This window comes from Noviherbaspirillum album, assembly GCF_035916955.1.
Classification (GTDB): Bacteria; Pseudomonadota; Gammaproteobacteria; order Burkholderiales; family Burkholderiaceae_D; genus Noviherbaspirillum; species Noviherbaspirillum album.
The window spans coordinates 1-56,469 of the sequence record NZ_JAWIIV010000035.1; the positions used below are offsets into that span (position 1 = coordinate 1).

Genomic DNA, 56,469 nt, shown 5'->3' on the forward strand with positions numbered 1-56,469 from the left:
ATCCACCGGAACAGCAAAAACTCGCCGCCTGACGCCGCTATCCTTCAAGCCGCCATACACCAGTCTTGACACTAGCTCGCACAACTGGTTCGGCGCCGGCTAATGCGGTAAGGGTCTTGTTGGGGTCACGCGGAGCCAGGAGGCTGGCCAGATAAATTCAGAAGCAACGTCGTTGCGCCGGCGAATAAAATAGGGAATCAAATTGCACCGCAAAGTCCTCAAGCGGACCGGTTGCCGGTGGGTCCATGGCGACGGGCATCCGTGGCAGCAGAGCTGCCTCTAGCCAACATAACCCCTCATGTATTTATTTTCAACACATTGCCGCTACAACGTGTTGCATGGATTACAGATGAAATCATGCAACACGCTGTAGTGCGTCGCTGGCTTTCGTAGCAACAGACCATCACAAGGTCTAAACATCCAACCGACATGATTCAAATCCCAGGATCTCTGTTTGCACGCTTAACTGAGCCACTTAGTTATGATTCCTAAATGACAAAGTCCAGCTTAGGGTATCCACAGAATTCAATTTCTTTTCGATGCCAGCTTTGACAGTCCTATCATTCATGCTAAATGCCTAACGAACGGTGAGACACCATTTGCAAAAAACACCAAGATCAACATTTTTTGGAAGAATAGTAGATTTTACCTGCTGCCATTATTTACCGTGCGATAAAAATCATAATGTTGGTTCTGTTCCCTATGCTGCGCCAATGGGGGTTGCCGCAGCGCTTTGCCTAAATCTCTTGAGCAACGCGTAATAGACGAGCCCTGCCGCGAACCAGCCCAGCCCCAGATATAATGCCGAATTGCTCATTTGGGTCGCGACTACTACAATGATGGTGATGCCAATCACGGGCACCACTAGATGTGCAATCCAACGACCCGAGCGTCGCTTCACCGCAAGCAGTGCAATCACCGACAGGTGTACTGCCAGATAGGCCGCCAATGCTCCGAAGTTAACTATGCCGGTCAATTCTTCAGGCATTTCAATGAAAGTCAGAGCAATCACAATCGAGATGACACTTGCCAAACAAAGTGTGCGCTGCGGGACATGGTATCTAGAATGCAATTTGCTTAGCCCAGCGGGAAGCTGGCCGCCATCAGCCATGGCGTGCAACACTCGTGCAACAGCCGCCAACATAGGCGGTGTAATGGAAAGTCCGGTAACCAGAGCAGCGATCCAGGCCATTGCATGACCGGCCATAGGAGAAACCTTTGCTCCAGCCATGTCGTACACGCCGGAGGCAAGGTCCGAGAAGGCGAATCCTTTAGCGAGTCCGGACATTACCCAGGTTTGTACGACTGCGATCACTCCGATAATTAATAGGCATGATACGACTGCACGACCAACCAAATGCCGTTGCTCAGGCCGCACCTCTTCGGTAAGAGTAGTGATCGCGTCAAAGCCAAGGAAAGCCAGAACACAGATCGAGGTTGCGGCAAACATTCCTTGGGGAGTGATTGCGCTACTCCAGACTGCGTCCATTGGGAATGCGGTGGAGATTGGACCAGGCGCGACCGCTAACGCCCAGCCAACAAAAGCGACGACAGCGAGAACCTGAACGCAAAGGAATATCAAATTTGCACGAGCACTCATAACCACGCCATACCAGTTGATAGCCAGACTAATTCCTGCAAATATAAGGATCCATACCCACTTCGGGACCTCTGGCATTAAGGTGTTGAGCGCAATGCCGGCAAAAACATACATCAATGCGGGAATCATTAAATAATCCAGCAACACCATCCAGCCGGCGATGAATCCCGGCCCCACCCCCATGGCCTCACGCGCGTACCCGTAAACCGAACCCGCACCGCGTACCTCTCCCGATATTTCTTTGTAAGAATTGGCGGTAAAGTACATGCAGATAATACCGATCAGGTAAGCCAAAACGGCCGCACCTCCGGACAGATCGTAAACATAAGCGAACGTGGCCCAGGGGCCGATTGGGGCTAGATATACCAATCCATATATTATCAAATCCCGAAATGTAAGCACTTTTGCAAAGTGCCCTTGAGAAGGTGGGCCGTCAGCGACGGATGGTGAGTAATTTGTAGTTAGCGGGTTCATTTGTCTTCTCCAATTTGATTGAGTAGGAAAGCCGCTGTCGTTGCCATTGCAGGCATATCGTGCGGCTAAACCGTATTTGTTTTTAATATGGTTATGCGGCGCGTTCTTATATATAAAGGCGCTTGAGCTATGATTTATTAATATGCTCTGGAGCCTGATAGGCTCCATGTCTTCATCAAAAGGCGCCCACTTCGTTTTGGAAGTGGGCTAAACCGAACGACCGAGACAGTGATTACGGTGACGTCAATTCTATGAGTATATGCGGCACTTGAATATCAAAATTCGGCAAGCAGTCAATGCGAGATTACTGAAGCGTGTTTCGTCTGAGCCCTACGTTCAACACAGTACCGGTAGGGCATTTTCACGCTGCCTGACCGTAGCTCCTCGACTGATGGGATGGACTCCCTCCGTCTTTTTGCGCCAAAGTAGGCGTACTGGTTCGCATGGGCATGGGGATCAGTCAACAAAAGGAGTCCGTCATGAATACTACTATCGTAGCCGTCGACTTGGCCAAATCTGTTTTCCAACTGGCTGTGGCCAATGCCGCCTGGCGTGTTATCGAGCAACATCGCCTTACCCGCACGCAATTCGAGCGCTGGTTTATCAATCGCAGCGTATCCCTTGTCATCATGGAAGCCTGCGGCTCGGCTCATCACTGGGCTCGTCGATTTAACGCCATGGGCATTGAAGTTAAATTGCTTCCGGCTTCATACATACGCGCCTACGTCAAGCGCAACAAGACCGACTCCGCTGATGCCTGTGCACTGCTCGAAGCGGCTCGCTGTGGCGACATTACCCCAGTGCGAATCAAATCCGTCGAACAGCAAGCGCTCCAAGGGCTGCACCGTGTCCGCTCGCTGTGGATGGCCACACGCACCGCAAGAATCAATGCCTTGCGCGGCTGCTGTCGTGAGTTCGGTATTTCCGTTGCGACTGGCAGTCGCAACGGCCTGGAGCAGATCAGTCGGGTTCTTGCCGATCCTGCTTCTACCATCCCAACGCTCATTCGCGGCACAATGAAGTTGCTGGTGGAAGAGATTCGGTTGCTCGAAGCTCGGGTGGCTCAGCTAGAACGCGAGCTCACGGCGCTGGCGAAACAGTCTCCTGCTTGCACCACGCTGCTGTCGATTCCTGGCATTGGTTTGTTGACCGCTACCGCGATGGTGGCGGCCACCAGTGGAAACGTCTCCCACTTCAAAGATGCCCGGCACTTCGCTAGTTGGTTTGGCTTGACGCCGAAGGAACATTCGTCCGGCAATACCAGAAACTTGGGGCGCATCTCCAAGAAAGGAGATCGATACTTGCGCATGCTGCTGACGCACGGTGCCCGTTCGGTACTCCGAGCGGCAAGCGTCGCTGTCAAGGCTAATCGCCAGATTGACGGTCTGCGAACTTGGGCACTTGATGTGCAGTCCCGCGCCAACCACAACAAGGCGGCGTGCGCGCTGGCCAACAAACTTGCACGGATCTGTTATGCGACTTTGCGAGATGGAGAAATATATGGAGGAAGCGTTACGCGCATGAGCCAGAAGCTTAACGATCCGACGTAACCGGTGCCTGTCTGAGCAATACGCTACGAACCACAGTTGAACATACCCGCCTTTGCGAAGAGATTGATCGCCCATCATGGCACCCAGGGATACCCCCACATCGTTTGACGCCGAAAACGCACTTGGCAGCTGTACGCCTGCCGCTCGCATTGATTGGCGCAGTGATGTCGCAGATTCCATGTCGGCACGGACCACAACAGAGTCCACCTTAGATGCCGGATATACGACTGCAGGCTCCTCCCTCATGCCATTCCTATCGATCAGTCCCTTGTACTTTGGAGGGAGTCCATATAAGTATGTTTGGCAGCTTCTCCGAGATAGGCTCTCATCTTGGAAAATACCTGTTCAATGGGACAAGAGTCTGGGCGATGCGGCGGCATGAGCGCAATTGCTCCCCAGCAGCCGTCATCATCTCTTCAATACCGGCGACTGTATGCTAGCTGAAATTGTCTATCACCACGATGTTACTTGAGTGTAGGACCTGCACGAGGACCTCTTGGACTTAGGTGCGGAAGGTCTGAGCATAGATAAGACCATCAATGTTCCATTGCGCCACCAAGCCGTAGCAACGCAAGACGCACGCCACCGTCGTTGTTTTCCATGGACATTATGTGCGTGCCCGAGACAGCGCGTTTCTACCGGCGAACGGCTACCGGATGCAATCATATTGGAATTAACATAGGTTTCATTCAGGAGCACTAAATGTTGACTTCCAGTTCAGGATGTTGTGCGCGCCACGCCTACCGGGCCTGCGCTACGTCCGTCAGCGTTTGCTCGCGTACATGCCGTGCCTTTTTGGAGGTTGCATCCAGCAGAGCCAGCGGCTATCAAAGTCCGCTAACTCTTTTCCAGTGTCTAAATTCCAAATTCACGGCCAATTAGTGGAAAACAGTGAAAGCAGTTGCTGTGGTGATCTTGCTCACGCTAAGATTTAATTTTGCTCGCAACCCAAACTAAATACTTGCTTGACCTTGCGATGCGGCAATCTAGGTCCTGGAATGATGTGATGCGAAGTTATGAAGGTTACTTAAAAAAGTCACTATCGTTTAAACAAGATATGCTTCAGTAACCTCGCATTGAATGCTTGCCGATTTTTGATACTCAAGTGCCGCATATACTCATAGAATTGACGTCACCGTAATCACTGTCTCGGTCGTTCGGTTTAGCCCACTTCCAAAACGAAGTGGGCGCCTTTTGATGAAGACATGGAGCCTATCAGGCTCCAGAGCATATTAATAAATCATAGCTCAAGCGCCTTTATATATAAGAACGCGCCGCATCACCATATTAAAAACAAATACGGTTTAGCCGCACGATATGCCTGCAATGGCAACGACAGCGGCTTTCCTATTCAATCAAATTGGAGAAGACAAATGAACATGGCTGACATTGGGAACCTTGGCTACACCAACCCTTTCAAGCAAAGGTATGGAAATTTCATAGGGGGCGAGTTCGTAGAACCAGTACAAGGCCAGTACTTCGCAAATATCAGTCCGGTGTTTGGCAAGCCATTTTGCGAAGTGGCGCGCTCCACTGCCGAAGACATTGAACTCGCCCTTGACGCAGCTCATGCTGCAAAGGCGACTTGGACAAAAACTTCGCTAGCACAACGTTCAAACATCCTGAACAAGATCGCTGATCGCATGGAAGCCAACCTTCAAGTCTTGGCGACAGCTGAAACCATTGACAACGGCAAGCCGATTCGCGAAACCCTTGCTGCTGATATTCCTTTAGCCATTGATCATTTTCGCTACTTCGCCGGTGTGATACGCGCCCAGGAAGGCTCCATTGCACAAATCGATGACCAAACCTACGCATACCACTTTCACGAGCCCCTCGGTGTGGTAGGCCAGATTATCCCTTGGAATTTTCCGATTCTTATGGCTGTCTGGAAACTGGCACCTGCTCTCGCTGCCGGCAACTGTGTCGTTATGAAGCCTGCAGAACAGACTCCTGCTTCCATCATGGTATTGATGGAGCTGATACAGGACTTGCTTCCGCCCGGTGTTGTCAACGTTGTTAATGGCTTCGGACTTGAAGCAGGTAAGCCTCTAGCCTCGAATAAGCGTATTGCAAAGATTGCCTTTACTGGCGAGACCGGCACTGGACGCCTGATTATGCAATACGCCTCGCAGAACCTGATTCCCGTCACGTTGGAGCTCGGCGGAAAATCGCCAAACATCTTCTTTGCTGACGTGATCGACCATGATGACGCTTACTTTGATAAGGCATTGGAAGGCTTTGCAATGTTCGCCCTGAACCAGGGAGAGGTCTGTACTTGCCCATCCCGAGTATTGATTCAGGAATCAATCTACGATCAATTTATTGAACGTGCAATCGATCGTGTATCCAAGATCAAGCAGGGAAATCCGCTTGACGCCAACACCATGGTAGGGGCACAAGCATCGGAAGAACAGTTAAAGAAAATCCTCTCTTACATTGACATCGGCAGACAAGAAGGCGCGGAAATCTTGGCCGGAGGTGAGCGGTGCGTTCAAGACGGCGCCCTAGCAGAGGGATACTATGTAAAGCCAACCGTGTTCCGCGGGCACAACAAGATGCGAATCTTCCAGGAAGAGATTTTTGGCCCGGTGGTATCTGTGACAACTTTCAAAGACGAAGAGGATGCACTAAGGATTGCCAACGACACGTTATACGGCTTAGGCGCCGGCGTCTGGACACGTGACGGTTCGCGTGCATTCCGTATGGGACGCCAGATCGAAGCGGGCCGCGTGTGGACCAATTGCTATCATTTGTACCCCGCACATGCTGCGTTCGGTGGTTACAAGCAATCAGGCATTGGACGTGAAAACCACAAAATGATGCTTGAACACTATCAGCAGACCAAAAATCTGCTTGTTAGCTATAACCCAAATCCAATGGGATTCTTTTAATTAGATAGGAAGGCGGACGTTAGGACGTCTGCGTTCTTATACACACTCAATGCACTAACCGGTCTCTCGGGCGATCGTCTTAGACGAAGCCCGAGATATCCCCTAAGTATGTAATGTGGCTTTATCTCACGAAAGTATTATAGGTATGAGGATTGCATTACGATAAACACACGTTCAGTTTTGAGCAGTCGTGCACTCAAGATGCATCAATCACACATTCCCTTTAACGTACTCATAGCGAAATAGCATTCTTTAGCCTATGTATTGCCAGCGGTTTAATAGATTGGGCCAAACCGCTCACGAATGTTGACGTTGCATTGAGTAATTAAAGTGGACCCTTTTGCTGAAGTAGACACAAGCAAAATTTAAGATGATATCGGAACCATATTCCGAGCGCATGCTAATTGTTACTACGAATGTAGTAAACGAACGAATCCATTTAAAATAGACGGAGACACCTCTTGAAATACTCAATTAAAAGATACAGCCTCGCCATAATCACTCTTATGAGCGGTTGTATTTGGCACGCACATGGCGCTGCCGCCGCTGACCTTGATAGCAACGAAAAGTCTGTCTGGACCACTACCGGAAACGTTAGTCTAGTTTCAGATTACGTTTTTCGTGGTGTCTCGCAAACCCAGCGTAAGCCTACCATACAAGCCGGTGTCGATATAAGCCATGCAAATGGACTTTATTTAGGGGTTTGGGGATCCGGCGTCTCCAGTGCGGCATACAGTAATACCAGTGGTGGAGAGATTGATATCTACGGTGGTTATCGCTTTCCACTTACTGAAAACGCAAATATTGACCTGGGCGTCATTACATGTTGGTTTCCGGGTGCAAGTTACAGTGCTTTCGGCCGCTCAGTTAAGTATAATACTCAGGAGGCCAAAGTTGGAGTAACGATGGGCAATATTAGCGTTGCAGCTTATGTTGCACTTAACAATGACTGGTTCGGTTTAGCTGTCGATCCCTTTACTGGAATGGAACGCGATACACGAGGCTCAAGGTACATAGAGGCAAACTGGAATCCGGAAATTGGTGATGGCTATACAATAAATCTTCACGTTGGCCGCCAACACGTTAGGCATCTAGATATGTACGATTTTACCGACTTCAAAGTAGGCCTGACTAAGGCCATCGGTCAGTGGAATGTCTCCATAGCTGGTACGTATAATAATGGCCGTGCAGATAGTAATGGAGTTCCATTATGGACTTATTTCAATGCCGATGGGTCTTCCAAGAATGTAGTTGGTAAAGCTTTTATCCTCTCAGCTACAAGATCTTTCTAGCACATTCGCGTTTCGCGCTAAAAGCTATCACAATATAATAGGCGGACGTCTAGGATTCATCAAAGGTTCAACGCAAAGGCTAGGATTTTCTTTTAATAGATTTAACTTTGACACCTATCTCGTCCTCCTTTCTAAAGGTCAGACTTAGTAACAACCGTCTTTAGAACTATATGATCTTTAGCTCTGCTTCGCAGTAACGGATTAGCCAAGTCAGACATTTTGCAACGAGGAAAAATGCTTTCACTATTGCAACGCTCCTTAGTTAACTTACAAGGGTAGCCTTTCGCTGTGCCGTTTACAATGTTCCCGTTCGATCCGATTTGGCACACAGTTAAATCTTCACCTGTCCACCATAAATATCAGAAGGTCGCACTACGACTAAGAAAGACGATGGGGCGTTGGTTTAAAGTCCTAGTTCAAAGGTCTGCTGATTCTCACCAACAATACTGATGTGCCCCATTAGGAGTGCCAAGGGCGTGTTAGTAAAGCTCCGTTGATAATTCGTCCGTTTTCGTACCTAAAGTCCTTCATCGGTAGCTGGCCTCAAACTCGGCGGGGGTCTGGTAGTTCAATGCACTGTGCTGACGGTGCTCATTGTGATCGCATTGCGAAGCGGTTATACGAATGCGTGCCCCGGCCAGGCAGTTGAATTAGTGATCATTGAGGCATTCATTACTGGATCGGACGTTGAAGCTTTCAATGTAGGCGTTCTGCGTTGGTTTGCCTGGCTCGACTAATTTGAGCTGCACACCAATCTGATATGCCCTTTGGTCCAGCCTCTTGCCAGTAAGCTCTGCACCCTGATTGGTGCGAATGGCACCCGGCAGACCACGAAACTGCGCCGCGCGCGCTCCAGGACTCCCGCGACATACTGCCCTGATATTCCATGGTCAGCGACAAGGTCGATTGCCTCCTCGGTGAAGTCGTCTACAATGGTCAACACTTTGATACGCCTACGGTTAGCCAAGGCATCATTGACGAAATCCATCGACCATACCTTATTTGGTCAGATCGGCAGGTCCAACTGTTCTCTCTCCACAGCCACACTATGGCGTTTCCGTCGGCGTTTGACGGCCATTCCAGCACTCTGATACAGCCTGAAGATGCCTTTGTGATTCGCGTCGACACCTTCACGCGCAAGAGAGCATGGAGCCGTTGATAGCCGAAACGGCGCCGCTCGCCTACAAGCTCTACAAGGCGGCCTTGCAACTGCTCATTCTCTGGGTGTACTTTGGATTGATAATGCTGCACCGTTCGTGACATTCCCACAAGCAGCCGGGCGCGGCGCTCAGAGATCTCTGTCATCTCCCGCATGATCGCGACTGCCTCACGCTTGGCCTTTGGCGTCAGTACTTTCGCCCGAGAGCTGCCTTCAGAGCTTGTGCATCCAGGATTGACTTGGCCAACAGCTTCTTGAACAGTGCGTTCTCGGCTTCCAGGCCCCGGAGCCGCTTAGTGTCCGGGACCGTCGTTCCACCAAACTTCGCCCGCCAGTTGTAAAAGGAGGCACCACTAAATCCATGCTGCCGGCATAGCTCCATGACCGGCACCCCAGCCTCCGCTTGGTTCAAAAAACCGATGATCTGCTCGTCACTAAACCGATTCTTGACGTTCGTTCTTCCGCTTGATAACGAACTTTACGAGATCCACATGGCACTGTTTATTGGGGGCACATCACCTGCGACGTGTTATCTTTTAATTAAGATGACCATGCTGATACATTAGACTACTATGACAACTGCCCTGGTTTACTACCAAATGCACGTTTGTAAGGAATTTTCCCGATGATACCTTTCCTCGGTAAGCACCTAATCAAGGTGAAGTTGTAAGAATTCTTCCCCGTCAGATGTTAAAAGTAGGATCTTTCGGCTGTTGTCTGTCTTCGTGGGTGATTCTTGCAGGATCTTAACTACAGCAAGTCCGGAGGCGATAAGTGACTTGCAATTCTCACAAGTTGCGTCATACGTCGTACCGGAGCCGATTTTGCGCGCACAATCTAATAAAGAACGACTGACAATATGCATGAAGTGACCTTTGGCAATATTAACGACTATGAGTATTGAAAAAAGCCTCGTTTTGTCTTTCGCCCAAGATGCCCTGCATCGACCATTTCACGCAGCAGTTGAGCAGGCCTATATTTGGACTCACTAAACTCCTTATATAAAACTTCCATGACCGACAAGATCGTATCAAGTCCAATCATATCAGCAAGTTTAAGCGGCCCAATCGGGTGATTGCTTCCCAGCTTCATGGCGTTGTCAATATCCTCGGCTTCCGCAACTCCCTCTTGTAAGAGAAAAATAGCTTCACTAATCATCGGTATTAACAAGCGATTAACAATGAAGCCTGGTGAATTCTTCACTGGGATCGGAACCTTATTCATTCGTTTAGCCAAATCCATGGTTTCCGCATATACCTGTGCTCCTGTATGTACCCCACGAATTACTTCGACTAACGCCATTGACGGTACAGGATTAAAAAAGTGCATGCCTATGAAGCGTTCCGGGTAAGAAAGGGCTCTTGCAAGTTTCGTGATCGAAACAGATGATGTGTTAGTTGCGATAATTGTTGTAGGCGTCGCTATATCTTCAAGCGACTTTATGATGGTTTGCTTGGTCTCAAGCCGTTCTGTCGCCGCTTCAATCATAAAGTCTGCTTGTGCCAAATCAGCCAACAATGGTGAGGCCTTGATTCGGCTTAGCGCGGAATCTTTCTCTATAGCAGTAAGCGAGGTCCTAGCTAACTGCCTTCCAAGGTTAGTATCTATCGCTTTAATGGCCTGGCGGATTGCCTGGTCATCAATATCGTTTAGGATGACATTGAGTCCAGCTACTGCACATGTTTGGGCTATTCCTGCTCCCATTATGCCAGCTCCAATAATTCCAATTGTATTGATTCTCATTGCTATAGTCTTCAAATGTGCATGTGGATGACTCGGCGTTAGTTGCGTGACTGACGCTTCCCCGATTCTTGTAATCTGCTGTTTTTCTTGCTTTTAGTAGCGGTTTCAGTGTACGCATCCAGAGCGTACGATGCTTGTCGATCCTCCTATAAGAATGTATCGACGTATTAATATTTGACGTAGACGTTCGGCACTTGATAACAGATTAATGAATGCAATAATTCTATGATTACTGCCTATCTACTTGGCCCAGTTATTGCAGACTTTTCACGTTTTCCTTAGCCTTTTTCACATAGGCTTTTACGCTTGCAGGATACCAGCGACATCCGTACCGACCTTTTTCGCCTCTGTTGTTTAACAGCCTAGCGATAGATGTCAGAGACTCTCCCCGCTGCAAACGCACGCAAATTTCGTTTGAAATCGCCCTCAACCGCTCATCTGAACCAGTCCTAGTCGATACCGGAGTGTGCGCTGGATCGTTCCGCCTATGGAGTAGCAACATTGATTCACTCATGCGATAAAGATCCTCAAAAAGATAATCTAATCTCTTTGCGTTTCCTGAGTCCGTGTCGTTTCTAATTTTATGGGTCACCATGTTTCACCTGAAAGCTCACCCAGCTCTGTCGGGACGAACGTACGTCGTCCCTTCGTTGTGTCTTATTGCAATGCGTCCACCGATTTGATCTGTTGTCTTAAGGTAAACTTCTGAATCTTTCCTGTCGACGTTTTTGGCACCTCTCCAAACATCACTGCACGAGGGACCTTAAAGCCAGCAAGATGCTTTTTACAATGAGAAATAATCTCGTCAGACGTAATCGAGGCGCCCGTCTTCAGTTCAATGAAAGCACATGGCGTTTCCCCCCACTTTGGGTCCGGCATGGCTACAACTGCTGCATACATAACGGCAGGATGGCGGTACAAAACGTCTTCCACTTCAATACTAGATATGTTTTCCCCGCCGGAAATAATGATGTCTTTACTGCGGTCCTTTATTTTGATATACCCGTCGGGGTATACCACGGCAAGATCGCCTGTGTGAAACCACCCACCAGCAAACGCTTCCTGAGTAGCCGATTCGTTTTTAAGGTAGCCTTTCATCATAATATTGCCGGCAAACATGATTTCTCCGATCGTTTCGCCGTCTGCAGGAACGGGGGTCATGGTCTCTGGATCCATGACAGTCACAGCTTGCTGAAGGTGATAGCGAACTCCCTGCCGCGCGTTTAGCCGCGCCCTTTCACTAATATCGACGCTAGCCCATTCGTCGTGCTTAACGCACACGGCAGCTGGGCCGTAGACTTCAGTAAGGCCATACACGTGTGTAATGTCGAAACCCATTTTCTCCATACCTTCGATCATAGCTGCTGGTGGCGCCGCTCCAGCGACCATCGCTTTCACACGATGATTGATGCCGACTTTCAGTTCGTCGGGTGCGCTCAAGAGGAGGCTATGAACTATTGGCGCGCCGCAATAGTGGCTAACCTTATGTGTGCGGATAAGCGACAAAATGTGTTGCGCCTCTACTCGGCGCAGGCAAACGTTCACACCTGCGCGTGCTGCCACAGTCCAAGGGAAACACCATCCGTTACAGTGGAACATTGGTAACGTCCAAAGGTACACAGGATGCTTTTCCATATCCCACTCCAGGATGTTAGAAACAGCATTTAAATAAGCTCCGCGGTGATGGTACACCACGCCCTTAGGGTTTCCAGTGGTACCAGACGTATAGTTCAAGCAGATAGCTTGCCATTCATCCGATGGCATCTTCCAGGCATAGTCCTTGTCTCCACTCGACAGAAATTCCTCGTAATTGCTTCCACCCAAATTTTGACCGGACCCTACGTACATTGGGTCATCCACCTCAATAACTAAGGGCTTGCATTTTGCGCGCGACAATGCTGACTTCATTAAGATCGAGAATTCGCGATCAACGATAACGACTTTCGCTTCACCATGCTCCAACATAAATGCAAGCGACTCAGCATCGAGCCGCGTATTTAGAGTGTTTAGAACCGCACCGACCATTGGAACACCAAAGTGCGCTTCAACCATTGCCGGTATGTTAGGAAGCATAACCGCTACCGTATCGCCTATTCCAATGCCGTTCATATGCAATGCAGACGCAAGTTGTCGGCATCGGCGATAAGTCTCAGACCAACTCTGCTGCTGGTCTCCATGAACGATTGCAACTCTTGACGGATAAACGGTCGCCGCGCGTTCAATAAAGCTTAACGGGGAAAGCGAATGATAGTTAGCGGCGTGACGGTCCAGGCCTTTTTCGAAAATGTTTGGCATGTTGCCTCCTTAATTATTGTACTTAGTACCTTTAAATAAACTATACCTAGCGTTGCACAGTCGGATAGAGTCGCAGTATTACTTATTCAGACCTTTTCTAATCTGAATAGCAAAGGTGCGTTCAGCGCTGTTTTCCCTCCGAGCGATTCTTACAGTTGCTATCTTAAATCCTTACGCTTTATTGCTCGTGAGCACGCGGCATTGTGTGGCTCAGGGGAAGTATTTCTAAATATACTGGCGCAGGCCAATTACCTGTTTCAGAACAAAACATGAAAAATTGAAACATGGATTTCTCTTTCTGGTAACGAAACTAGCTAAGTTAAATGTGAAATAGCATGTCCTACTGACGACTGCATCTTATACTTGCGCTCTACTTCTTTAGAGCGCAAACGTTAGGTTACATCCGCATTAAAACGCAGTCTCACAGCTTCACAGAGCGAGCGGAGATTCTGTCAAAACTGATGTTTGCAAAGGCTAGCATCATGCCAATGTTTATGAGGACTTCTCTCGTCTATACAACTTCTTCAATTAGGTGCTAGCTGCATTTTTGCAGGTGTCACCGAATGGTTGTTGTTCAGACTTATTGGCAGAACGATTCGCTACTTCGGTCCTTGGAGCGATGGCCTCAAGAATCCGAATGTTGTGCCGCGCGTTCACTCTATGGCTATCAGCATACAGTCCACTCGTTCTTGCAAGCTCTGTCTCTCTTCGCAAATCTCGTCTGAGCGCATTAAGTAGCGCTTGATACTCATGAGGAAAAAGATGTAAATCCAGCGTCACCATATTTGCCTCCGTTACGATAATCGACGTGAATTAAGTCGTCCGACCGTAAGCAAGTACTTTTCAGCTGCTCCGGCCGGATGTACACAAATGGGTCTTTTTTATAATCAACTATATTCCCACTAGGGAAAATGGCTGTTCTGAAAAGACCCACAACTTCCGCACAGTAAAGTTCTTGACTGACGCCTCTAGCTAGCCTTTTTCTTCTTCAGATACGCACGCCAAGTCATAGCCCACTGCGATGGGTCATCCAGCGAACTACTTTTCAGACGGTGTATCGCCTGGTTATGCGGCGAGGTTTTTACGATCTCTGGATTGGTATAAGCTTCATGGGATATTTGTGCCAATACCGCTATCCACGTATCGAGAGCCTCTTTTCCGTACATTTCGCCGGCTTCTGGCGTAAAGGGTTCGGGAACGAGCCATGGGTGGTGACTTGTCCACAGAGCGTCGACGCCGAAGTCAGTCATTCGGTTCTGAATATCATGGACGTCAACTCCAGTTTCCTCTTTGAGCTTTTCAAAGCTGTATCGTGTCATCTCCAAGCGTGGGGTCGTTTGGTCCGGGTGCGAGCGAGTTACCCCTCTGATTGCGAGCAAGCCCTTTTCCATATAGTTGTTCGCAAGAACTGACAGATCTGATGCTTCAGCCATTCCGGCAGCACCCATGGCACGCGCCCATGCGTAGGCTTTCAAGATTACTTGAACATTTCCCCAGAATTCGCGAATCTTTCCGACACTTTGCGGCCTATCATAATCAAGGCTGTAACGTTCTCCGTCGAACGCAACAACGGGTTTGGGCACAAACGGCGCCAGCTTGGCGGAGCAACCATACGCGCCGACTGCAGGTCCTCCGACTCCGCTTTTTGGAGCGCCGAACGTTTTGTGAAGCATGAACATGCAAGCATCAAATCCTAGTTCGCTTGCTCGAAGTTTGGTCATGACACCGTTGAAGTTTGCGTGATCATAGAAGCAAAGGCCGCCAGCTTCATGCACTATGCGAACCCACTCCTTGATTTCAGGGTTGTAGACGCCCATATCATCCGGATTGTTCACCATCAACGCTGCTGTACGATTTGACACCGCAGCTTTTAGCGACTCAAGCGATGGATAGCCGTTCTCGTCAATCATCAAAGTAATTACTTTGAAACCGGCTGCTGCGGCGGTTGCTGCGCTGCTTGGATGAGTTTGGATCGTAGTAATAATTTCGTTACGTTGTTCCAGCTCTCCGCGTGATGCGTGATAGGCACGGGTGACGGCACAACTGGTATAGGCTGCTTCAGCGCCACCTCCTGCCTGGAATACAAACTGATCCATGCCCGATACTTCTCGCAGGATTTTATCCATGCCATATACTACCTCTAGCACGCCCTGCAAAGTATCTTCATCCTGATACGGGTGCACATGCGTCACCTCGGGCCGCCATGCCAATGCTTCGTTGATCTGCGCGTTATATTTCATCGTACAGGTGCCGAACAAACTAATGTTCATCATGCCTAGAGTTTGCTGCGATAAGCGCAAATAGTGGTACAGAACTTCCGGCTCGGACATTTCCGGAAGGTTCGGCTTACGATTGCGTCGCATTGTTGCAGGGACCAAATTGCCCGCGTTCCCAACAACCTTGCTTACTTCATCTTCCACCTCAGGAAAAACGACGCCACGCCGTCCTGGATGCCCCATTTCCATAATGATCGGCTCGTTCCAGACAGGTGCGTGATATTCTTTGACGACTTTATTCATGGTTGATCACCTTATTAAGAGCATTGGCAAGACGTTCGATATCAGCATGAGTGTGAATTTCGGTTACGCAGTACAGGGCACTGGCACCAAGTTCGGGAAAATCTTGGGACAAGTCCTTTCCGCCGAAGATACCAAGCGTCAGGAGCTTCTTGTTGATATCTGCCACTGCGAGGTTTGTTTGATCAAAATTCACAATGAATTCTTTAAAGAATCCGTTTGGGAAAGTAACGCGTACGCCAGGGATCTCTGCAAGCCTTCGTGCCGCAAAATGTGCTCGCTGTAGAATTACATTGCCAACTTCTTCGAAGCCCGTTGGTCCCATCATTGCCATGTATACTGCATTTGCTATTGCCCACATATACACAGAATGCCCAGTCCAGTCGTTGCCTTTATCACGCAGGCCGTAGGAAGACTGCTCAAATAGGCTGAGGCCAAAACCGTACTCGCCCGGTTTGGTAGTCTCTGCAATACTGATGAATAAGGTTGGATACTGATGAGCATAGCGTTCCTCGTCACGCGAGGCAATAAACCCGCTGACCCCACCCCCACAGTTCATATGCACACCGAGTGGCTGTGTCGTTCCAACGACGATGTCCGCACCATAGTCGACTGGCGCTGCAAGGACGCCGAGCGAAATTGGGTCAACCCCAACGATCACCTCTGCACCTGCTGTATGTGCGATGGCTGCGATTTCCGAACCTTGGTGTTCGATCATACCCAGATATGAGGGTGTCTCAAAATAGACAGCCGCTGTATTAGGGCCGACAAGGGAGCGAAGGTGGCTAAGATCCATCAGTCCAGTTTTTTTATCAAAGTCGACAAGCCGTACTGCGATGTGCGATGGCATGTCAACTGGTTCGCAATAATTCTCTATCACTGATAGGCGCTCAGGGTCAATTGCCCTCACAACGATCACTTCATCTCTCCCGGTGAGACGGGCCGCCATCCGAATTGCATGGCCCGCCGCTACACCCCAACTACGGACTGGAAGAGCCACGAGATCCATCTCCAGCAATTCACCTAGTTGGCTGCAAAACTCGAACCACGCTTGGTTGCGCCCGTGGTCTGAACTTGGTTCTCCAAATACCGATGTCAGCCATTCATTTCGGCGGACGACTTCGTCACAAGCTGCTGGGACATGGTGCTGCCAGCAACCAGCACCTAGAAAATTGAGATTTTGCTCGCACGTCTTATTTTTAGATAATGTGTCGACTAGGTGCCTGCGCAACTGACTTTCCGTCAGAGCGGGAGGAAGATTGATCGGACTTTTGAGCCGATGGTCGGCAGGTATTTGCTGGAATAGTTCTTCGATACTTTTTGCGCCAATGGCATCAAGCATTTCCCGCTTTAACGCTGGCGCTGAGTTCGCCATATACGGATGGGCAATCGTCTCTTTCATGTAGAGTATCCTTTCAGTTACATCGGGTGGGAAAGACATCAGGCTTGAACCTTGTAGTAGATAGAGCGATCAGGAGCCGTCTGTACGGGTAAATAACCAGTGAGCATCGTATTAACTTCTTCGTCGCCTGTATCCACATGCAGGCGTCTCGTCGCCAAGCTAAGGAGTTTCTCCATCGTAGCTAGGACGATGATGCGATTACGCCCTACTCTGCGAATCACCTCGGCGCTGATTTGTTGGTTTCCTCGACCAAACAAGCTTCCATGGCCGCCTAGCACCCCTACGATTAGGTATGTCTGTCGTCCTTCCATCAGCTGGAGCAACGCATTCTCGTTGAGGTCCGACCCAACGAGTTTGCCGTCGAGCACAGCGTCAACGCCGAGTAACGTTGACGGAAGACCCAACGCCGACATCACATGTCGTGTCGTAGTGCCTGGTCCTACGATGTAAAGACACCCTGGGCGCATTTTATTGGCGATCTGCCGGCTTACCGCTTCTAGTGCAGCTTGTTCATTGGGCATCGAACCAGCTTTGGCATTTTGTGCCAGATAACGCAGATATGGACTACGCGCATAGCCATAGAGTTGTGCCGATACTTGATCTTGACGTATTGCGTTCTCGTCGATATCCATGACCTCTGCATCGCGGACCCGAACGGCCGGATCGCCTGCGATGAAACGCGCAGTAAGCGTTCCAACGTTTTCTGGTGTCGTACCGAAGACCGCTGAATACATTTTTACGCCTGTCGGGATACCGAGAATGGGAATGCGGTCGCCAACGCTGCCTAGGACGTCGCGCGCCGTTCCGTCACCTCCTGCAAAGAGCACCAGCTCGACGGATTCCCGCACCATTTTTGACGCTGCTGCCAAGGTATCTGTCGGCGCACTCGCTCCGTCCTGCGGCTGATGTATAACCACGGGGTTGAAACCTGCCGCTTTCGCGACATCTTCGCCAAGCTCACCTGCACCGGTAAAAAGAGTGATAGAAGCAGAGGATGTTGCAAGACGCTTCAAGGCACTTAAAGCACGGGCACCTGATAAGGGTTGGGCGCCTCGGCGTCTAGCCTCTGCCAGTACCTCAGCTCCATCAGTGCCTTTCAAACCAACTCTACCGCCCATGCCTGCGACTGGATTGACGATGAGTCCGATTTTGTGAACTCGTTGTGGCAACGCCCTGGCATTAGCGACCTGCGTTGCATTTTTGTCAATGGCAATGCTGTCACCAGACAAATCGCGCGACTCATACATTTGTACCCTCGTCGGAATAATGGTCCTTGGGATTTGAGTTAGAATTTCTCGTCACATACGAACCGTATGCAATTCATCTTATTCGCATACGAGTCGTATGTCAACTAAAATACGCGCCGTATGTATAATTCTTGGAGGTAACGCAGTGGTACAGAAACGTGCAGAAATGATTGCCGAAACCCGAAGCAAGCTGATCAAAGCCGCCAGAGAGGCATTTGCTACGAAAGGGTATGCAGAAAGCTCAATGGATGATCTTACGGCCGAGGCTGGGCTGACGCGTGGTGCGCTCTACCATCATTTTGGAGATAAGAAAGGGTTGCTGCAGGCAGTCATTACACAAATTGATAGGGAAATGGTAGAACGCTTAGCTGCAATCATTGAGGGTGCGTCCACGACATGGGATGGTTTTGTAGATGAGAACATTGCTTACATTAAGATGGCTCTTGAACCGGAAATTCAGCGAATCATGTTCCTGGAGGGTCCGGCAGTATTAGGAGATCCGTCACAATGGCCAAGTCAGAATTCGTGCATCCGTAGTACACAACGAAGCATCCAGAAGCTAATTGAAGAAGAAATTGTGAAACCGATCGATCCACTTGCCGCAGCGCACCTTATTAATGGCGCCTTGCGCGGAGCCGCCCTATGGATAGCAAGTTCTGACGACCCTCAATTAACGTCTCAAAACGCCGTCGACAGTTTCATGGCCTTGGTTTCAGGCCTACTTCGTGACAATAGGAAGACAAGCTGATGAACCCCTCTGGAATTAGTTAATCCCCGACTTTCGTGTCAAAACATTACGAAAACAGAGCGTATTGTCTTCCTGTCATGAAGTCTTCTCGACGCTGCTTGTGGGGTCGAGGACTTAACCTACTTTTCAATCTATCAACAGTATAAATTATAAGATGATGCCCGGCTGCATAAACCCACGGCCGTGGAAAATGTTGGTTCCCCTTGGCATTTCAGCGCCGATTAACGGTTTTAATCCGGTCTCTTTCCTTGCCTCAAATTACCTCGGGGTCATCAAGGCCTAAAGGAGGCCCCTTTCCGCTTATAGTTACAAGATAGCTTCGGGCTAGAACCCACTTGCTCGAGAAAACATCGACTTCTAAAGAGTGCGCCGATTTCTTGAAATAGAAACGCAGCCATTCAAACAGCCCTTATTTTGCGGTGACTGCTCTATAGACAAAAGAGAATAAATTACGTTTAGGTTCACTTTCGACCATAGCGCATCGGAAATTCACCGAAAAAATCATGTTTACATACGGCGCGTATGTGATGTATATTTACTCACATACGTATCGTATGTTAAATCTTGACAGAGGTTGCGTTGGTTCAGAAGCGTGCAAAGATGAGTGCCGAAACCCGCAGCAAGCTTATCAAAGCTGCTAGGGGGGTGTTCGCAATAAAAGGATGTGCTAGCAGTTCAATGGACGAGATTACCGCCGCTGCTGGCTTAACACGCGGTGCGCTTTACCACCATTTTGGGGGCAAGAAAGGACTTTTACATGCGGTGATCACACAAATCGATAAGGAGATGTTAGAGCGCCTGAGTGCGATCATTGAGCAGGCAACCACATCCTGGGATGGCTTCCTGCAGGAAAGTATCGCCTACATAAACATGGCACTTGAACCGGAAATCCAAAGGATTATGTTTCTAGAGGGTCCCGCCGTTCTAGGCGATCCTTCGCAATGGTCGAGCCAGAATTCGTGTCTTCGCAGGACCCAAAGTAATATTGGAAGACTATGTGACGATGGAATATTACGTCCAGTCGACTCATTAGCTGCCGCACACCTCTTCAATGGTGCGCTACGAAGCGTGTCGATATGGGTAGCTAATTCTGAAGATCCACTAGCGACCGCCGAAAAAGCAATTGAGGGTTTCCTAATTTTAACTTCAGGGATGTTCTGTGAGGCCGACTAGGCACGTCAATCAGGCTGCTGTCGTGCCGCATTTGTGAATTGTCAGCATCATTCCATAAAAGGCGGATTATGCAATGAGGTCAGCAAATAGTCTATTAGTTGGTATGAATGAAAAAACGAATCCAACATCCGATGTCCGAAATCCTTACGTCAATCGGTAGAACAAGTTCAATAGAGCAGCCGCTCCTGGAATCCGCTTTAGTTTGAATGTCAGTGGATCGCACTTATGGATTGATTCGCAGGATTAGATCGTCTAGCTCTAGTGAAGAGCAAGGCTAGGGTGACATGCGGCCTTGCAGCCAATAGAAAAGCTTCGCGAGGCGCGTACTGCAGCGACGGAGTTGCGGCTGCAGAAAATATCTTATTACTGTCTCTATGGCCACCTATATTAGAGGCCTAAACCTTTATTTCAGAGCTATGAGCATATTTAAACATCATCGCGGTTTCTCGACTATGTATCAGGAGGGAAATCTAACTTTAGGCCTTTATTTTCCTATTGAAGCCTACACTGGAGCTGTCCCTGTAATGGATGTGGCCCAACAAATCCGTACGGCACGGCTGGCTGAGTCTCAAGGCTTCGCTGCTCTCTATTTCAGAGATGTACTGCTTAACGTCCCTTCGTTTGGCGACGTTGGCCACATATATGATGCTTGGACATTCATGGGGTATATGGCGGCGCACACATCGCGTATAGCGCTGGCTACTGGCAGCATTATTACCACGCTTCGTCACCCATTACATGTTGCAAAATCAGCCGCTTCCATCGATCGCTTGTCAAATCAACGCTTGGTGCTTGGACTTGCTACAGGTGATCGTCCGGAGGAATTCCCTGCTTTCAACCAGGACATGACAAACCGTGAAGGTTTGTTTCAAGAGGCACTAGCCGTTATGCGTCAAACATGGCGCAGCGACTTTCCAGCAATTTCTACGCTTAGAGTGCACATGTCAGGAGCAGACTTGCTGCCTAAACCTTTGCTGGGTACCATTCCCGTAATGGTGACTGGCAATTCACGACAGTCGGTTAAATGGATCGCTGAGCATGGAGACGGCTGGCTCTTTTATCCGCAAAATCTAATTCAGCAGGCAGCGACTATACAAAAATGGCGTTCAATGACTGAGAAATTTAAGCCTTTCTCGCAGTCCTTATACGTTGATCTATCAGAGAACCCCGATGAGTCACCCTCACCAATACATTTAGGATTCCGGGCTGGACGCAACTTCCTTACGAGATATTTGACCGATTTGAAAGACATAGGGGTCAATCATGTGGGCCTAAATTTGAAATACAGTCGGCGGCCGGCACATGAAGTCGTACAAGAATTGGGCGAATACGTAGTTCCTAACTTTCCAGCTCATGATACGGCAGAGTGAGTGCGTCAGTGACGTGACCGGTTAATTCCAGTCCAGGTTGAGAGAGAATTCAACCTGACCTTGCCCCGATTTCACGTACAGCAGGAAATTTGGTAATTTTCTGTTTGCATGGAGGAATCGATGGAAGAGAAGTTAGTACCGAGACGGCAGTACACGGAAGGATTCAAGATCGAGGCGGCACGCCTGGCCCAATCGGCCGTTGAGAAGCAGGCTGCCCATAGCGACATAGATCATTTCAGAAGAGACGTCGATACGGCCCTCGTAGTCACGTACCAGGCGCCGCCATTACACCATCCAGCCAAAGGAACGCTCGACAACCGAGCGACGAGGCAGCGGAGCAAATGTGTGCTGATTCTCAAGCTTGCGAACGACCTCGACAACGAATCCAAGCATCGTTGCCTCGTCGAGCAATCGTCGTCGGTCATACGCGGCATCAGCAAACAGGTGCTTCACCCATGGCCATCGCTTCTTCTATGCCACCAGCACCCATTCTGCCCCGGTCGCATCAGCCATATCAGCCGACGTCAGGTTCACCATCAACCGCCGTCCATCACTATCGACTGCGACATGTCGCTTGCGGCCCTTGATCTTCTTGTTCGCATCATAGCCGCTTGCCCTACCGCCCGGTGCCTTGACCGTCTGGCTGTCGATGACCGCTGCACTGGGATGCTCCTGCCTATTCTGATTCTGCCGGTCCAGCATCAACGCCACATCATGAATGACCTTGAACAGCAACCGCTTCACAAAACGCCGAAACCACCAGTACACCGTTTGCCATGGCGGAAAATGCACTGGCAACATACGCCATTCACATCCGGAGCGCGCCAGGTAACGGATAGCATTGAGCACTTCGCGCAGGTCTGTGATGCGGCGACGTCCGGTTCTCGATGAGACCGGCAAAGCTGTGTGTCATGAAGTCCGCGAGAAGAAGGGTGACCCGCTTGGTGTGGCGGGAATCTGGGAGTACAAGCAGGAAGGTGAGAACGGCCTACCGCCTCTGTCCGTTTCCATGTTGACGAGCAACGTGGACGGCCACTCCATCATGCGACGCATGCACATACCGACGGCTGAGAAACAAAGTGAGTCTACGTGGTCTGTACTAATTGGATAGCGCATTCGAGCCCGTTGTGAGCACTTTCCGAACTAGGTTGAGCCACCGCCCCCCTGCGGTGCCACTATGCCGGCCCGGTAATGGATCGTGTCAGCTTACTTGATCAAGAGCGGATCGACGAGCGTCGGAATTTTTGCAGATACATCCCTTCCCGCAAATTGCCCAAGTGGCGCTGTTCGTAAGAACCTTTGAACCGAGGTCACCCGCGTTGAGATAGCGGTCCGCGAGGAAGATCAATACCAAGTCGACTTTTTCGCCTAATACCGCCTGCAATTGCCTTCAGTCATTTTACGTAATTGATGTTCCATACCGCTTTGGTGCGGCCTCAAAATACGTTAGCTTTTCGAAAAGTTAACATTATCGCTCTAACGTTTGACCGCCTTATCCCGCTTTTTTACCAAATGACCGACTAGTACGCGAAAAAATCCTACACAAATTTAGCACTCATCTTTATAGGCCTTATATGGCGGAAGGGAGTGGGAGTCGAACCCACCAGACACGCCGTGCGCATCTCGCCGAATTTGAAGTCCGGGCGCTCCACCGGGATACGATTCCCTTCCGTTTTGTCACATTGCCAGCACTATTATTACATCTCCGCTTGCTTTGCTGCTGCGCTAATCAAGCATCTTTCTCGATCCACCAGAAAAGTGCGTAATGCGCGCGTGGTCCATAAACTCGAGCACCTCAATGGTCAGATTTCGACCGATGCTGGACCGGTCTCGAAATGAAGCCGCATCGAAACGTCCTGTCGGCGATTCCACAGCGAGTTGTGCTGCGATACCTGCAAGCTTGTCCAAAGTCTCCGGCAAAAAGTACCGATTTTTCGCCACGCGAACCAGATGTCCCATGCGACTTACTCTCTCCAAAAATTCGACCAAAGTCGCCTGATTCATGTCGAGCTCCCGTGCAAGCTCGCCCACAATCGGCGGCCGCAATCCGGCACGGCTTAGCAGCAAGCTGATCTGTTCAAGTAGCAGGGCGTCCAGTGCAGACAGGACGGGCTGATGCTCCTTTAGACGCAGGCTCACACCCTGCCGGACTACCAACCCATCGTCGCATAGGGCCTTGCAGGCAGCCCGCCATGCCGTTGGCATCCGTTGAAACTGCATCTGCGCCGCTAGGGCAGCATCAGTAGGCCCAACCGATGTAGGCTCGCTCTGATGCCATTCGCGCAGCACCTTTGTCAGCTGGCCACGCATTGCGGTCCACCGTTGTGCAGCAATCCCCACAAGCACGTCACGATCATGAAAACATATCATTGCATGGCGTTCACGCAAAACTGTCTGTTCGTCGGGGGTCAGGTTCCATGCCTGTGCGAACGGCTGCAGTGAAACGCCATCTGGGCAGATTGCGAGCAAGGCATCGAGCGCCTCGGAAGCCGTCGCGCGTTCCATCGCGCTTAACTGGGCTATTCTTTCCGGCTTCGCACGACCACGATGGATGCCGAACGGGTCAACGACCCGGCCGCCGCCTATGGTCCGCCGTGCGGACTGGTCGCGTAATATAAAGCGGTCGCCATGCATTGCCGATATGCTGCGGTCCAGAACCAGCTGGGCAAAACTTGATTGGCCTGGCTCAACTGAATTCGCTCCCAGAATGGCGACTCTGGCGTTGACCACCGCTGCGCCAATGTGCACATGCACCGGCGTCCAGTGCTCGATAGACGATGGACAGGATGCATGAACGACTAGACGAACATCAAGGCGCTCGGTCGGCGCATGGGCGGCCGCCGCAACGAGCCAGTCTCCGCGCTCGACTGAAATTCGCTTGAGACTGCTGCCTGCAAGATTGAGCGCACAGCGCCGGCCGGCTGAGGCAACGTCTGTCGGACGGTTGTGCTGGTGAATACTTCGGACACGCAGTGTTTCGCCTTGCGGCGAGACGACAACCTCTTCGTCCACGCGTAACCTGCCTGAAGTGACGGCACCTGTGACCACCAGGCCCGCGCCTGACAACGTAAAACTGCGGTCAATCGCCATCCGAAAGTTTCCTGCCATTGCTACCCGAGGGATACTTGCCGCTGCGTCAGCAAGATGATTCCGCAGAGCCTGCACTCCTTTGCCCGTCGTTGCGACCACTGGAAAGACCCTTGCATCTTGCATTGGCGTAGTCGATAGCAGAGTTGCGATTTGCACTGCAACCTCATTGACTCTTTCCGGCGCTACACGATCAGTCTTTGTCAGTGCAACCGCACCACGCTGTACGCCCAGGAGTTGCAAAATCGCCAGATGCTCAACAGTTTGCGGCATAGGCCCATCGTCGGCGGCAATGATCAGAAGCGCAAAGTCGATCGCCGCCACTCCCGCAAGCATGTTACGCACGAATCGTTCATGTCCGGGGACATCGACGAATGCGAGTGGTTCTTCGCATCCGAAATCGGCATACGCATAGCCTGGCTCGATCGTCATACCGCGCTGCTTTTCTTCCTTAAGACGGTCGGTATCAATGCCGGTCAGCGCTTTAACCAGCGTTGTCTTGCCATGATCGACGTGGCCCGCAGTCGCAATGATCATATTGCAGGAGCACCGGCAAAGAGTGCAATGAAATCCTGCTCCGCTTCAAGGCAGCGCAAGTCCAGGAGAAAGGCACCATTGGATATGCGACCGATAACTGGCGTCGGCAGTGAACGGAAGGTGCTGGCGATCTCTTCCAGAATCCTGCCTGAACGCCGCTTTACGCTCGCCGGTGTGATGCGCAAGCCGAAGCTGGGTAATAGATTAGTAGGCAGGGAGCCGCTACCTATCTGGCTATCGAGCGGTACCACGTCCACATTGCCTTGGGCACTGGCCCATCCGGCCACGGCGGGCCGTACCCGACGGGCCAATGCCTCGATCTCGTCCACCGGCCTTGCCAACAGGCGCAGCGTCGGAAGCCGCTGGATCAGCCGGTCCGGGTCGGCGTACAGGCGAAGCACCGCCTCAAGCGCGGCAATCGTCATCTTGTCGCAGCGCATGGCGCGCTTCATGGGATTTTTCTTGATGCGCGCGATCAGTTCCTTGCGACCGACGATGATTCCGGCCTGCGGTCCTCCAAGCAGTTTGTCGCCGCTAAATGTAACCAGGTGAGCGCCTTTCTCCAGGGTTTCGGCTGGCGTCGGCTCGTGCGGCAGGCCGAATCGTGTCATATCGACGAGTGTCCCGCTACCGAGGTCTACTGCAAACGGAAGACCTTTGGCGCCGGCCACATCGGCAATCAGGGTCTCGTCCACCGAGGCAGTAAAACCTTCTATCCGGTAATTGCTGGTATGCGCCTTCATGAGCAAGCCGGTCCGGTTGCTTACTGCATCCGCGTAGTCCCGCAGATGCGTGCGGTTGGTGGTGCCTACCTCATGCAGTTTGCATCCCGCACGGGTCATGATGTTCGGTAAACGGAAAGCACCGCCGATTTCGACCAGTTCACCACGGGATACGATGACCTCTTTGCGCAGCGCCAGCGTATTGAGCAATATCAGCACCGCCGCCGCATTGTTGTTGACCACCGTTGCGGCTTCGGCACCGGTCAGGCGGCATAGCCAGGCTTCGATGTGGTCGTCGCGGTCACCGCGTTCTCCGGTACCGAGATCATATTCAAGGTTGGATGCGCCGGATGCCGCCTCTACCATCGCAGCAATCGCCTCGGGCGGAAGTGGAGCGCGTCCCAGATTGGTATGCAGGACCGTCCCGGTCAGGTTGTACACCTTGCGCAAAGACGGCGACACGAATGTTGCTATTCTCTGCGCTACGGCTTCCGCCATTACCGCATTGCTGATGCCACCAGCCATGGCGGCATGAACACGGCATGCCTCCAGTTCCGCACGGATTGCCATCAGGACCACTGTTCGACCATGTGCTGCTATCAGTGCCTCGATTGCTGGCCATCGAAGTACCCGGTCTACTGACGGTAGATGGAACTGGACGGCAGAGTTGGCAACGCTCATGCCAAGCCCCCTCTCCGGTCCGCCTTACTTCCCTGCGATGCCTCGCAAAATGTGCTCGAATGCTTCGTCGGCAAGCGCACGCAATTCGTCATCGGTCCTGTCCTGGATAGGATGGCGTACGAAGACCATTGCCGGGTCGAACCCAAGCACTTTTGACTGCAACGCAGCTGCTTGTTGAAACTCCGTGGACGCAATCGCTACTCCAGGAATACCTCGGCCTTCGAGGTCTGCAATGTCATGCATACAGCACGACGTGCAAGACCCTCAGTCTGCCAGGCCTTCGATCAGTACATTGCATTCAGCGGCAATCTGCTGCTTGAGCGCAGTTGGGGCCACCCGTGTGAACGTCGGCTTGCGATACCGTTTGACCGCAATGCCTTGTGCGGCAAGCCGTTCGTCGAGGCGGTCCAGGAATACATTGCCGCGCGCCTTGGAAATGTCCAGTATGCCGACGGTAAGCCCTTCCAGACTTGCAGGTCGGGCAAGCAGCGGTCGCACCGCCGATGCCCGTTCCGATGTGGGATCGAGCAGGATAGTAGGTTCTTTCATGAAAGAATCTCCTTTGTAACAGGTGTGGAGCCGACAGGGCCGGATGCGGCCCAGCCAGCAATGACGGCAGAAAACAAACCAGCGGTCCCTCCGGCGCGAACGATAAGCAGCCCGCCCGGTCGGAATTTGGACACCATACTACCCGCCATGGCGGCCGGCAGGCCTTCCGCAATGCCGCCCGCACCAACGATCATGTCATCGGCCGGCACGGTCAGCAATCGGTCCAATTCTTCACGCAGCCGGATTTTCGACCAGCCGGCATCGGTAAAGACGCGGCAATGTTCCGGTGACACCACCAGTACGGCGTCGCCAGCCATAGCAAGTTTCGGGTGATCTACAGAGCGCAGGCAAAGGGCAAAGCTGCGCGCGAGCGATTCGGGAGTACGTGATTTCTGGTCGACGATCCCTTGCACGCCTTCGCCGGCAAACAAGGTGACGGTTGACGACTCTGCGGGAAAACCGCGTTCCACAGACAATGATTGCCATGCAGGATCTTCAGCTTCGGCGAAACAGAAGGTATATTTTCCAGGTGTGCCAAGGGTTGCGCGATCCAGCTCGCCTGGGCGTCCGCCGCCGATATTGCGAATGACAAGTTGAAGTGCGCGACCGATGGTTGCATTGGCGCGATTTCCCTGACCTAGTGCATTGACGCCCGAATTCATGCCGACGGCTTTCGCAGCAGGCCCGTTCACGATGATCATCGGTCCTGCAAACATTGTTGTGCAAAGCACGCCATGCATGCCAAATTCATCGACAAGGGCTGCTTCCACCGCGGCCAGTACGATGGGCAGATATTCAGGTTTGCAGCCCGCCATCACAGCATTGATCGCCACTTTTTCAACAGTGCATTCGGCCAGGTCGGGAGGCACGATGCCAATGACTTCATTTGGCTGGCGCGTCGTGCCTGCCAGCATCCGCAGAACACGTTCACGGGTCGGTGGGACCACCGGCAGTCCGTCCGTCCAGCCTCGTTCGTAACATGTCTCGATAAGATCTTCCGATGCGGCGATCTCCATTGGGCGCGAGGTGAAGCCGGGACTGCCATAGCGAATCACCAGCGACTCCGCGATGCCAGGTTCCAGTGTCTTGGAACCACAACCAGGGCGGAGTACCGGCAAGGTTTCTCCCAATGAGGCATTGCCACTCAAGCGCCGCCAGTCGTCACGATGCCAGCCGTAAGTACGCTCGACCTCTACGCCGTTTTCAACACGGATCAATGTCGGCACCACTTCGACATTCAACCGAAATGAGTGCTCGAGCGTCTCGTCATAGATGACGTTGGACATGTCGCGCGCATAGTCGTCCGTGTCCTGTACATAGACTGTCAGCGGGACCCCCGAATCCGCGAGCGCCGGCAATAATGGCTCTACCAATGCGCAAGTAGGACATTCGCGCTTGGCAATGACAATCAACCCGTCTGGCATGGTAGTCATCGTTCAATTTGTGTTGTGTCAGCGTTGTAGCACCTGGAAAGCCGTACATCTACATTCGGCAAATCATATAAAGATACTATCCCAGATGACGCAAGCTTGTTTTATTGCCAGCAGGATCTGTTCTTCATCCAGGACAACCCGTATGTGTGCCGGAGGACTTTATCGCGACGGGCGTTTCATCTGGCAAGAAGTCGGCTGAGTCGCGACGTAGGCATCGATCCGCTTTTCGGTCTTCCATCCATAACCGGTATTTTCCTGATCGTATTTCACCTCCTTGCCATCTGTCTTGACCCAAGTATTGATGTAGATCGGTTGCTGCAACTGATGATCTGCCTTGCGCATCTCGACCTCGCCGCTCAGGGTTTTGAATTTCATGCCCTCCATCGCAAAAGCAACCTTCACCGGATCAGTCGACCCGCTTTCCTTGATCGCTTTGGCCAACATGCCGATCGCACTGTGACTAGACATGAGCCAGTAGTCTTCATTGTATTTCTTCTTCATGGCGTCGACGACAGGTTGTCCCGCCGGATCGGAGTTCGCATTCCAGTAACTCACGTTCTTGACGCGGTCCTCCCCTGCACTGCCCATAGCCACAGGCACGCCGCTCGTGTAGGCCGTATAGGTGTAAAAAGTCGACTTCAGATTGGCGTCTTTGGCTGCGCGAATCAATAGCGCAAGATCGGCCCCCCAGTTACCGGTAATAATGGCGTCTGCTTCCGACGCCTTGATCTTTGCCACATAAGGAGAAAAGTCCTTTACGGTAGCGATAGGATGCAAGTCGTCGCCGACGATCTGGATGTCCGGGCGCTTGCGCTTGATGTAATCCTTTGCCGCACGGCTTACCTGGTGTCCAAGCGCATAATTCTGACCGATGACATAGACCTTCTTGATATTCGGATTGGCTGCAATATAGGTTGTAAGCGCCTCCATGCGCATATCCGAATTCGGTTCGAATCGGAAGTGCCAGAAGCTGCACTTGCTATTGGTCATATCGGGATCGAGCGCAGCGTAATCGAGATAGACAATCTCCTTTCCGGGATTGCGCTCGTTATGTTTATTCACCGCGTCCAGCAAGGCAAGCCCGACGCCGGACCCCGCACCCTGCGCAATGTACCGGATACCCTGGTCCACGATCGTTTTGAACTGGCTGAGCGACTCCTGCGGACTTCCCTTGTTGTCGAACCCAACGACCTCGATGGTATGTCCCGGCCCGGCCCATTTTTGCTCGGTTGCCATACCAGCGATGAGTTGCAAGCTATGCAAGGCATTGAGGCCAGGCGGCGCAAAGGCACCTGACAACGGATCGATGAAGGCAATCTTTACATTGTCAGCATAGACTGCCGGCGTGGCGCATGCAGCAGCCGTCACACAGGAAAGTGAAATTCTGCGTAAGGAAATAGTCATGTCATCGTCTCCGGTTTGGTTGGGTTGTTGTATTTATCGTGCCGGGCCTATTGACGGCAAATGGCAGATCACCAGCATGCGCCGCCCGACCGAAGCACTATTCAGCCGTCATTTGTCTGTACCTTGCGCTTAGCTTCATCGTGCAAGTCCTTGCGTGACAGCTTGCCAACGGCCGTCTTTGGCAATTCGGAACGCAGTTCGAGTGCCTGAATCATTTCATGCTTGCCGAGATACGGCTTTAAGAAAGTCTTCAACTCGTCTAGTGAAATTGCATCGGCACCTTCTTTCAGTCGTACATAGGCTTTGGGGCTTTGCCCGCGATACTCATCATGCACGCCGATCACGATGACCTCGGCGACCGACGGATGTTTATAGATAGCTTCTTCGATATTGCGTGGATAGACATTGAAGCCGCTGACAAGCATCATGTCCTTGATACGATCGACGATCCACAAGAAGCCCTCGTTATCCATATATCCGACATCGCCGGTACGCAAGAATCCGTCGGATGTCATTGCAGATTCGCTTGCCTCGGGATTCTTCCAATACCCCTTCATCACGTTCGGACCACGAATACATATCTCACCCTGCTTGCCATAGTCGACCTGAACTGCTGGATCGTCGACGCTGACGAACTTGATGGTCACGCCGCACATCGGAACACCGCAGGAACCAATTTTGTGCGGCCGCTGCGGCGGCGTGTTAGTCCCTACGCCGCACACCTCCGTCATGCCCCAGCCTTCCCGCAACGTACAACCTGTCAGTTGCTGAAACCGTTCGTGTACTTCAACCGGGAGCGGCGCCCCTCCGGAGTTGCTAAGTTTCAGACTTGAGAAGTCGGCATGCTCGACACCCGGGAGGCCGTTGACAGCGGTAAACATCGTTGGAACGCCGAAAAAAACGCTGACTCTTTTTTCGGTCAGATCGGTTACGGCTGCACGCACGTCGAATCTTGCATGGATAACCAGTTTCGCGGCGAGGTGTATGCCAAGCAAAAGATTGAACGTCAATGCATAGATGTGGAACAAAGGCAGGACCACAAGAAAGGTTTCCTTGCCAAATGCCAGACCGGTCCCTCCACTCGCCAGATTCAGCCTGGCCTGCATGCAGGCTGCGGTCAGCGTGGAATGCGTGAGCATTGCCCCTTTCGGCATGCCCGTCGTACCGCCGGTGTATTGAAGAACCGCGATTTCCTGCAGGTCACATACGGCCACCGATTCATAATCTCCGTCATTGGCAAGCAGTTCCGCATACCGGACATGCCGGTCAGTCCATTGTATCTGGCAGGGCGCCTCATGCAATGCTGCATCGCCGCCCGCGGATGACCACGCGGACATCTCGGCCATATTTCCGATAACGAGGTATTGCAGTCGCGTTACCTCCAGCAGCTTGTCCATTACCGGATAAAGTGCAGGGGTATCAAGCGTGATGATGACGTCGGTTTCACTGTCTTCCACCTTATGTGCCAGAACCTTTTCCGCATCAAGCGGCGAGTAATTCACCACGACCGCGCCGATGCGCAAGATAGCAAAGAAGCTGATGACGTAATGTGGAGTATTGAGAAGGAAGAGTCCGACTTTGGTACCCGGCCGGATACCAAGAAGCTGCAGCCCCTTGGCTGCTTGCGCAACATACTGCTGCAGCTCAGCGTAAGTAAGCTGCTTTCCATTGAATTCGATTGCAATGTGCTGGGGAGCCTGCCGTACCGCATCGTCCAGCACTTGGCACACCGGCTGGGTATCGACAACAGCGTCCCATCGCAAGCCTGGCGGATATGCCTTTGACCAAGGTAAATCCTGCATAGTTACTTTGTCCCCTTGTTTTACCTTCAGACGGCGCGACCAACTTTAATTGCACCAAGGCAAGACCGCAGTTTCAGCTCCGCTTGGGGAACAAGCTTAGAACGTTGTGAGGCTTGAATCCAATGATTTTCCTATATGAAGTGATATGAATACAATTCATAAGGTCTTAGACGCTACACCCAAGGGTAGTTTCGCCGAAAGAGCTACTTGAGGAATGCCGGCTTCTTTACTTGATGAAGGAAGTCCGGAAACAGATGTTGATATAACTGCAAGGATTTGGTCCCGCAGCCATCGTGCGGCGGCATCTTTGTCACTACGCGCATGCCAGTAAAGAAACAACTCCAGCCGTAAAGACGGAAACGGTGCTGCCAACATCTGATTGCCCAAAGCATCGTTCGTCAATTCCGCAAAGCAGCGCGGCATCGTCATCAGCATGTGCGTGCGGCTAACAATGTGGGCGGCGGCGGAATAATGCTGGCAGCGGAGACGCACTTGTCTTGTTAACCCGGCTCGCCGCAAGCTAATGTCTTCGATACTTAGGCCCCGGCGACGCGACGAAACCTGGATATGCTTTTGCCCTAGATAAGTATCGAGGTCGACGCTGCCACGGATGTCGGGATGGTCCTTGCAGGCAAGAATCACAAGAGGTTCGGAAAGCACTGCTGCATGGCCAATCTCCGGACTGGTAGGGATCAGTACATCGATTGCCATGTCCAGTGAGCCTTCGAGCAATGCCGCCTCGACTCGACGACGGTCACTGTAGATCGATTCAATCTCTATGCCTGGCGCCACTGGACCGATGCGTTCCATCAGTTTGGGCAGCAGGACCGCATCGAAGGGATCGCCCATGGCAATCGTAAAACGGCGTTGGGTCGTCGACAGGTCGAAGTGTACGGTTTTCTGCAAAGTGCATTCCATGCTTTGCAACGCGTTACGAACATCCACGATCAGCATGCGTGCGAGCGGTGTCGGCGTCATGCCGCGGCTGCTGCGCTCGAATAGAGGATCCTCGAACAAGGTGCGCAAACGTGAAAGTGCATGGCTTACCGCCGACTGCGTAATATTCAGCTTGCGTCCGGCAGCGGTAATGCTGCCAAGCGCAAAGATCGCCTCAAACACAATGAAGAGGTTAAGATCCACGCGCGATAGATTCATGCTGGGCCACCTCCGATGTAATAGTCACTGAGGAGATTGTAAGCTACGCGTCAGAAAACGGACTCGAAGCTCATCATCTGCCGGGGTCTGGTAGTTCAATGTACTGTGCGGCCGGGGCTCATTGCAATCCCGCCGCCATGCGGCTATCCGAATGCGTGCCTCCGCCAAGCTGGTAAGCCAGTGATCGTTGAGGCATTCATCCCTGTACCGGCCGCTGAAGCTTGCAATGCAGGCGTTCTGCGTTGGTTTGCCTGGCTCGGTTAGTTTGAGCTGCACACCATTCTGATATGCCCATTGGTCCAGCATCTTGCCAGTAAACTCTGGACCCTGAGCGGTGCGAATGGCGCCCGGCAGACCGCGAAACTTCGCCGCGCGCTGCAGAATTCTCACAACATACTGCCCTGATACTCCATGTCATCGCTTTTCTGCCTTTTCCACCAAGTTCAATAAACCACCGGTAGTTTCATACGAGCCCCGATTCCCATCTACTTACTGCTTGTTGCCGACCGGATTTCGTCCATGGCGTTCTTTAACTGGCCAACGACGATCGCATCAGAAGGTCGGCGGTGAGTTGATCCATAATACCCTTGTGGTGACGCTGCCTGGATTGCTGTAGCTGTGCGGCTGCTCGCTGGCAAAGTAGAACGAGTCGCCTGCCTGTAGCAGATAATTAGTATCGTCCACCGTCAGGGTCAACGCCCCTTCCAACACATAACCCATTTCCTCACCCTGGTGCTGAATGCGTTCGTCAGCACTCGCACCCGGTGGCAAAACATGGATATCGCCCTGCAGCAATTGTCCCCGCTGCGGCGGCACCAAGCGCTCAAGCCGTATGCCCTTGCTTCCTAGCGCCTCCTCGCCGAACTCGACCACAGGGCGCTCGCCGGCACGCACGACGGGACTGTGCCTCATCTCTTCCACGCTGGTCAGCTCCGCGATGTTGGTCTGGAAGGCCTGGGCGATACGGTGCAGTAGCGGCAGTGACGGCGATGCCAGACCGCGCTCTATCTTCGACAGCATCCCTTCCGTACAGTCGGTAGCCTGGCCAAGCGACTTGAGCGTGTATCCGCGCAAGATGCGGGCATGCCGTATGCGCGCGCCCAAGGCAAGCGCCAGCCTGGTTGGCGCGGAAGGGTTTTCGGTCGCAGGAGCATCCCCTTGCGGGGCAATCGAGGTACGTGGATGAGCCATATCTGTCGGTGAGATGGCCGGCGCGCCTTGCGGCGGCGGCCCGGTTTATTCGAATGTCGTTCAGTGTACCGAGAAATGCACCGGCAATGGTTTGTTGCTGTTGATTGCCACGATATCCTGAGGACAGGCTGACAGGACGACAATGCAGTCCATCTCTGCGTCGAATTCGACATAGTCGCCCGGCTTGCTTACGGTTGGAAGCCATTGAATCTTGCCCTCGCCGTCGAAAGGAATGTTCATCCAGAGGTTGAGCGACCCCGGAACCTCGCGCGTGCGCAAGCCGATCGCCTTCAACGCCAGACGCAGGTTGTCGGCGCAGCTGTCATGATATCCCTCGACGCCGAGCGTACGGTAGCGATAAATGTCGCAGGGCGCGATCAGCGTATCATGCACACCGACCGAAGTGTCGGTCTTGAACGTCAGTATCGGACGGCGGTGGTTGCTTACCATCTGGTCTCCCGGGCGGGGATTGACCCGGTCAATCCAGGCATGCAGATGTTCCATCGACATGAACTCGCTCATCTGCCCCGCATTGAAGGCCCACATGTCCGCTACCTGCGTCCCATAGGTGTTGATGATCTTGATAGTTTGTCCACGTTTGAGGCGCACCGCACGTCCATGCCGGGCGGGCACTTCGTAGACACGTCCAAGTTCCGGCGTGCCATCGGCGGAGATTGGCGACTTCAGTGAATCGTTCGTGCCGGCGGGTTCGCTGTTGTCTACCATGGTGAGTGTGGCTTCAGTTGTCATCATTGCGGCTCCTTGATTAAGGTCGGTTAAGTTGTTCATTGATTGGCGAGAGTTACCAATGCCGCCGCAAGCGCGCGGGTACCGAGGACAAGATCGGCTTCATCGGTGTCTTCCATCGGGTTGTGGCTGATGCCATTCCTGCTAGGTACGAACAGCATCGCGGCCGGGGCGACTTCAGCGACGTACATCGCGTCGTGAAATGCTCCCGAGCCCAGACTGCAGTAAGGCGCTCCAGTCGCTGCCACAGCGTTTTCGACGATACTGAGGACGTCGGCGTCGAATTGCGTCGGAGCACGCTGCATCAGGGTTCGGATTTCTGCAGCGCATCGCGTCTGTTTCCGGATAACGCGTTTGATCAGTTCTTCCATGTCGGCGAGAAACGCATCGGAAGGATGACGCAGGTCGATGCTGAAACCGACATGGCTTGCGATCGTGTTGATGGATGAGCCTGGAACGTCGAACCTTCCAACAGTGAGGCGAAGATTGCCGTCGTCGCGAGCTGCGGCCGCTTCATTAATCCTGACGACCAATTCCGCAGCGGCAAGCACGGCGTCATGTCGCAGCTGCATCGGCGTCGTACCGGCATGAGCACTGACGCCCCGCACTTCGACTTCATACCAGCGCACGCCTTGAATCGAAGTGACCACGCCAAGCCGGCACTGTCCGCTTTCGAGTACCGGGCCTTGCTCGATGTGGGCCTCGATATAGGCATGCACCGGGTGGCCAAGCGGGCTCCGCTTCGCCGATGGAAGTATCCGTTCAATGGCAGCATTGCAGGCCGTCTCAAATGTCTCGCCCTTCGAATCGCGCGTCTGGAGAAACCCCGCCAGCCGGCCAGGCTCGGCGAAAGCCGATGAACCCATCGCGCCAGGCTTGAAACGCGTTCCTTCTTCGTTGGTCCATGCGACGACCTCGATCGGCCTACGGGTATGGATGCCGGCATCGTCGAGCGCCATGAGTGCTTCGATGCCGGCAATGACGCCGAATGCACCATCGAGCCATCCTCCCATCGGCTGAGTATCCATGTGGCTTCCCGTCATCACGGGTGCCAGTCCTGGAACAGTGCCTGCCCGCCTGACGATGAGGTTTGCCGCATCGTCGACCATCCATTCATAACTGGCCGCCGGCAGTAGCCGGCACAACCAGGAACGTGCCGCCAAGTCGATTTCAGTGAGCGCTTCCCGGCAAACGCCGCCATCCGCAGCGACACCGAAGCCGGCCAGCTCTCGCTGCATGCGGATCAAGCGCTCCTGGTTCACTGCATCGAACGCGTGTAGGGAGTCCGGAGATAATTCGTTTCGTTTGGTTGACGACTTCATTTGCACCCCGGCTCGGCCACGGAATCGAATGCGGCAAGGTCGTTATTGGCGTTTCGCGACAACCAGGTACGCAGGAACGCACGCAAGCGCTCGGATACCGGATCGGAAAACAACTGCTGCGGGGGGCCGCATTCGACCACGCGGCCGCCTTCCATGAAGGCCACGCGGTCAGACACCTTCGCTGCGAAGCCCATTTCATGGGTGACCATGACCATGGTCATGTGCTCCCTAGCGAGCGACTGGATCACTTCGAGCACTTCGTCCACCAGTTCCGGGTCGAGCGCCGATGTTGGCTCATCCATCAGCATCACTTGAGGCTCAACGGCCAGCGCACGCGCAATTCCAACGCGCTGCTGCTGGCCGCCGGAGAGCTGTGAGGGGTAGCTGTTGGCCTTGGCGGCGAGGCCGACGCGGTCGAGTACACGCATGGCCCGCTCGCGTGCCGTGTCTGGGCGCATGCCTTTGACAAGCGTCAGCGGTGCGGTGACGTTATCGATAACACGCATGTGCGGCCACAAATTGAATTGCTGGAATACCATCGCTGCAGCCGCGCGTACTTCGGAAATTGCACGTTCGCTTGCCCGTCGCCGACTGCCGTTCGGCATCGTTTCATAACCGAGCAGCGCACCGCCGATGTAGACCTCGCCCTCATCATACTCTTCGAGAAAGTTCATGCAGCGCAGTGCAGTGGTCTTTCCGGAACCCGACGGTCCGATAAGAGTAACGACTTCTCCGCGCTGGATGTCGAGGTTGAAGTCCTTGAGTACGCGGTTGCAGCCGTAGGACTTGCCCACACCGCGCAGGCTCAACATAGGAAGGGAAACGTTGGTCATGGGGTGTCCTTTCGAAAAACGGGAGCTGAGATCCTCTCCAAGGCATGTCCTGCGAAACCGAACGAGAGTGCCAGCACCCAATAAATCAATCCCAGCAGCAGATAGGGCTCGGCATAGGAGAACGTGTCTGCGACGATGGTACCGGCGGTTTTCGTCAGTTCGGGAACAGTGATGATCGATGCTACCGACGATTCCTTGAGAATGAGGATGGCCTGATTTGTCAGCATGGGAATGGCCAGCCGGCATACTTGCGGAACTTCGATGCGCCGCAGGATGTGCAGGCGGCTCATGCCAAAGACCTTCCCTGCTTCGATTTGTCCGCGTGGAATCGACTGCCAGGCGGCGCGGAAAATCTCCGCGAAATAGGCTGCGCCGTACAAGGTCAGCCCGATTACGGTGGCCTGCACGGCATCGAGGGTCACCCCGAGCTGCGGCAAGCCGAAATAAAGGACAAACAGCTGCGCGAGGAACGGCGTTCCTCGAATCAGCCAGACGTAAGAACGATAGATGGGCGCGACGCGCGGCCAAAGCATCTGCATCACGTTCAGTGCAAAGCCGGACAGTGCGCCAAGCTGTATCGCCAAGACCGATATCCAGACCGTAGTCCATGCGGCGGAGAGAAACGCTGGCAGGATATCGATAATCAGTTGAAGATCCATTGCCCAATCCTTATGCGCTGCGGCGTTGAATAACAGCCGCAGCAGCGGTCACGATGCAGGTAAGCGCGAGGTAGGCGAACGCTATGCAGATATAGACCTCCAGCGGCCGGTAGGTCAGCGCTGACAGTTGCTTGCCGACCCGCATCAGGTCAGCAATGGCAAGTACCGAAATTACGGCCGATCCCTTGATGATGTCGATGGCTTCAGAAGTCAGCGACGGCAGGATCAGGCGCAAGACCTGCGGCAGCTGGATATGCCACAAGGTCTGGCGCCAGGTCAGCCCGAATACTGATGCCGCCTCGATCTGTGCCGCGGGGATGGCATTAAAGCCGGCGCGCAGAATCTCGCTCTGGAATGCGGCCGAATTCAATGCAAGCACGGCTGCGGCCGAAAGCCAGGGATTCAAATCGACTCCGAATGCGGCCGGCAGATAGAACAGCATCAGCAGCTGCACTAGCAAAGGCGTGCCGCGAAAGAAGCTTACGTAGATGCGGACCGCTCCTGCACCGATGCGCGGCCATCGATTGCGAAGCCCGTACAGGGTGACAGCGGCAACGAAACCCATTGCGATCGCGGCAGCCGACAACAGGGCAGTGATCGCGAGGCCTTTGCCGATCGCCGGCGCGTACATGGCCAGACGTTCGGCAAGCGACATCGATGCATTGCTCAAGGGAGTAATGGAGCTGTCCATGCCTGAATCAAAGCTCCGGAGCCGGCAGGCGATCAGCAGGCAAGGCGGTCGTGAAGCCGAACCATTTCTGCTGCAGTTCGGTTATCTTGCCGCTCTTATTGGCCTTGGCGATGCCGTCGTTGAAGAACTTGACGAGAGAGGCGCTATCGGCATCCTTCCGTCCAGCCCAGGCGTAGTAGGTCTTTGGCCCGATGGCCGGCTGCACGACGGCATAGGCATCGGGGCGGCTCTTGACGAGAGGACCGAGGTTGGAGAGCGACTGTCCGACCGCATCGACACGGCCGGCCGTCAGATCGGCATAGGCTTCGTCGAACGAAACGTATTCGCGGATTTCCTTGATGCCCGGCTTGCCTTCGGCTCGCAGCTTCTTGTCGTATTCTCGGACGACCTTCAGCTGGGCCGAGCCGGCTTGCGAGCCGACGATCTTGCCGCTGATCTGCTCAGGCGACATGAAGCTGCCGTCCTTGGACCGACGCAGCAAGGCCACGGTCGCTTCACCGATCGGCAGAGTCAATGCGAACTTGGCGTCGCGCTCCTTGGTGACTGTCACCGAAGTGATCACGAAGTCAAATTTGCGCGCGGCCAGTCCCGGAAGAATTGCCTGGAAAGGTACGTCTTGTTGACTGACACGCACGCCAGGCATGTCGGCCATGATGACGTTCAGCAGATCCGCGCTGTAGCCAACGATCTTGCCGTCCTTGACGAACTCGAAGGGTGCGAATTGCGCTTCCGTCCCCACGACCATCTCACGCTTTTGCCTGACAGTGTCCAGCAAGTCGACGGCCGATGCTCCGGCCGGTACCAGCGCAGCGGCGGCGCTCATAATTATTCCTAAGGCTAGAGTGTGCTTGACGTATTTCATATTGATCTCTTCAAGAGTTGGTCAGTAAAACCGTTTTCACAAAATTCAAGTAACTTGAATAGAGCAATCGGCATGCCAGCCTTTCTAAGGGGTAAAACTAGTGAAAAGAAGTAGCTGAGACGCTATGGACGGCCCATGATTGGGCGAAGCGCACTCGAAAAATGCATGCAGAAGTGTTAGACGCACTACCATGGAACAATGCTGCGTCCTTGCTAGTAACGTTTTTAGTTTTGGAGATGCAGGCTAATGCTGCGGACCGGTGCAAGGCAAGCTAACCGCACAGTACGCTCTGCCGATGTGCACTTGTCCGAGCAGCTATGCAGGCAGAGCTTGAGGTAAGTTTCTGAGACCACCCATGCACGAACGGCCCACGAAATTCACAGCGAGCGACATCGCATTCGATGGCGACTCCACGCTGACGTTGCTTGACAGGCTGTTTTTATTGAGTAGAGCCGACGAGAACAACAACCAATTATTCTCAGTGGTGGCTTTCATAATAGATATTCAATACCACCTCGGTAGACCATCTAATTTTTTGCTGCAGAAGAAAAGTTAACACCCATTAGCCGGCTAAAATCAAGAGGGAATGGGATGCCCTGGCAACTGAGACGATGCCATTCCTTCATTTTCTTCCCCCTTTCGCCCTGCATACCGCGCCCGTTTCTTCTCATGCTGGCTGCAAACGAATCGCGCCAAACACCCATATGGTTCAAGCAGTCGATAGGCCGCTACCTATCTTTGCCCTGGCAGAGCTTCTGCCCCAGAAGAACGTTGGTGCCGCTTCATGTCCAATGTGTCGTCACATTACCTATGGTTGCCGATCTTCCGGCGCCAATCCTAAGATGGCTCATGTCGCAGGCGATTCGCAATGCGATTGGGTGGCAGCGCGGGATGTCCATTCATTACTATGGTTTTACCAGTTAAATTTCCTGGCTCATCCCTGCCGCCATAAACTATGCAAAGCAGCGTGCCCCGTCGAACGGCTTGCCTTCCTTAAGAATGTGGTAGCACGCCCGCGCCAGTTTGTGTGCCAGCGCCTTCGTCGCCACTACCCCGTTGGTTTTTGCCTTCTTGCGCTCATAAAAGCGCCTGGCCTGGTCGTCATAACGCCGCGCGATATTGGCAGCTTCCACGAACGCCCAAGCAAGATACTTGTTACCGTTCTTCATGTTGCCTTTACCTTTCTTCTTGCCGTTGCTAGTGTATTGACTGTCCACACAGCGAGCATAGGAAGCGAAGTTGCCCCCGGTGTCAGAATAGTTGTCGCGTCACCTGATGAGATAAAACCATACGGGGGACGGGCAAGAGAGATCAAGTGAGGCAGTATTCAGCAGAACGGAAAGAGGCGCTATTGCGGCAGATGATGCCACCGCAGAACAGGCTGGTGTCAGAACTGGCCCGCGAGAGCGGGATCACCGAGCAGACCCTTTATACTTGGCGCCGTCAACTTCGTAATCAGGGAATCGCAGTGCCGGGTAGTGGGAAAAATGCTGAGGAATGGACCTCGGAGGACAAGTTTGCCGTGGTGTTGGAAACAGCTGCGCTGAATGCCAGCGAACTGGCCGAGTATTGCCGGCGCAAGGGCCTGTTCGCCGAGCAGATCGCCGCATGGCGCGCTGCATGCATGGCCGCCAATGCGAGCACGATGCAGCAGACGCGAGGCCAACAGGCGCAGTCAAAGGAAGACAAGAAGCGCATCCGGCAACTGGAGAAGGACTTGCAACGCAAGGAGAAAGCGTTGGCCGAAGCGGCAGCACTGCTGATCCTGCGAAAAAAAGCCCAGGCGATCTGGGGGGACAAAGAGGAAGACTGATCAGCGTCCCAGATCGCCTCTTGTGTGTCGAGTTGATCCGTGAGGCCCAGGCAATGGGTAGCCGTCTTGAGCCGGCCTGCATCGAGCTGGGCATCACCCTGCGCACATTCTAGCGCTGGGTGCGTGAAGGTGACGATGCCGTGGCCGGCGACAGCCGTCGGACCAGCGTGAGGCCGGAACCGGCCAACAAGCTGAGCGAGGATGAGCGAGCCGAGATCCTGGCCGTTGCCAACAGCGAGGAATTTGCCAGCCTACCGCCGAGTCAGATCGTGCCGGCGCTGGCCGATCGGGGCGTCTACGTCGCGTCGGAGTCGAGCTTTTACCGCGTCTTGAAGGCAGCATCGCAGCAGCATCACCGCGGCCGCGCAAAGAAGCCTTCCGAACGCGTGCTTACGAGCCATTGCGCCACCGGCCCGAACCAGGTGTGGAGTTGGGATATTACGTGGATGCCAGCTGCCGTGAAGGGCCAATTTTATTACTGGTACATGGTGCTTGACGTCTTCAGCCGAAAGATCGTCGGGCACGAGGTGCACGTGGCGGAGTCGGCGGAACTGGCGTCACGGCTGATGCGCCGGACCAGCCTGGCCGAAGGACTGGCAGGCCGTTCCTTGGTGCTCCATTCAGATAATGGCAGCGCCATGAAAGGGGCGACCATGTTGGCCACCCTGGAGCAACTGGGTGTGGCGCCGTCGTTCAGCAGGCCGCGTGTGAGCAACGACAATGCCTATGCCGAATCGCTATTCCGCACCTGCAAATACCGGCCGGACTACCCGAGAAAACCGTTTGCGAGCCTGGAGCAAGCGCAGGCATGGACGCAGAAATTCGTGCGCTGGTACAACCAGGAGCACAAGCACAGTGGCCTGAAATTCGTGACGCCAGCACAGCGTCACAACGGCCAAGACACGGCGATTCTGAAACGCCGGGAGCAGGTTTATGACGATGCCCGCAACCGCCATCCGCAGCGCTGGTCGCGGGGGATTAGGAACTGGACACTGGAGAGTCAGGTCTGGTTGAATCCGGAAAGGATTCGGCCAGAAGCATTACAGTGCGGCGCTTGAGGTGACGCGACAACTACGTTGACAAACGCCGCTGGCCCAAGTCACGAACCCACGTCGCAGGGAACGGCCGCAGTAGAGCTCCGGCGATACAACACCCGCTTCCTTCAGGATGGAGCGTAACAGCGGCGCTAGGCTGTCGATATGCAGTCAACCATCACCGACGTGCCCCCAGGCGGTCGCAGCTCCGGAAAAACGCGCCATCGCTGATTTGCGCAGCGTTGACCCAAGCCAGGTATGCTTCGACCGGGCAGAATCGGGGCAGCGCCGGCGCCTTGAACGTCGTTTCCTTGATCTGCCGATCAGTCTACGTGACCGGAAAATAACTGGTCATGCCCTGTCCAGGCACAATCTCCACATGCTCAGCAACTAGCTGGGTCATTTCATCGCCGTGGAAGCCGCACCAGATCCCGAGTAGCAGCAATGCGCGATTGTGCAGGTGGCGAATCTCGTCGCGACGGTCATTTTTCGACTTACTTTCCCCAATCGCGGTTTGGGGCCATTGATCCACTCGAGCCAGCTGCTCGATCTGCAGCGGCTTGGCCCGCTTTTCCAGAGCTGGATACAGCACTTGGATACCCCTGAACACCTTTGCTTTAGTCGGATTGGGGAAGCCCTGGTCGAGATGCCATTGGGCTAGGGCGGCAGACGCTGGCGTAGGGTATTGACCGACAGCGTTTCGGTATGGTCGACCAAGTAGTGGGCGATGCTCTCCGCACTGGTCGGCAAAAAGCTGCCCCATTCGACTTCGAAGTGCCGAACTGTGCCTTGATAGGCCTTGCGGGTGTTATCACGGGTCGCGGCATTTACGTACTGGTCGAGTGTGGACATCCTGTAGCTGGCCGAGTGGGAACGACAGATCAAAACACAAGAATTTACCCGAATACGGCGTCAATGCTGGTTAATGAGCCTTATAGGACCCGCCCCACTGCTCCCCATTAGTCACACTATAGCCCTTTTGCCATTCCAAAGACCCCATGGAGGAAGTTCTCCTGCCATCCCAGGACACAACGTCTGTGGCTGGCCTCCATTAGGAAGCAGTCTTTGTCAATTCTTCACCCTCTGAGCTTCATCGCGTCAGGCGCGGGCACTGCGCTTGGATGCATCGCGAAGCTGGGCTGCGTGACGTCGATATCCTGACGGGGCGATCTGCAGAACCTTGCAGAGCGGCTCGACCCCGAACCTATCGCGATGGTGATCGACGAAAGACTTCAGGACTTGAATCGACGGTCGAGCTCCGCCTGGGCGAAAAAAGCGCTGGCCACCTTCAGAATTTCATTGGCACGGGGCAGCTCCTTGACCTCGCGCTCCAGCGCCTTGATGCGCTCCCGCTCGTCGGTGCCGACCCCGTCACGCACTCCACGGTCGATTTCGTCACGTTTGACCCAATCCAGAAGCGTCTGGGCGGTGCAACCAATCATCGGTGCAATCGTCTCGATGGCCGCCCACATCGACGGATGTTCGCTACGCTGCTCGCGCACCAGGCGTACTGCGCGCTACCTGACTTCGGGAGAAAACTTGATCTGTTTCTTGTTCATGGCACCATTCTCTCAAATGTTGGTGCCTCCACAAAATCCGGTGTGATTCAACGTCGTGAAATGGAGACGTTCAAAGCCGACACGGTATCGGCCGGAAGTAAGGGCTGCTGCAGGTCACTTGCAGCGCCCGTAATATCTAGCGGTGAAGCCTTCTCCAAGACTCACCGCATGTATCGGCTTGAGAAGTCACAGCATGCGCAACTGATCTACGCAGTGTACAGTCTCAAACGACCGACTCCTGATTGAGAATCTCATCGCTGCCAACAGCAAGCGGCGCAAAATTTGTCGACCGAACGTAGTCGGGACGGGGATTCTCCACATTGCCCGGACGATTCTTAACTTGATTGTATACAACGTACGCTTGCCAACGGTCCTCACCAGACAGGTTGTGACCCGATGCGTGCACGATGTTTGCATCGAAGAAAACCACGGTGCCAGGCTTACCGATAATCGGCACAACTTGCGGATGGCTGGCCAAAATGTCAAGCATCGTCGGTTTTGGCACGACGTAAAAACGGTAGCCAGTAGCCTCATCGAACGCCGGTTGTAGCGAGCCAAGCTTGTGGCTGCCCGGAATGAAGTAGAGGCAGCCGCCCATCTCGGTAGGCTCGTCAAGCATGATTAACGCGGTGGTCATGCTTGGGTCTTTTACGCCATCAATGTGCCAAGTTCCAAAGTCTTGATGCCACTGCCAGACCGAACCATCGATCGCCGTTTTCAGGTTGCATTTCGTGTGATAGATATAAAGATCAGGGTCCTCCAGAAGCTGCTGCGCCGGTCCAAGCATGCGCGGGGCTCGCGTAGCTGCATGAAAAACAGACGAAGCCGTCGGACTGTCGGGTTCATGAACTTTATAAATGGTCTTCGCAATACCCCCTGTTTTCTCACGAACCAAATGGTCCGTGTCAATTTGCTGAATCCGCTTTAGGTCGCTCTTCATAGCCTTGACTTCTTCGTCCGAGAAAAGCGACTCCAACACGATAAACCCGTCACGTTTGTAGGCGGCCAATTGGGAAGCATTGAGTTTCATAGTGGTCATCTCCTTTAGTAAGTTGATGTCGGTATCATAGAGGCCACCAAACGAAATGTAAAAGATATAATAAGTTGATTATCAATACCTAAAAGGTTTTGTATGGAACTGCGCCATCTTCGGTACTTCCTCACCGTCGCACAGACACTTAATTTCACTAAGGCCGCTGAACGGCTTAACATCGCGCAACCTCCGCTCAGCCGTCAGATACGTGAACTGGAGCAAGAAATCGGCATTGAGTTGTTCAAGCGACTCGGTAGACGGATATTTCTTACGTCGGCTGGCCAAGTGTTTGCTGATCGTGCACGGAGCATCCTTTCCGCGACGGATGCGGCGGTCGTCGATTCGCAGCGTGCAGCGCGCGGCGAAATTGGACACATCGCCGTTGGCTTCTTTGAGCATATTGCCTATACACTCCTGCCTCCGCTGCTTCGCGAATATCAGCAGCGGTTTCCGGCCGTTACAGTTGAGCTTCGTTGGTTCACATCTGCCGAGCAGGTCAATGCTCTAACGCGCGGCGATATTGATCTCGCGTTCGTGCGCTCGATCCCGCCGGACGCCGATTTGAATTCTGCGCTAGTACTTGAGGAACCCTTCTATGTCGCGATCGCGAAAGATCATCCTCTGGCAACGAAACGGCAGATTTCGATAACGGATTGTGCGCCGCTGCGGGTAATTAACTATAAGAAAGACGTCGCTCCCGACTACCATGCGATTATCAGCCAGCTATGTGCGTACGCTGGCTTTGCACCCTCACCTCTTTTCGAAGTGGGCCAAATTTATGCATCGCTGGGACTTGTGAGTTCGGGCTTTGGCGTGACGCTTGTTCCAGCATCCGTTCAACAAGTCCATATGAATAACGTCGTCTACCGTCCGCTGCGCGAAGCGCTACCAAAGAGTAAGCTCATTCTTGCATGGAAAGATCCTGCTCCGTCTGCTGCATTAAACGCGTTCGTGCAGCTTGCAGAGGAGATTGCAGCCAGACGGCCCCCCACAAGAAGGAGTGATACCAATCGCAAGTTATAACTTACCGCCGTTGAGAACCAGGTTGGCTCAGGTACTCGTGCACAAGGAACGAATAGCACCGGGTAGTTGGGGGAAGGCTTTCTAAAGTGGACCCATCAGTCAAGACATTGAACCGGTTAGTTTAAGCTGCGTCCATTTCGACCTCAGCGGCTGCCCGGGGCTACTCCGTACCGCTGCTCTTACGTTCCTGTCCTCCACCGTCGAACTTTTCGATGATCAGCGCACCGCCTCCGGCACCGATACGATTGAGGTGGCCTGACTTCTGTGGACACTCTCGTTTGTTAGCCTCATCAAATGGGAGAATGCATGAAGAAAACAAACTTGCGAACCTATACGCCCGAATTTCGCGCAGAGGCGGCGAAGCTACAGCGTGTTGCATGAATTCATCTGGAATTCATGAGAAGCTTTCTTGTCAAAGAAATGTTGCCATTCATATCTTTGACGTTTCATGGCCTCTCCTTACTCTCTGGATTTGCGGCAGAAGATTTTGCAGGCCCACGAACGCGGTATGGGCTCTCAACGTGAAATTGCCGAGTTCTTTGGTGTCAGTCTGTCGTTTGTGGAAAAGTTGCTGCAGCGGGCGCGGCACACCGGCGATGCCACTGCTAAAAAGCAAGGACGTAGCCCGAGCACGCGCTTGGATGACACCGCACAGGCCCATGTTCGCCTTCTGGTTGAACGGCAACCCGATATCACGCTGGCTGAATTAGCCGATCACGTTGACCAGTTGACGGGCGTGCGTGTAAGGCCGGCAACCCTTTGCCGGTTATTGCAGCGGCTGCGCATGCCGCTTAAAAAAGACCGTCCATGCATGTGAGAGAGATACTCTGCGAGTGCGTCGCGCCCGTCGTCAATACCGCAGGAAGATAGCCCGCCATTCGTCCCGCCGGTTGAAGTTTATCGACGAGACCGACTGCAATATCGCCATGATGCGTCGCGGCAGCCGCGCAACCCCTGGTGTTCGCGTCAAGGATGCGGTACCAAAGAGCTTCGGTCGCAATGTGACTGTGCTGGGAGCGTTGTCCTGCCAAGGTCTGGAGGCGGTCATGACCATCGATAGTGCCACCGGCGCCACGGTGTTCCGTACCTATGTTAATCATGTTCTGATACCGACCTTGCGGCCGGGCGATGTCGTGGTGATGGATAACTTGAGTGCACACAAAGTCGCCGGTATTGAGCAAACCATTGAAGGTGTCGGAGCCACCTTAATCTATCTGCCACCTTACTCGCCAGAGTTCTCTACCATTGAAAACTGCTGGTCCAAGCTGAAGACCAAACTAAGAAGCACCCCTTTCAAGGTCTTATTTAATGAAGCCATTTTTGAGCACTCGCGCAGTGGCGACCTGCCGGCGTGCGACGGCGCCTGAGACGTAGCCCTTCCTAGCCGATGTTTTTGGGCCACGCGTATGCTTTCGTAGTGACTTGGGATTGGCATGCAATGCTATTTGCAGCAATACCTCCGCCAGCTGGTCTGCGGTCATGCTGTCGTATGGGTCCCATGCGGTTGGTATAACAGCCATTACCATGCCGGCATAGTGCGTCCGGATTTCATCAGCAAAGCAGTAAGACGACAGTTCTATGTCTTCCTCCCGCAGCTCATGCGCGACCCACACCGCCGATTGCAGTACCGCCAGCACGTTGTACGCCATCACCGCCACGCCGAAGGCAAACAGCGCAGCGCGCGGATGACCCAGCGTCTGCACCTCGCTATGCAGCACGGCTTCCAACCGCTGGAACAGCGATTCAATCTTCCAGCGAAATCGATAGACGCGTGCCACGCTGCGTGCGGTCAACTCCCATGCCGGCAGATTGGTCAACAGCCGAATCACCGTCTCACCGTCCTCTGTGGGGTGCTCCAGGTGCAGTTCCACTCGGCGCAATCGTATTGGCTTGCCCTGCTCATCCTCGATCGATATCGCTTGCTCATGGACGCTGCCGGTGTCGATCCTGCCGCGCAATTGCATCGGTTCGAGCTCCTGTGGGCTGGGCGTGCGGCCATGTTCACGTACGATGAAACAACTGCCGCGTTCTTGCCAGCGGCAGAAGATGGCGCGTGTGCTGAAGTTGCGATCGGCAATCCACAGCTGGCCTGGCTGCGCCTGTTGCTGGATGGCCTGCATCATTGTGCGTTCACTGGCATGGCCATCTTCGCAAGGCAGCATGTCAACCACGAGATCCGTCTCCGGGTCGTACACCACCAGCGACTGCCCTGGCAGCGCCGCACCACGAAAGCCGCGCAGAGGCTTGAGACGCTTCTCGCTGGCCGGCAGATGATTGCCATCAACGATGCGCAGTTGGTAGCCAGGTACCATGGGCGCTTTACCACCCAGCATGGGGGCCAGGACTTTACCCAGGCGAGTCGCACTGCCTTGCACCAGGGCACGGACCAAGCCAGGGGACGTGCCGTTGATCTTGTCGTATAAAGCTTGTAGGGAGACGGGTAGGTCCTTGCAGGCCTTGGCAGCGGCATGCAAGGATGGACGCAAGCCCACGGCTACCACGGACATGAGTTCGACCGTGGTGGAGAACAGCAGCTGACGGGTGTACTGTAAGCCGCGCTTCTGTTCAAAGAGCTCATCAATCCACTCCGGCTCCAGCGCTCGTTGCATGGCCAGCCTCGCCATGACGGTTACCGGGCTTTGCTCAACACAACGTTGCACCACCGCATCCATAACCATGGCACGCACCTCCGTGCCACTTGGATGCCTTATCTACTATCTGGTGCCTCAATCACCCTATAAGAATCACCTTGAAAGGGGTGAAACTAAGAAGTGCGAAGGCAAGGACTCGTCAGGCACTTGATGAAGCCTTGAGAGCGGCGATCGACTCGACCAGTGCCGCTGATGCTCAAGGCTGGTTAAGCATTGCGGTTATCCCCTACATCGATGTGAAACGCGATGTAAAATCTTCAAAGGGATGGCCCTAAATAAACGAGAAAACCAACGATCCCTTCGAAAACCCTTCATAAATTGCAATTATCGGTTCTAAGCATTCATCACAGCGACGGCACGTACATTCAGGTAGGCCTCGACCGCCTCCGGTCCGCCCTCGGAACCGTAGCCCGAATCCTTCAACCCGCCGAACGGCAGTTCCGCCGACGGCAGCGCCGGCATGTTCACCCACAGCATGCCCACTTCCACCCGGCGCGTCAGCAGATCCGCATTCTTCAGCGAACGCGTGAACGCATAGCCCGCCAGTCCGTACGGCAGACGGTTAGACTCGGCAATCGCTTCTTCCAGCGTGTTGAAGCTGCGGATCGCCGCCATCGGGCCGAACGGCTCGTCGTTGAACACCTTCGCTTCCACCGGCACATCCGACAGGATCGTCGGCTGCCAGAAGTTGCCGGCCTCGCCGATGCGCACGCCGCCGGCCAGCACCTTCGCGCCGCGCTCGATCGCATCCTGGGTGAATTCCGCCATCGCGGTGAGGCGGCGCGGATTGGCCAGCGGGCCCATCTGCGTGCCTTCGGCCAGGCCGTCGCCGACCTTCAGCGCCTGCGCATGCTTGACCAGCGCCTGCTCGAACTCGCCGCGGATGCTCTCATGCACCAGGAAGCGCGTCGGCGAGATGCACACCTGGCCGGCGTTGCGGAACTTGGCCGCACCGGCCGACTTGACTGCCAGCGCAATGTCGGCGTCCTCGGCCACGATCACCGGCGCATGTCCGCCCAGTTCCATGGTCACGCGCTTCATGTGCTGGCCGGCCAGTGCGGCGAGCTGCTTGCCCACCGGCGTGGAGCCGGTGAAGGTGATCTTGCGGACGATGGGATGGGCGATCAGGTAGCTGGAAATCTCCGCCGGATTGCCGTAGACCAGGCCCAGCACGCCGGGCGGAATGCCGGCATCGACGAAGGCCTGGATCAGTGCGGCCGGGCCTGCCGGGGTTTCTTCCGGCGCCTTGACCAGCATCGAGCAGCCGGCGGCCAGTGCGGCGCCGACCTTGCGCACGACCTGGTTGATGGGGAAGTTCCAGGGCGTGAAGGCGGCGACGGGACCGACCGGGTCTTTGAGCACCATCTGGCGGATGGCGATGTTGGTGCGTGACGGCACGATGCGGCCGTAGACGCGAAAGCCTTCCTCGGCGAACCACTCGATGATGTCGGCTGCGGCCAGCGCTTCACCCTTGGCTTCGACGAGCGGCTTGCCCTGTTCCTGTGTCAGCACACGGCCGATGTTTTCGGCGCGCTCGCGCATGAAGGCGGCGGCGCGGCGCATGATCTTGCTGCGCTCGGCGGGCAGCATGTCGCGCCAAGTTTCGAAGCCTTTCTGAGCCGCTTCGAGGGCGCGGTCGAGATCGGCGCGGCCGGCATGGGCGACGCGGCCGATTTCCTGGCCGGTGGCGGGATTGTGAACGGCCAGCGTGCGGCCGTCGGCGGCATCCTGCCACTGGCCGTTGATCAATAGTTGTGTATTCGGATAAGTCATCTTTATTTTCCTATCTTCAGATACATAGAGCGGGCTTTGGTAAGCACGCCAATCTCACTGCTAATAAAGGCAGTTGGAATCGGGCGTGTTACAGCCATCAAATCAATTGCATCCATAAAACATGGATATCATGTCAGGGGTGTTTTCCACACAACAGGTAGTTAATCCTTTGTTTACCTCACGTGCTGCAACATACGTTATGCTGAGGGTTGTTAAAAGCTTCTTTTAACGTCTCGCTTTGCACGGACTTTCATTTGACGCGGGAAAGACATTTCATACTTTCTACCAGTTCATTTTCCATGTGTAACTCGACGCTTCGTTCATGTAGGTTGCTTACGGCATACATAAATAACCATATGCCGATTCCCGCAACTAATTGATGAACACAAGCGCGAATTGCGGGATGTAAGTCGTCAGAAGTAATACTGCCAGCATTACCAATATTTGCGGCCAAATGGCACGTGATACCTCACCGAGCTTCTGACCACTGATTGCCATCCCCACGAATAAACAGTAGCCAATCGGTGGTGCCGCCATCCCCACTGCTACATTTGTAACGATGACCGCGCCGAAGTGGATTGGGTCAACTCCGAATTGGTTAGCGATTGCTATCAGCATTGGACCAAGAATCACCATGATAGCTACTTCGTCCATTACTGCCGCGAGAAGGAAGAAAACCAGATTCAGAACAAGCAGCATTAGCCAAGGCTGAGTGATGGCACCGCCGAGTGCTCCGGCAAATTTAGTTGCTATCTGCTCCTGTGCGATAAGAACGCTAAAACCGCTCGATGCGGCCATAACAGCCATGACGATTGCGCTAACTCGCATTCCGTTTATGAAGATTTCTGGTAAATCTCGAACCTTGATGCGCTTCTCGACGAATACCCCAACCCACAGACTGTAGAGACATGCTACAGCAGCGGCTTCGGTCGGAGTGAAAGCGCCACCATAGATCCCTGCTAGCACAATGAATGGTGCCAACAGTGCCCAAATGCCCTCCCTGAACGCAGTACACACTTCAGTAAATGTCGCCCGTGGTAGGCGTGTTACATGGTTCCCGCGCGCATTCCAGGCCACCAACAGCGATAATCCTCCTGCCATTAGCAAGCCTGGCAGAATACCCGCCAAAAACAGCTTGGAAATCGATTGCTCAGCAATGACGCCCCAGATTACGAACGCGATTGATGGGGGAATAAGGGGGGCAAGCACACCAGCGCTGACTGCAAGTGAGGTAGCGTACGCTTTAGAATAGCCGCGCTCAGCCATTGCCGGAATCATGATTGCACCAATCGCAGCCGTTGTCGCCGGAGCAGATCCTGAGATTGCGGCGAAAATAACCGCCGCCAAAATCGTTACATGCCCTAAGCCACCAGGCAGGTGACGAACCAAGACATCAGCCATTGCTACCAAACGCTTGGACATTCCGCCGGCCGACATGATTTCTCCGGCCAGCATAAAAAATGGAATACCTAAAAGACTAAACGATTGCGTTCCGGAGATTATCGTCTGCGGCAACATTACAGCGGGAATATCCGTAAAGTAGAGAACGCCGATGACTGAGATACCAATCGCGAAACTAAAAGGGAACCCTAGCAATACTAGTAAAGCGAAGCCTGCGGTCAAGATCCATGCACTGACACTCATGCCTTTTCCTCCTGCGGTAGTCCAACAAGCAGGCGCTCGAAAGCAAACAACGCGGTCAGCGCACCGCTGACCGGCGCTGCGGTATACAACCATTCGACGGCGTAGCCGATCGCCGCTGAGGTAGATCCTATTGTTTCGTGCACATAGGTGGCCCCCGACCAGACAAGGTAGCACCCAAACCCGGCAATGCCGAAACATATCAGCCGATTCATGATGTCCTTGCCCACTGACGGCAAGTGCTCAATCAGTAAGTCCATCCGTACATGAAAAAATTCGCGGACACCAACAGCGATCATTAGCAACATTGTCCAAGTGAACATTAGCAGCGCGAGTTCTTCCGTCCATGACGGTGGGCGGTTAAAGAAATAGCGCATAAAAACTTGCCACAAGATTGCTGCTGTCATTACTGCTGCTAGAAGAACGATTATGCCTTTGACCGTATGGCAAACCACATCGTTGAGCCTTACCAACCCCTTGGTGAGTGCCTTCAATTTACTTTACCTCAGCCAGCGCTGCATCAAGAAGATCGTTGCCAATGCTGCCTCGGTATTTCTCGTAAACCGGCTTGACACGTTCACGGAATGCACTTCGGTCAGTCACCGTATTGACTTTAACGCCCTTAGCCTGCAACGAAGCAATAATTTTTTGAGTGTTCTCGACACTCGTTTTCCGCTGCTCTGCCACTGCCTGCGCTGCTGCCTCCTTGACCGCCCTTTTCTGGTCGGGGGTCAGCTTGTCAAATGTGCGCTTACTCATAAGGAACTGCAGGACGGAATATGTGTGATTAGTGAGTGACAGATACTTCGTGACTTCAAAGAACTTGCTTTGGTCAAGCACTGTGACCGGCGCCTCAAGGCCATCAATCGTTCCCTGTTGAATGGCTGTAAATGTTTCGCCCCAGGCCATTGGCACTGCGCTACCACCCAATGAATTGAACATGTCAATATAAATCGGGCTCAGCATGACGCGATACTTGACGCCCTTAACATCCTCAGGCTTGGCCACCGGCTGACGGTTGTTGACTATGCTGCGGAAACCGCTGTCCATGTAGCCCAATGTCAGAATGCCCTTTGCTTCGAGCTGCTTCGCCATCTGAGCACCCACTTTTCCATCCAAAACCTTGAATGCTTGTGCCTCACTGCTATACAGAAAAGGTAAATCGTTCAACTGGAACGCCGGCACGACTTGGGCAACTGATGAATTGGTGATAATGCCGGCATCCACTGTGCCGAAACGTAGTCCCTCAATCATAGGCTTTTCGTCCCCCAACTGCCGGTTCGGATATAACTGAATATCAAGTGTCCCTTTGCTATTGGCTTCGGCGGCAGCCTTGAATGCGCGGGCACCAATAGCGTATGGGTCTTGTGCCCCATCGCTGGTTGTCCAACCGATTTTAATGACCGTTTTTTGTTGAGCCTGCACTGAAGTGCAAGCAATGAATGCAGTGATCAAAGCTGCCGAGATTGTTCCGATCGATCTTTTCATGTCGTCTCTCCATTGTGTACTGCATTGAATACCTACCGTCTGGGGACGGCAGCGATTAAAATCCGTAAAGGCGATGTGCGTTGTCCACTAGCACTCGGTTGCGATCGGACTCGCAAGGCAGCCACATCGCTAGCGTCTCAAGCAAGTCGCCCACGTTCATCATATGTCCGTAATGGGCGACGTGCGGCCAGTCTGATCCCCATACGCATCGGTCGGGCGCTGCGTTGAATAGGGCCTGTGCCAGTGCAACAGTGTCTTTGTACGGCAGTGTCGGGCTCAGACGGTATGCGCCTGAGAGTTTGACCCAACCGCCGTCGCGGATCAGTTCTACAAGCGTGCGGAATCCAGGTGCATCAACTCCACGCTCGGCGGGGAAATGGCCCATATGATCGACTACGAAAGGCGCACGCAGCTTACTAATCGCCGGTGCAAGGGCGGGCAAGTCCTTTACGCTAATGAGAAACTGAAGGTGCCAGCCCATGTCCCGTGCAAGGGCATCGTACTCGGAAAGTGCATCGAAACCGATGCCGCCGCCGAACAATACGTTAAGGCGCAGCCCGACGACACCGTCCTCGCGTGCTGCGACATATTCGTTCTCGGGCAAGCTAAGCGGCATGACCGCGATGCCCCGTAGACGCTCATGATGGGCCCGTAGAGTTTGCCGCATCAGGCGGTTGTCAGTGCCGTGCACGCTTACCTGTATGAGAACGCCGTATGTCATGCCTGTCGCATCAAGCATTGTTGCGCGCGGAGTAATACTGAGCCACTACGCGCGAAGTAAATCTGAGCCACTTTTTCGTAAAGTCGGATCTTTTTGCGCGAGATCCGAGTGTTACATAAGGAAGAGTGGATGGAAATTCATGTGCTCAAGGCCCAGGGCCTCTCGGAGCGTCAGATAGCCCGCCAGCTGGGCATCTCAAGAAACACGGTCGCCCGTTATTTAGATTCACCCGAGGCGCCACGCTACAAGATGCGTGATGCCCGGCCCACCAAGCTTGATGCGTTCAAGGCCTACATCACCAAGCGTGTCGACGAAGCGCATCCGGAATGGATTCCAGCACCGGCAATGATGCGCGAACTCAGGGCGCTCGGCTATACCGGCCAGATTCGCCAGCTCCAGGAGTTCATGCGAACCTGCAAGCCAGCCGCCAAGGAGGATCCGGTGGTCCGCTTCGAGACCCCGCCCGGCCAGCAGATGCAATGCGACTTCGTCGTCTTCCGACGTGGACGCCATCCGCTGTATGCGTTTACCGCCACGCTGGGCTACAGCCGATGGCGATGGGTGCGCTTCGCTGCCGACGAGACTGCCGAGACGCTCGTGGCCTGTCATCATGCGCTGTTCGAGGCACTCGGTGGCGTGCCGAAGGAAATACTCTACGACAACGCCAAGAGTGTCGTCATCAAGCGCAATGCCTATGGCGAGGGCCAGCATTGCTGGAACGATGACTTCCTCGACATGGCCAAGTTGTACGGCTATATGCCCAGGCTGTGTCGGCCGTACCGGGCGCGTACCAAAGGCAAGGTAGAACGCTTCCATCGCTATTTGCGCGGTAACTTCTATGTGCCGCTGGACAGCCGGATGAAGGCCAGCGGCCTGCTGGTCGATGTTCCTACCGCCAATGCCGAGGTTGGCAAGTGGCTGCGCGATGTGGCTAACCGGCGTGTGCATCCGCTCACCCGTCATGCCCCTCATACGCTCTACGAGAACGTGGAGAAGGCATTGCTGCAGCCCTTGCCGAAGTACCGGCCACGAATCGATCCGACATGGCCGGCCATGCGCTCGATCAGCGCACAGGTCAATTCCTTGCAACACTCGCTGTCGGTCTACCAGCAGATCCTAACGGAGGTCGGCGTATGAACCTGCAGGCTGAACGCATTGACACCTACTGCCGGCAGCTCAAGCTCGATGGGCTGGCCGAGCGTTTCGAAGCCATTGCCAGCCAGGCTGCCGAACAGGACTGGAGCTTCCTGCAGTTCCTGGAACAAGCGCTGGCCCATGAACGCGATACCAGACAGGTTCGCAGCCGGCAAACGTTGGCTCGGATGGCGTCCTTCCCGGTCATCAAGACCCTGGAGCAGTACGACTTCGAGTTTGCCACCGGCACGCCAAAGAGTCTGATTGATGAGTTGGCTACGTTACGCTTCGTTGAACGGGGCGAGAATGCAGTGTTCCTGGGGCCTTCTGGCGTAGGCAAGAGCCATCTTGCCATTGCACTGGGCTACCTTGCTACCCAGGCCGGCATCAAGACCCACTTCGCTACTGCGGCGGACCTGATGTTGCAGTTAGCAGCAGCCGAGCGTCAAGGTCGATACGACGCGGTGATGCGGCATCGGGTACTGGGTCCGCGACTACTGATCATTGACGAGATTGGCTACCTGCCGTTCAGCGGTGAGCAAGCCAGCCACTTCTTCCATATCGTCTCCAAGAGATATGAACGGGGTGGTTCGATGATCCTGACCAGTAACCTGCCGTTTGCTCAATGGGATGACACCTTCGGGGCTAACCCGACGCTGACCGCGGCCATGCTCGACCGCATTCTGCACCATGCTCATATCGTACAGATCAAGGGGGATAGTTACCGACTCAGGAAACAAAAGAAAGCCGGCTTCGTCGGCAGTGCTGCCAAGTCAGTGGCTCAGAATTCGGCCGCGTAAAGGTCCGCAAAGTGGCTCACTGTTACTCCGCGCTTGACATCGGTCCTGTAACAATGTGGCGGCGGTCGCCTTGGCGGCGAGGAATGCCAGGGTTATCTGGGCGATGCTGGCTCGAGGAACGGAATATCAAGTAGCGAGCTGACAGGAATCAGAATCAAATTTCAAGGAGTGTCCCGCCAACGATTGCGAGCAAGACGGGTTGATGGAGAATGAGTTCGGACTCACGCAGACAAGAGCCTGATAACAAAGTTGGTCGAAGCTAGGCCGTAGCGGTAATGAGGCAGTCTGCGAGCGGAAGACATCAGGGCCGGCACCGACGGGTGCCACAGTAGGCCGGATAAATTTGTGCAGTCGATTCTCACTTCAACGTCAAAACGGCAGGTCTTGCAAAACGGAGGGAGTTCATAAATACTGTTAGATGATTGTCATTATTCTTCAAGTTGCTTTATCTAACGGCCGCTGCCCTCCTCAATCGCATTGGCGAAAAGGGCAGCAGTATACGGTTATAGGCCCGTTGCTGCATGCAACTGGAATTCAGAGCACATCGCAGCTGCTAATGTCGAAAGAGAGTCCGGACGAAGTGAGCCTGTCAGATTTTTTGTGTAAAGCGGGGTCATGAAATAATACCGAAAGGGATGTTCCATGACCGACGTAATGACCA

40 protein-coding genes, 1 tRNA gene, 7 pseudogenes and 1 other annotated feature are annotated in these 56,469 nt (G+C 53.6%); of the genes and pseudogenes, 12 read left to right on the forward strand and 36 right to left on the reverse strand.

What is annotated here, in order from left to right:
* Positions 1–73: 73 nt before the first annotated feature.
* A pseudogene (locus RY831_RS33435) lies at positions 74–259 on the reverse strand (IS701 family transposase); the annotation flags it as partial.
* A 441-nt stretch (positions 260–700) separates the two neighbouring features.
* Entirely contained in the window at positions 701–2,242 is a 1,542-nt protein-coding gene (locus RY831_RS26460; RefSeq protein ID WP_326509377.1) for an APC family permease, read from the reverse strand.
* 311 nt (positions 2,243–2,553) lie between these two features.
* Here RY831_RS26460 and RY831_RS26465 point away from each other — a divergent pair, with 311 nt between their 5' ends.
* From RY831_RS26465 to RY831_RS26475, 3 genes are all read left to right on the forward strand, one after another.
* Positions 2,554–3,624 carry an IS110 family RNA-guided transposase gene (locus tag RY831_RS26465; RefSeq protein WP_326509378.1) on the forward strand — a complete coding sequence of 357 codons (1,071 nt, stop codon included), beginning with the start codon at positions 2,554–2,556 and terminating at the stop codon, positions 3,622–3,624.
* Between the two features lie 1,373 nt (positions 3,625–4,997).
* On the forward strand, positions 4,998–6,518 hold the full coding sequence (gene adh, locus RY831_RS26470) for an aldehyde dehydrogenase (protein WP_326509379.1): 1,521 nt from the start codon (positions 4,998–5,000) through the stop codon (positions 6,516–6,518).
* Positions 6,519–6,979: 461 nt separating this feature from the next.
* On the forward strand, positions 6,980–7,810 hold the full coding sequence (locus RY831_RS26475; protein ID WP_326509380.1) for a TorF family putative porin: 831 nt from the start codon (positions 6,980–6,982) through the stop codon (positions 7,808–7,810).
* 527 nt (positions 7,811–8,337) lie between these two features.
* Here the strand turns inward: RY831_RS26475 and RY831_RS26480 are convergent.
* The 6 genes and pseudogenes from RY831_RS26480 to RY831_RS26505 form a co-directional block, all read right to left on the reverse strand.
* Positions 8,338–9,393: pseudogene (locus RY831_RS26480) on the reverse strand (IS3 family transposase).
* Between the two features lie 467 nt (positions 9,394–9,860).
* Entirely contained in the window at positions 9,861–10,712 is an 852-nt protein-coding gene (locus tag RY831_RS26485; RefSeq protein WP_326509381.1) for a 3-hydroxybutyryl-CoA dehydrogenase, read from the reverse strand.
* A gap of 657 nt (positions 10,713–11,369) precedes the next feature.
* Entirely contained in the window at positions 11,370–13,007 is a 1,638-nt protein-coding gene (locus RY831_RS26490) for an acyl-CoA synthetase (protein WP_326509382.1), read from the reverse strand.
* A gap of 968 nt (positions 13,008–13,975) precedes the next feature.
* Positions 13,976–15,526 carry an aminomethyl-transferring glycine dehydrogenase subunit GcvPB gene (gene gcvPB / locus RY831_RS26495; protein ID WP_326509383.1) on the reverse strand — a complete coding sequence of 517 codons (1,551 nt, stop codon included), beginning with the start codon at positions 15,524–15,526 and terminating at the stop codon, positions 13,976–13,978.
* Positions 15,519–16,925: an aminomethyl-transferring glycine dehydrogenase subunit GcvPA gene (gcvPA, locus tag RY831_RS26500; RefSeq protein ID WP_326509384.1), complete on the reverse strand. Its 1,407-nt coding sequence runs from the start codon at positions 16,923–16,925 to the stop codon at positions 15,519–15,521. The genes gcvPB and gcvPA overlap by 8 nt, the downstream gene beginning before the upstream one ends.
* A 38-nt stretch (positions 16,926–16,963) precedes the next feature.
* Positions 16,964–18,172, reverse strand: a complete 1,209-nt coding sequence (locus RY831_RS26505; protein WP_326509385.1) for an ATP-NAD kinase family protein — start codon at positions 18,170–18,172, stop codon at positions 16,964–16,966.
* 145 nt (positions 18,173–18,317) lie between these two features.
* On the opposite strand from RY831_RS26505, the gene RY831_RS26510 reads away from it, so the two are divergent.
* The 3 genes from RY831_RS26510 to RY831_RS26520 all read left to right on the forward strand — a co-directional run bounded on the left by RY831_RS26510 (position 18,318) and on the right by RY831_RS26520 (position 21,463).
* Positions 18,318–18,920, forward strand: a complete 603-nt coding sequence (locus tag RY831_RS26510; protein ID WP_326509386.1) for a TetR/AcrR family transcriptional regulator — start codon at positions 18,318–18,320, stop codon at positions 18,918–18,920.
* A 600-nt stretch (positions 18,921–19,520) separates the two neighbouring features.
* Entirely contained in the window at positions 19,521–20,093 is a 573-nt protein-coding gene (locus tag RY831_RS26515) for a TetR/AcrR family transcriptional regulator (RefSeq protein ID WP_326509387.1), read from the forward strand.
* A gap of 374 nt (positions 20,094–20,467) precedes the next feature.
* Positions 20,468–21,463 (forward strand): LLM class oxidoreductase, encoded by a 996-nt coding sequence (locus tag RY831_RS26520; protein ID WP_367576105.1) that lies wholly within the window; start codon positions 20,468–20,470, stop codon positions 21,461–21,463.
* Between the two features lie 132 nt (positions 21,464–21,595).
* Here the strand turns inward: RY831_RS26520 and RY831_RS26525 are convergent.
* From RY831_RS26525 to RY831_RS26610, 18 genes and pseudogenes are all read right to left on the reverse strand, one after another.
* Positions 21,596–22,345, reverse strand: a pseudogene (locus RY831_RS26525) (IS5 family transposase); the annotation flags it as partial.
* Positions 22,346–23,038: 693 nt separating this feature from the next.
* A tRNA-Sec gene (locus RY831_RS26530) sits at positions 23,039–23,134 on the reverse strand.
* 54 nt (positions 23,135–23,188) lie between these two features.
* Positions 23,189–25,087: a selenocysteine-specific translation elongation factor gene (gene selB / locus RY831_RS26535; protein WP_151639053.1), complete on the reverse strand. Its 1,899-nt coding sequence runs from the start codon at positions 25,085–25,087 to the stop codon at positions 23,189–23,191.
* Positions 25,084–26,490: an L-seryl-tRNA(Sec) selenium transferase gene (gene selA, locus RY831_RS26540; protein ID WP_326509388.1), complete on the reverse strand. Its 1,407-nt coding sequence runs from the start codon at positions 26,488–26,490 to the stop codon at positions 25,084–25,086. The genes selB and selA overlap by 4 nt, the downstream gene beginning before the upstream one ends.
* Before the next feature lie 24 nt (positions 26,491–26,514).
* Positions 26,515–27,039, reverse strand: a complete 525-nt coding sequence (locus tag RY831_RS26545; RefSeq protein WP_326509389.1) for a UGSC family (seleno)protein — start codon at positions 27,037–27,039, stop codon at positions 26,515–26,517.
* Positions 27,036–28,463, reverse strand: a complete 1,428-nt coding sequence (locus RY831_RS26550) for a thioredoxin family protein (protein WP_326509390.1) — start codon at positions 28,461–28,463, stop codon at positions 27,036–27,038. The genes RY831_RS26545 and RY831_RS26550 overlap by 4 nt, the downstream gene beginning before the upstream one ends.
* Before the next feature lie 168 nt (positions 28,464–28,631).
* A complete protein-coding gene (locus tag RY831_RS26555) occupies positions 28,632–29,876 on the reverse strand; it encodes a branched-chain amino acid ABC transporter substrate-binding protein (RefSeq protein WP_151639048.1) in 1,245 nt (414 codons plus the stop codon).
* Between the two features lie 101 nt (positions 29,877–29,977).
* Positions 29,978–31,678: an AMP-binding protein gene (locus tag RY831_RS26560; protein WP_151639047.1), complete on the reverse strand. Its 1,701-nt coding sequence runs from the start codon at positions 31,676–31,678 to the stop codon at positions 29,978–29,980.
* Between the two features lie 156 nt (positions 31,679–31,834).
* Positions 31,835–32,833, reverse strand: a complete 999-nt coding sequence (locus tag RY831_RS26565; RefSeq protein ID WP_151639046.1) for a LysR family transcriptional regulator — start codon at positions 32,831–32,833, stop codon at positions 31,835–31,837.
* Between the two features lie 24 nt (positions 32,834–32,857).
* Positions 32,858–33,247 (reverse strand): annotated as a pseudogene (locus tag RY831_RS26570) (integrase core domain-containing protein); the annotation flags it as partial.
* 138 nt (positions 33,248–33,385) lie between these two features.
* Positions 33,386–34,024, reverse strand: coding sequence for a cupin domain-containing protein (locus RY831_RS26575; protein ID WP_326509391.1), 639 nt, complete (start codon positions 34,022–34,024; stop codon positions 33,386–33,388).
* Between the two features lie 60 nt (positions 34,025–34,084).
* Positions 34,085–34,777 carry a DUF1989 domain-containing protein gene (locus RY831_RS26580; protein ID WP_151639044.1) on the reverse strand — a complete coding sequence of 231 codons (693 nt, stop codon included), beginning with the start codon at positions 34,775–34,777 and terminating at the stop codon, positions 34,085–34,087.
* Between the two features lie 32 nt (positions 34,778–34,809).
* Positions 34,810–36,009, reverse strand: a complete 1,200-nt coding sequence (locus RY831_RS26585; RefSeq protein WP_326509392.1) for a M20 family metallo-hydrolase — start codon at positions 36,007–36,009, stop codon at positions 34,810–34,812.
* 80 nt (positions 36,010–36,089) lie between these two features.
* Positions 36,090–36,926, reverse strand: a complete 837-nt coding sequence (locus RY831_RS26590; protein ID WP_318841063.1) for an amino acid ABC transporter ATP-binding protein — start codon at positions 36,924–36,926, stop codon at positions 36,090–36,092.
* Positions 36,923–37,585: an amino acid ABC transporter permease gene (locus tag RY831_RS26595; RefSeq protein WP_326509393.1), complete on the reverse strand. Its 663-nt coding sequence runs from the start codon at positions 37,583–37,585 to the stop codon at positions 36,923–36,925. The genes RY831_RS26590 and RY831_RS26595 overlap by 4 nt, the downstream gene beginning before the upstream one ends.
* A 10-nt stretch (positions 37,586–37,595) precedes the next feature.
* On the reverse strand, positions 37,596–38,276 hold the full coding sequence (locus RY831_RS26600) for an amino acid ABC transporter permease (RefSeq protein ID WP_326509394.1): 681 nt from the start codon (positions 38,274–38,276) through the stop codon (positions 37,596–37,598).
* Positions 38,277–38,283: 7 nt separating this feature from the next.
* Entirely contained in the window at positions 38,284–39,099 is an 816-nt protein-coding gene (locus tag RY831_RS26605; protein WP_326509395.1) for a transporter substrate-binding domain-containing protein, read from the reverse strand.
* Between the two features lie 992 nt (positions 39,100–40,091).
* Positions 40,092–40,382 (reverse strand): annotated as a pseudogene (locus RY831_RS26610) (transposase); the annotation flags it as partial.
* A 71-nt stretch (positions 40,383–40,453) separates the two neighbouring features.
* Between RY831_RS26610 and RY831_RS26615 the strand changes: the two are divergent.
* Positions 40,454–42,009, forward strand: a pseudogene (locus RY831_RS26615) (IS3 family transposase).
* 304 nt (positions 42,010–42,313) lie between these two features.
* Here the strand turns inward: RY831_RS26615 and RY831_RS26620 are convergent.
* The 4 genes and pseudogenes from RY831_RS26620 to RY831_RS26635 all read right to left on the reverse strand — a co-directional run bounded on the left by RY831_RS26620 (position 42,314) and on the right by RY831_RS26635 (position 44,574).
* Positions 42,314–42,577, reverse strand: coding sequence for a site-specific integrase (locus tag RY831_RS26620; RefSeq protein WP_326509396.1), 264 nt, complete (start codon positions 42,575–42,577; stop codon positions 42,314–42,316).
* Positions 42,578–42,642: 65 nt separating this feature from the next.
* Entirely contained in the window at positions 42,643–42,837 is a 195-nt protein-coding gene (locus RY831_RS26625; RefSeq protein ID WP_194725013.1) for a hypothetical protein, read from the reverse strand.
* A 249-nt stretch (positions 42,838–43,086) separates the two neighbouring features.
* Positions 43,087–43,490, reverse strand: a pseudogene (locus RY831_RS26630) (IS3 family transposase); the annotation flags it as partial.
* Positions 43,147–43,263: a sequence feature (AL1L pseudoknot), on the reverse strand. Its footprint overlaps the pseudogene before it by 117 nt.
* A 277-nt stretch (positions 43,491–43,767) precedes the next feature.
* Entirely contained in the window at positions 43,768–44,574 is an 807-nt protein-coding gene (locus RY831_RS26635) for a phytanoyl-CoA dioxygenase family protein (RefSeq protein ID WP_194725012.1), read from the reverse strand.
* 102 nt (positions 44,575–44,676) lie between these two features.
* Between RY831_RS26635 and RY831_RS26640 the strand changes: the two genes are divergently transcribed.
* From RY831_RS26640 to RY831_RS26650, 3 genes are all read left to right on the forward strand, one after another.
* Positions 44,677–45,600 (forward strand): LysR family transcriptional regulator, encoded by a 924-nt coding sequence (locus RY831_RS26640; protein WP_326509397.1) that lies wholly within the window; start codon positions 44,677–44,679, stop codon positions 45,598–45,600.
* 448 nt (positions 45,601–46,048) lie between these two features.
* The gene (locus RY831_RS26645; protein WP_326509398.1) at positions 46,049–46,417 is read left to right on the forward strand and encodes a helix-turn-helix domain-containing protein; all 369 of its coding nucleotides are present in this window, start codon (positions 46,049–46,051) and stop codon (positions 46,415–46,417) included.
* A 16-nt stretch (positions 46,418–46,433) separates the two neighbouring features.
* A complete protein-coding gene (locus tag RY831_RS26650; RefSeq protein ID WP_326509399.1) occupies positions 46,434–46,967 on the forward strand; it encodes an IS630 family transposase in 534 nt (177 codons plus the stop codon).
* On the opposite strand, the gene RY831_RS26655 is transcribed toward RY831_RS26650, so the two are convergent.
* The 6 genes from RY831_RS26655 to RY831_RS26680 all read right to left on the reverse strand — a co-directional run bounded on the left by RY831_RS26655 (position 46,902) and on the right by RY831_RS26680 (position 53,910).
* Complete coding sequence (locus RY831_RS26655) at positions 46,902–48,224, reverse strand: IS4 family transposase (RefSeq protein ID WP_326509406.1); 1,323 nt, start codon at positions 48,222–48,224, stop codon at positions 46,902–46,904. The two genes, RY831_RS26650 and RY831_RS26655, sit on opposite strands and share 66 nt — an antisense overlap.
* A gap of 360 nt (positions 48,225–48,584) precedes the next feature.
* The gene (locus RY831_RS26660) at positions 48,585–50,024 is read right to left on the reverse strand and encodes an NAD-dependent succinate-semialdehyde dehydrogenase (RefSeq protein WP_326509400.1); all 1,440 of its coding nucleotides are present in this window, start codon (positions 50,022–50,024) and stop codon (positions 48,585–48,587) included.
* A gap of 372 nt (positions 50,025–50,396) precedes the next feature.
* Positions 50,397–51,668 (reverse strand): TRAP transporter large permease, encoded by a 1,272-nt coding sequence (locus tag RY831_RS26665; RefSeq protein ID WP_326509401.1) that lies wholly within the window; start codon positions 51,666–51,668, stop codon positions 50,397–50,399.
* Positions 51,665–52,159, reverse strand: coding sequence for a TRAP transporter small permease (locus tag RY831_RS26670; RefSeq protein WP_194725005.1), 495 nt, complete (start codon positions 52,157–52,159; stop codon positions 51,665–51,667). The genes RY831_RS26665 and RY831_RS26670 overlap by 4 nt, the downstream gene beginning before the upstream one ends.
* A gap of 1 nt (position 52,160) precedes the next feature.
* Entirely contained in the window at positions 52,161–53,153 is a 993-nt protein-coding gene (locus tag RY831_RS26675; RefSeq protein ID WP_194725004.1) for a TRAP transporter substrate-binding protein, read from the reverse strand.
* 55 nt (positions 53,154–53,208) lie between these two features.
* The gene (locus tag RY831_RS26680; RefSeq protein WP_496196646.1) at positions 53,209–53,910 is read right to left on the reverse strand and encodes an amidohydrolase family protein; all 702 of its coding nucleotides are present in this window, start codon (positions 53,908–53,910) and stop codon (positions 53,209–53,211) included.
* 72 nt (positions 53,911–53,982) lie between these two features.
* On the opposite strand from RY831_RS26680, the gene istA reads away from it, so the two are divergent.
* A complete protein-coding gene (gene istA, locus RY831_RS26685; RefSeq protein ID WP_326509403.1) occupies positions 53,983–55,011 on the forward strand; it encodes an IS21 family transposase in 1,029 nt (342 codons plus the stop codon).
* The gene (gene istB / locus RY831_RS26690; RefSeq protein WP_326509404.1) at positions 55,008–55,808 is read left to right on the forward strand and encodes an IS21-like element helper ATPase IstB; all 801 of its coding nucleotides are present in this window, start codon (positions 55,008–55,010) and stop codon (positions 55,806–55,808) included. Before istA ends, istB begins: the two co-directional genes overlap by 4 nt.
* Positions 55,809–56,469: the final 661 nt, after the last annotated feature.

Excerpts from the sequence above, each read along its gene's own strand:
- RY831_RS26460 (WP_326509377.1), bottom strand. The coding sequence starts at position 2,242 with ATGGAGCCTATCAGGCTCCAGAGCATATTAATAAATCATAGCTCAAGC.
- RY831_RS26465 (WP_326509378.1), top strand. The coding sequence starts at position 2,554 with ATGAATACTACTATCGTAGCCGTCGACTTGGCCAAATCTGTTTTCCAA.
- adh (WP_326509379.1), top strand. The coding sequence starts at position 4,998 with ATGAACATGGCTGACATTGGGAACCTTGGCTACACCAACCCTTTCAAG.
- RY831_RS26485 (WP_326509381.1), bottom strand. The coding sequence starts at position 10,712 with ATGAGAATCAATACAATTGGAATTATTGGAGCTGGCATAATGGGAGCA.
- RY831_RS26490 (WP_326509382.1), bottom strand. The coding sequence starts at position 13,007 with ATGCCAAACATTTTCGAAAAAGGCCTGGACCGTCACGCCGCTAACTAT.
- gcvPB (WP_326509383.1), bottom strand. The coding sequence starts at position 15,526 with ATGAATAAAGTCGTCAAAGAATATCACGCACCTGTCTGGAACGAGCCG.
- gcvPA (WP_326509384.1), bottom strand. The coding sequence starts at position 16,925 with ATGAAAGAGACGATTGCCCATCCGTATATGGCGAACTCAGCGCCAGCG.
- RY831_RS26505 (WP_326509385.1), bottom strand. The coding sequence starts at position 18,172 with ATGTATGAGTCGCGCGATTTGTCTGGTGACAGCATTGCCATTGACAAA.
- RY831_RS26515 (WP_326509387.1), top strand. The coding sequence starts at position 19,521 with ATGAGTGCCGAAACCCGCAGCAAGCTTATCAAAGCTGCTAGGGGGGTG.
- RY831_RS26520 (WP_367576105.1), top strand. The coding sequence starts at position 20,468 with ATGGCCACCTATATTAGAGGCCTAAACCTTTATTTCAGAGCTATGAGC.
- selB (WP_151639053.1), bottom strand. The coding sequence starts at position 25,087 with ATGATCATTGCGACTGCGGGCCACGTCGATCATGGCAAGACAACGCTG.
- selA (WP_326509388.1), bottom strand. The coding sequence starts at position 26,490 with ATGAGCGTTGCCAACTCTGCCGTCCAGTTCCATCTACCGTCAGTAGAC.
- RY831_RS26550 (WP_326509390.1), bottom strand. The coding sequence starts at position 28,463 with ATGCCAGACGGGTTGATTGTCATTGCCAAGCGCGAATGTCCTACTTGC.
- RY831_RS26555 (WP_151639048.1), bottom strand. The coding sequence starts at position 29,876 with ATGACTATTTCCTTACGCAGAATTTCACTTTCCTGTGTGACGGCTGCT.
- RY831_RS26560 (WP_151639047.1), bottom strand. The coding sequence starts at position 31,678 with ATGCAGGATTTACCTTGGTCAAAGGCATATCCGCCAGGCTTGCGATGG.
- RY831_RS26565 (WP_151639046.1), bottom strand. The coding sequence starts at position 32,833 with ATGAATCTATCGCGCGTGGATCTTAACCTCTTCATTGTGTTTGAGGCG.
- RY831_RS26575 (WP_326509391.1), bottom strand. The coding sequence starts at position 34,024 with ATGGCTCATCCACGTACCTCGATTGCCCCGCAAGGGGATGCTCCTGCG.
- RY831_RS26580 (WP_151639044.1), bottom strand. The coding sequence starts at position 34,777 with ATGATGACAACTGAAGCCACACTCACCATGGTAGACAACAGCGAACCC.
- RY831_RS26585 (WP_326509392.1), bottom strand. The coding sequence starts at position 36,009 with ATGCAGCGAGAGCTGGCCGGCTTCGGTGTCGCTGCGGATGGCGGCGTT.
- RY831_RS26590 (WP_318841063.1), bottom strand. The coding sequence starts at position 36,926 with ATGACCAACGTTTCCCTTCCTATGTTGAGCCTGCGCGGTGTGGGCAAG.
- RY831_RS26595 (WP_326509393.1), bottom strand. The coding sequence starts at position 37,585 with ATGGATCTTCAACTGATTATCGATATCCTGCCAGCGTTTCTCTCCGCC.
- RY831_RS26600 (WP_326509394.1), bottom strand. The coding sequence starts at position 38,276 with ATGGACAGCTCCATTACTCCCTTGAGCAATGCATCGATGTCGCTTGCC.
- RY831_RS26605 (WP_326509395.1), bottom strand. The coding sequence starts at position 39,099 with ATGAGCGCCGCCGCTGCGCTGGTACCGGCCGGAGCATCGGCCGTCGAC.
- RY831_RS26625 (WP_194725013.1), bottom strand. The coding sequence starts at position 42,837 with ATGTCCACACTCGACCAGTACGTAAATGCCGCGACCCGTGATAACACC.
- RY831_RS26635 (WP_194725012.1), bottom strand. The coding sequence starts at position 44,574 with ATGAAACTCAATGCTTCCCAATTGGCCGCCTACAAACGTGACGGGTTT.
- RY831_RS26640 (WP_326509397.1), top strand. The coding sequence starts at position 44,677 with ATGGAACTGCGCCATCTTCGGTACTTCCTCACCGTCGCACAGACACTT.
- RY831_RS26645 (WP_326509398.1), top strand. The coding sequence starts at position 46,049 with ATGGCCTCTCCTTACTCTCTGGATTTGCGGCAGAAGATTTTGCAGGCC.
- RY831_RS26655 (WP_326509406.1), bottom strand. The coding sequence starts at position 48,224 with ATGGCGAGGCTGGCCATGCAACGAGCGCTGGAGCCGGAGTGGATTGAT.
- RY831_RS26660 (WP_326509400.1), bottom strand. The coding sequence starts at position 50,024 with ATGACTTATCCGAATACACAACTATTGATCAACGGCCAGTGGCAGGAT.
- RY831_RS26665 (WP_326509401.1), bottom strand. The coding sequence starts at position 51,668 with ATGAGTGTCAGTGCATGGATCTTGACCGCAGGCTTCGCTTTACTAGTA.
- RY831_RS26675 (WP_194725004.1), bottom strand. The coding sequence starts at position 53,153 with ATGAAAAGATCGATCGGAACAATCTCGGCAGCTTTGATCACTGCATTC.
- istB (WP_326509404.1), top strand. The coding sequence starts at position 55,008 with ATGAACCTGCAGGCTGAACGCATTGACACCTACTGCCGGCAGCTCAAG.